Origin of the sequence: Chryseobacterium sp. CBTAP 102 (genome assembly GCF_003201365.1) — a bacterium.
Lineage (GTDB): Bacteria > Bacteroidota > Bacteroidia > Flavobacteriales > Weeksellaceae > Chryseobacterium > Chryseobacterium candidae.
The window spans coordinates 57,672-115,342 of record NZ_QICX01000016.1 but is presented as its reverse complement, the minus strand read 5'-3'; the positions used below and the strand labels follow the sequence as shown (position 1 = coordinate 115,342).

The following is a 57,671-nucleotide window of genomic DNA, read 5'->3' as shown; positions in this document are numbered from 1 at the left end:
GGCCTCCTGAAGGAAGCCTTTGAAACACCAAATCACAAAATATTAATATGAAAAAAATTTACTTTTCAGTAAACTTGTGACCCGGCTGGGATTCGAACCCAGGACCCATACATTAAAAGTGTATTGCTCTACCAGCTGAGCTACCGAGTCGGCCACAATTAAAATGAAATCAATTTCAATATTAATTATAAAATTTTCTTTGCAGTGCCTGCGACTGGACTCGAACCAGCACATCCTTAGGAAACCACCCCCTCAAGATGGCGTGTCTACCAATTTCACCACGCAGGCAATAAAATTACAAATCTAGTAATTATTATTGCTAGTGACCCGGCTGGGATTCGAACCCAGGACCCATACATTAAAAGTGTATTGCTCTACCAGCTGAGCTACCGAGTCGGCCACTTGTGTAACAAGTTTTCATTTAAGTAATGTCCCTTGTTTTAAGTGGTGCAAAGATATGACTTTTTTCTTTATCTCAAAACTTTTTCGCAAATTTGTTTAAAAAAAATTCATGGTAATTTCATTGATCGGATACATGGGAAGTGGCAAATCTCACATTTCCAAAATATTAAGCGAAAAAATAGATTTTAAATTAATCGATCTCGATAAAGAGATTTCCAGAAGAAATAAATTAACCATCCCGGAAATTTTTGAGAAAAAGGGAGAAATTTACTTTAGAAAGCTGGAAAGAGAGGCACTTGAAGAGATATTGGCCTCGGAAGAAAATGTAGTTTTAAGTCTGGGCGGAGGAACTCCGGTATATTATAATAATATGGAAATCATTAATCATAACTCCAAGAGTGTTTTTTTAAGAACCGGAGTAGGAACATTGGTTGAAAGACTTTCAAAACAGAAAGAAAAAAGGCCGCTGATTGCCAATATATCTGATGAAGACCTGCCGGAATTTATTGCCAAACATTTATTTGAAAGAAATCAATTTTACAGCAAGGCGCAATTCACTGTCGGGACAGATTCCAGAGAACCGGAAGACATCGTTAACGAAATAATAGAAAAGCTCTATCTCTAGAGCTTTTCTACTTTTTATATTAATCTTCATCCTCATCTTCACCGCCAGTCTCTCCAAAGAAATCATCCCAGTCTGTAAAATCGGAGTCGATATCATTTCCTACATAACCATCCATATCTCTTCTGTCTTTTTTGGTAGGCCTTCCCTCACCTTTGTTTCTGTAATAGTCCTGTGACATTTTACGGAGTTTCAACAGTTCGTATTGTTCTTTATCTGTTACGTCCTGAATATGAAGAGGCACCAGCTTGGCTCCAATTCTGCTTTTGGGAATCTGAATTACTTTTATTTTATAATCAATCTGATTCTTACGGATTTTAATAGTATCTCCTTCTTTTACCTCTTTAGATGACTTTACGGCAGATGTTCCTATAGAAACTCTGTTCTTTTTAATCTCCTCTGCTGCAATACTTCTCGTCTTATAAAAACGAATGCTCCATAAAAATTTATCTATTCTCATATTTTTTTATACTTTTGCCGTTATATTATTTGTAAAGTAATTAAAGTTTTTTGAAATGAAAAAAATATTTTTATATATCCTTGCAGGATCTTTGTGTTTTTCTGCCTGTAAAAAAGATGATACAATTGATACTTATGTAGAACCGGAAGACATTGCTACACAAAACACCTATGATGATCAGGCCATTAAAAAATTCATGGATGAGAATTATCTGGATGCACAGGGTAATATAAAAGCTTTCAGCTCTACGGACACAGCAGACGATACTGAAAAGAAATTATCTGAACTGTCGCCTGTAACGCTTCCTTCAGGAACAATCTATATTATGAGAAATGGTGCTCAGCCTGTAAATCCAGGTACGGATCAGATCATTAAAAATAATGACATCCTTACCTTAATGATGAAAGCTACGACTTATCTTGCGATTAATACAGACGGGCAGTCTTCATTTACTTCTTCAGCATCCTTTGTAAACACGATCAACGGCAGTGGTATTCCTATAATTGATCCAAAATTCTATTATATTTCTAATGTAGAGGGTAAGAAGGATCCATTAATAGCAAACGCAACAACCGATGCCGCCAAACAGCCAAGTTATTATACAATTGAAGGATTTAATGAAGCTATGCAGAAGTTTACTGCATTTAAAGACTATTCCAGTGGATCACCATATAACTTACAAGGAGTAATTATTGTTCCTTCGAGAGCTGCTTTTGCTAGAGATCCATATTATACCGGTTACAGTTCTGTTTCACTTAGAAATAAGACTTTTGTTTTCAACTTCCAGGTATACGGAAGAGCAGACAGACCATAACTAACATTCAATTTTACATAAAATAAGAACCCCGCAATGTCCATTGTGGGGTTTATTTATATCATTTCTGTATTAAGATTACGATCTTGCCTTCTGTTTTACATTTCCTAAAATATCCGGGAAGTAAAGATCTGCAAGGTGGTCAAATTCATCTCCTCTCATAAACATGGTAGCGTCTACTTCTTCATAAGAACTTCTTCCTGCAGCAGCAATCAGTTCGTTGCAGGTATGAAGTGTATTTTTGTGGAAATGATATACTCTTTCGGCCTTATCCGTCACATCAAGTCCTTTAATAAGCATTTTATCCTGGGTTGCTACTCCCGTAGGACAGTTATTTGAGTTACATCTCAATGCCTGGATACATCCTAAAGAGAACATAAATCCTCTGGCGTTATTACACATATCAGCTCCCATAGCAACGGCTCTCAGAATATCAAGACTGGTAAGAACTTTACCGCTGGCAATCACTCTTAATTTACTTCTCAGATTATAGTTATTAAGCGTTCTGTTTACAAAGATCAAAGCAGGCTCCAATGGCATCCCTACTCCATCAGAGAATTCTGGCGGTGCTGCCCCTGTTCCTCCTTCTGCTCCATCTATGGTAATGAAATCAGGATAAATTTTCAAAACATTCATCTGTACACAGATATCTTCAAATTCTTTGGTATCACCGATACAAAGTTTAAAACCAACCGGTTTTCCTCCTGAAAGGTCTCTTAACTGCTGTACAAACCCCAGCAATCCGGCAGCATCAGAAAAAGCGCTGTGTGATGGTGGTGAAATAACAGTCATTCCGGGTGTTACGTGGCGAATGGCTGCAATTTCCGGTGTATTCTTCACTCCCGGAAGCACTCCTCCATGTCCTGGTTTTGCACCCTGTGATAATTTGATCTCAACCATTTTCACATTTGGAAGGGTGGAATATTTTGTAAATAATTCAGGATTGAATTTTCCTTCAGCGTCACGGCATCCGAAATACCCTGTTCCGATCTGCCAGCAAAGGTCTCCTCCTTCCATATGATAAGGTGAAATCCCACCTTCTCCTGTATTATGATAGAAGTTTCCTTTTTTTGCGCCTCTGTTCAGTGAGATCTGTGCTCTGTCACTCAATGCTCCGAAACTCATTGCTGAGATATTCAATAAAGAAGCATGATAAGGCTGTGTACACTGTTCTCCTCCCACCCATACTCTCGGAAGTTCTTCTGATGGTGATTTTGCATAAATAGAATGCTTGATCCCTTCATATTTTCTGTGATTTACTTCCAGCTGCGTACCAAAAGCTACCGTATCACTTAAATTTTTTGCACGCCTGTATACTGCAGAACGCTGGTTTCTTGGAAATGGTTTCCCGTCTGTTTCCCTTTCAATAAAATATTGCTGCATTTCGGGTGAAATACTCTCGAAAAAATACCTGAAGTATCCCAATACAGGAAAGTTCCTCAAAATAGCATGTTTCGATTGGTAAGCATTGTAAACACCCAATGCATAGATTGCGGATAACAGCGTAGGTATCCAATAATGCGCTCTGATCAGTATTGCTATAATCCATGTAGCAACTACTAATACAATTCCCCAAGATAAAAACTTATCTCTCATGAATGTAGTATTTAAAAGTTTAAAAATAAATTTAGTGGAATTTTAGCAAAGAGCCTACGCTTTTGCTAAAAAATTTTGGTAAGAAGATTGCACAGAAACCGTGCCATCTGACAGGATTTTTTCTAAATTTAGAAATTCGATCTGGTTTACGGATGCAGGATCAAAGTCTTTCTGGACTCTCACATAGTTTTCTGTGAAACCAAACATTTTCCCGTCCTTATTTTCATGTTCCCAAAGAACAGGAAGCGTTTTTCCCAATTGCGTCTGATAAAATGCCATTTTCTTCTTTTCAGAAAGAATTCTCAGCATTTTGTTACGTTTTTTTCTTTCCGCTACAGGAACTACTCCGTCCATAGCGGCAGCTTCCGTATTTTCTCTTTCAGAATAGGTAAATACGTGAAGGTAGGTGATAGGAAGCTCATTAAGGAAATTATAGGTTTCCATAAATCTTTCTTCTGTTTCTCCCGGGAATCCTACAATAACATCTACACCAATAGCCGCATGAGGCATAACCTTGCGGATCTTGTTCACTCTGTCGTTATACAGTTTGGTCAGGTAACGACGTTTCATCTTTTTCAAAAGATCATCGCTCCCGGATTGTAACGGGATATGAAAATGCGGAACAAAGCTTTTACTTTTAGAAACCAGTTCAATACTTTCATCTTTCAAAAGATTGGGTTCAATAGAAGATATACGGATTCTTTCTATTCCTTCTACCTTATCCAGTTCTGAAATAAGATCAAGGAAAGTATGCTCGTGTTTTTTATTTCCAAATTCTCCTTTACCATAATCACCGATATTCACCCCTGTAAGAACAATTTCCTTGATGTCTTTTGCAGCGATTTCCGTTGCATTTCTGAGAACATTTTCGATGGTATCGGAACGTGAAATTCCTCTTGCTAAAGGAATGGTACAGTAGGTACATTTATAATCACAGCCATCCTGTACTTTCAGGAAAGCTCTGGTTCTGTCCCCAATAGAATAACTTCCGATAAAGAAATCGGTTTCTTCAATTTCACATGAATGCACTACGCCTTCACTCTCAGATTTCTCCAAATCGTCCAGGTAGCTCAGAATATTGAATTTTTCTTTTGCACCTAAAACCAGGTCCACTCCTTCAATTTGTGAAATTTCTTCAGGTTTCAGCTGTGCATAGCATCCAACAATTACCACCAGCCCTTCCGGATTGGCTTTCATTGCTCTTTTCACGTGAAGTTTACATTCACGGTCAGCATTTTCTGTCACAGAACATGTATTGATAACATACACATTCGCTTTTTCATCAAAGCTTACCTTATCATAACCTGCATCTGTTAATTGACGGGCAATAGTAGATGTTTCTGCAAAGTTTAATTTGCAGCCCAGTGTATGAAACGCGGCAGTTCTGTGAAAAGTAGACATTTGTTACTCCTGAATTTTATGGGTGCAAAGATAGTAATTTTAATAAGAATTCAAGATTGATTCAATCTATTGTTTATATTCATCTCTTACTTCGGGGCTGTTTTGAAAGCAGACGGATGATGAATTGGGAGCTGGATCCTGACCTGAAAATTTGGCTTTCATTTCTGTATTAAACTCCTGAGATCGGTTTCGGGCAATAGAAAGCGTGTTCCAATCTTCATTCTTTATCATTTTGGCAATATAAACGATCTGACCTATATGATAAGGATAATGTGCCAATTGACGAAGAACTGCATCAATCACAGGATGTGCTTCTCCTCTGATATAGGTTGATGCATAAAGATTATCCTCATTTATTTTCTCAAGAGCATCAAAAAAGCATTGCCAGCCTCGTTCCCAAAAATCCAGAACCTGTTCTTTAGTGGTAAAGGTATTGACAAATTCTCCGTCACGGTTACGCCAGGATTTCTCACCATCTTCGGTCAGGAAATTGGTCCATCTTGAAAGCATATTTCCTGCAAGATGTTTCACAATAATGGCAATAGAATTACTTTCTTCATTATACTGCCAGAACATCTGCTCATCTGTTAACTGTCCAAAGGTTTTATCACCAAGAGATTTATAGTATTCAAAACGTTTTACAAACAGGTCTTTCATTCTTTCTATTTTGATATCTAATTTAAAAACTTTTAAAAATAAAAACCACCTCAATTGAAGTGGTTTTTTCTATCTGTTTTATTGACTATTCTCTGTTTTTCACCAATACCCAACCTGTGAATTTGAGTGCAGTATTCTTTTTATCATTTTCATTCCATGTGATAGAATACCAGTATGTTCCTGTAGGTACTCTTCTTCCTCCCTGCGTACCATCCCATTTATAGCCATTGGATTTGTCTGCCTGGAAGATTTTGTTTCCATAACGGTCGAAGACATTCATGATCAGGTTTTGTTTGTTTGCCAGGGCTGAATAATCAATCACATCATTTATTCCATCTGCATTGGGTGTTATCACATTAATCAGATTAGGGACAACAATTCCTATTTCTATCGGATCACAGTCATAAGCATCTTTTACATAGACTTTATGATCTCCTCTTGAAAGATTACTGAATACATTGGAATCCTGCCAGATGATATTATCTATTGAATATTTATATGCCGGAGTTCCTCCTATTACAGATACTGTGATGGTATTGTTCGAGATATCGATACTGGAAACAACAGGCTGTTCGGAAGGAAGTACTTTTACCGTTTGTGTTGTAACACATTCTCCTGTTTTAAGTTTTACCCAGTATACTCCTATTCCGGCTTTGATCGTTTGTGTAGTTGCTCCTGTACTCCACTCGTAGCTTTTAAATCCGGGACCTGCGTCCAGAGTGGCCTGATCTTCTGCACAAATAGTCACATCTTTAAGTTTATCAGAATATACAGGTGGAATAACAATTAAAGTAACCTTAGCTACATTATAACATCCCTGAGCATTAGAAACTCTTATATACACAAATCCATTAGGTGCAATGTAATTATTGGGATTCAGGATTTCATTGGTCTGATTAACAGCATCTGTCAATGAAGGATAATATTTTTTTGCAGGATTAGTTTGGCCGGTTACCGAAGCATTAACAAGATTGAAAGAAGCTGTGGAGGGGCTGGCTTCGATGAAGCATGATCTCAAAGTTGTTTCATTCACTACCACAACCGGATAAAATTTCAGGGTAATCTCTGCTACAGCGGTACAACCGAATTCTGAGATCACCTTCACGTAGATAATACCTTCTGCAGAGACAAATGCCATTGGGGTGGTAATCTCATTGGTTCCGGCATTGAGATCCGCCATTGTAGGATAGTATTTCTTTGTAACGTTCGGGTTGGCGATAACATCCGCTGTGGTTAAGTCAAATAAAGCTGTGCCTGCATTATTATTGTTGCATTGGGTTAAAGATGCATTTTTCACTGTTATAGACCCATTTTTAAATTTAAATAATCCAACCTGTTTACATTTATTGAGCGGATTAGACGTATTGGTTGGATCGGTATAATTGATGCTGTAGTAATAGACAGTTGTCGTATTTACCGTGATAGGTGTTGTAATGGGATTATTCCCCGTTAAGGCATCATTCTGACTCAGATGATAACTTACCCCAAAGTTTTGATTTCCATTAAGAATTCCTGAGGATAATGTAGAAAAATCGAATAAAGCTGTAGCAGAACAAATGACCACTTCTCTTGGGTCAGCAGGATTTGCAGCCGGAATTCCGGGAGGATTAAATGGCTGTGTCTGAATAGCCGGATCTGTAAATGGTGAAGCCAGTGTTGCAGTTCCTCCCCACGTTAAAGAAAATGGAGCTGTAGTGGAACTGGTACTGCTCACCCAGTTGTCAATAAACAAGTAATACGTTTGCCCTGGCAAAACATCAAGATATCTACAATAAGGAGTCAGAGAACCTCCTGCAGCGCTTAAAATTGTGCTGGTCATATTCAATCCTGTAGCGGGTCCGGGTCCGATAACTGTTGCTGCATTACAACGTATCGGCGACCCTAAACTTCCACAGGTTACATTAGGGCCAAAAATCGCCCAGTCATAATCGGCATCCGGATTATTCGGAACAAGGTCGAAGGTAAGTGTACCTCCTGTAGCGATTGTAATTTTATACCAGATTGAGTTGTGTTCTCCCGTAAAATCTATACAACTTCCGGAGTTTACCAATTCTTTTATATTACCATATCCGGTAGGACTATACGTGATATTTGAATTTCCACAAACGGAGAGTGCAGTAGCACAGTCTGCCTGAGCATAGAAAGTATGAGAGAGACATAGAAGTATGAAAAGTAGAAGTTTCCTCATAGATTTAATGTTTTTATGGTTATATCAGTTACACATTGTATTGATAATCAATACCCATCAAATATAACCTTATTTTGATTAAAAACAATAAAATATAAATAATTTTAAACTATTATAAATTAAAACATCAAATAATTTAAAATAATCTATATTATATCAAATTACACAACAAATAATCAAATCTATAAAATATTCACTTTATTTTATACTTGTAATATTTCCACAGAGATTTTCCAGGTGAAATATTTTATGGAAAGGGCTTTTTACTTCTTTCAGATGTTCTTTATCCTGAATGAAAGTATATCTTGAGGCAATAGAATTCATATCGGAAACAATAACCAGCCAGCATTCATCCACAGAGGTGTCATAATATGGGAATTTTTCATTCTTTTTTTCAATAAGTTCAAGAATCTTTTCCGAGCAAAGCTCATCAAAAAGATTCATGCTGTATTCATGGGTAATAAAGACATTTCTGCGGTGAAAAGATTTTCTCAGACTTTTCACACAACCTGCTGGTTTATTTTTTTTGATGCTTTTATAGATACTGATGATGTTTTCCTGCTGTACTTCGAGATTGTCAAATTTCGTTTCCGGGTGGAATTCCAAAAAATAAACACCACGATATTTCGTAGTGTCTTCCTGTTCTAATAGTATTTCTGCCTGACGGAACATTTTATTCAAAGTACTTTCTACTTTTTTCATTTCCAGATGATTGATTACTTCGGTAAGTTCTATTCCGATTTTTTTGTCGTTGAACTTGGCGATAAAGTCTGGACTCTCGCAGGTAAGGTTTTCAAATTTCACTTCGGGAAAATGATGCATAAAAGAGTTGAGAAGAAGAATCTCGGATTTCTTTCTGTACTTTTCACGGTCATGCAGCGGAGATTCATCTATGGTACGGTGATACTTTTCCATTGGCTTTTTTTTCAAATGCCGATTAAGATAGTATAAACTAAGATTCTTTACCAGATCTTCTTCAGAAAAAGTCTTTTTCATGTGTGATTTTTTTATTTAATTAAAGAACACATGCAGCCAATGGCTTTCATCATTAAAAGTTTTTGATAATCAAAAAATTACACTCTTAAAGGTAAGTAAAAAAACAATTCAATACTTAGTTTTTAAATTAATTTATCGATTAATTAATGTAAAGTTTATTTTCATAATTAATACCTTTGTCTTTTTAAACACAAACCCAAACTTATGGATTTCAGGAATTTCAGAATACCCTACACTATCAATCCTCAATATTCAAAAAAGACCGTCTATTTCTCCATGGAATTTGCTCTTGAGCAGGTACTTAAAATATATTCCGGAGGGCTTGGCTTTCTGGCAGGATCTCACATGAGAAGTGCTTATAACCTTAAGCAGGATCTTATTGGAATCGGTATCCTGTGGAAATTTGGTTATTATGACCAGGCAAGAAACCACGACCAGTCTTTACAGCCTGTATGGACGAAAAAAATGTACAGTTTTCTTGAAGATACCGGAATAAAATTCCAAATCGAAATTCACAGTGCTCCGGTTTGGGTAAAAGTATGGTACCTTGATCCTGAAATCTTCAATACGGCCCCCATGTTTTTCCTTTCTACAGATGTTCCGGAAAACGATCACGTTTCGAAAACAATCTGTCACAGGTTGTATGATGCCAATGAATCTACAAAGCTTGCTCAATATATTTTACTGGGAAAAGGAGGAGCCAAGTTACTGGATGAAATGAATATTGAAAGAGAGGTGTATCATCTTAATGAAGCCCATGGACTTCCTGCAGCATTTTATCTTCTGAGAAAATATAACGGAGATCTTAATAAAGTTAAAGAAAAACTTGTTTTCACCACTCATACCCCTGAGGAAGCAGGGAATGAAAAACATAGCTTCAGATTATGCTATGATATGTCCTATTTTTCAGGATACAGTATGGAAGAAGTAAAAAATATTGAAGGATCTGATGACGACCGTTTTAATCACTCTCTCTGCGCATTAAGAATGGCCAGAATGGCCAATGGAGTTTCCCGGCTTCATGGTATGGTTTCCAGAGCCATGTGGAATAAATATCCGGGAATCTGTGAGATCACTTCTATTACCAATGCTCAGGAATTTAAATACTGGTCTGATAAACCTTTATACAATGCAAAGGATGAAAACGACAGTACAGTTTTCGATTTCCGCAAAAAATATCTGAAGAAAAAACTGTTCAGTATTGTTGCAGATCAGACAGGAAATTTATTTAATCCTAATGTCTTTACGATGGTATGGGCCAGAAGATTTGCAGGCTATAAGAGAGCAGAACTTCTTTTACATGATAAGGAAAGATTCTACAGACTTCTGAATAATCCAAAATATCCGGTACAGATCATCTGGGCAGGGAAACCTTACCCAATGGACTATTCTGCCATTTCTACTTTCAATACACTGGTTGAAGAAAGTAAAAACCATAAGAATATTGCTGTTCTTACAGGTTATGAGCTTTCTTTAAGCAAGTCTTTAAAACAGGGTTCTGATGTATGGCTCAATAATCCAAGAGTTCCTAGGGAAGCTTCCGGAACTTCCGGTATGACGGCTGCCATGAACGGATCTGTCAATTTATCCACAGATGACGGCTGGATCCCGGAATTTGCCAGACACGGAGAAAACTCTTTTGTAGTTCCCAAAGCAGATTATCTGAACATGAGTATTTACGAACAGGATAATTATGATTTAAATAAATTATATGAAATTCTTGAAAATGAAATTCTCCCAACCTATTACGACCGTCCTGACGAATGGAGAAAAATCCAGTACAATGCGATGAATGATGTGAAAGATCATTTCAACAGTGACAGAATGGCGGATGAATATTACAGAATCCTCTATAATCAGCAATAGAATTAATGAGCAATATCCTGAACACATCTGAATCCGGTGTGTTCAAGGCTTGTATCAGGGCTGCTTTTCATGCGGCGGGCTACTCTGTATCCGCTGCAATAGCTATCATTACATAAAAAGCTTCCTCCACGCAGGCTGCGTTTTACACTATACGGTTCCTGAGGGTCATAAGACCTGTCTGCACCCTGAGGATTCAGAACGAGGCTGCCTTCCAGTTTTTTATAGTAATCATAATTGTATAAATCGCTGCACCATTCCCAAACATTTCCAGCCATGTCATACAGGCCATATCCGTTGGCTTTAAATGATTGTACAGGAGCAAGGGTAATATAGCCGTCTTTCTTATCATTAAGGTAGGGAAATTTTCCTTCCCAGCTGTTCGCTTTAGGAATTCCTGCATTGATGGGTTCATTTCCCCATGGATAAATATTATTTTTTAATCCGCCCCGTGCTGCAAATTCCCATTCTGCTTCTGTGGGCAAGCGTTTACCTGACCATTTACAGTATGCCTGTACATCATCCCAGCTTACATGTACCACGGGATAATTGTCTTTTCCTTCAATATTGCTTGCCGGTCCCTGAGGATGCTTCCAGCTAGCACCTTTTACCCATTTCCACCATTGGCTGAAGTCATTCAGATTCACAGGTTTATTTGTGGGTTTAAATACTAATGAAGCAGCTACCAGCAAGCTATCCGGGGGTTTCGGAGTACCCTCAGGCAGGTTTTTTTTTAATTCATCCCAATCGGGTTTACGTTCTGCCGTTGTGATATATCCTGTAGCATTTACAAATTTGCGGAACTGTTCATTCGTTACTTCGGTTATATCCATATAGAACGGAGAAACTTTTACTCTGTGTTTGGGATATTCATCTGCATCAGCATAGCTGTTATCCCCTCCCATATCAAATTCACCCCCGGGAATGAATACCATTCCTTGCAAAGAAATTTTCCCGTTAAAACGGATATAGGAAGAATCTGCAGCTCCTAACCGCTTCGGAACATTCATACAGGTGTGTCCCGGTTTCTCTTCCTCCGGTTTTAAGATTTTATTCTTATTACAGGAAGATAAAAAACTTAATGCACCTATGCATATCATCATCTTTTTTATTATGGAAAACCTCATTTTAATCTGAACATTTACAGGTTTTTATGATTTCGGCTTGCTATACCTCCATCCCTTCTGCATCTGTAATGACAATTGACTAACCAGCTTCCTGGAAGAAACCTCTTCAGCAATATTCACATTTTCATCAGGGTCATTTTTATGATCATACAGTTCTCTGGCCAGATAAGCTCCCGGCTTGCCAGTCTCTTTATTCCATTCAAACCATTCTACATATCTGTAACGGTCTGTACGGATAGCATATCCCATTCTTTCCACATTTTGCACCCCTCTGGCTTTTACTCCAAACCTACCTAATAAAAACTGGCTGTAGGATGCTGTTTTCCATGTACGGGCAGGATCTGTAAGCAGAGGTTTCATACTGGTTCCCTGAAGATAATCAGGTATTTTTATTCCCGCCATATCGCATAAAGTGGGATAAATATCCACAAATTCTGTAAGAGCATCGCTTGTTTTTCCTTTTGCTTTTACTCCTGCCCCACTGATAATAAGCGGCACTCTGGTATCAATCTCATAGTTGCTCTGTTTACACCAGCTGTTATGCTCTCCCAGTTTCCAGCCATGATCTCCCCACAATACGATAATGGTATTTTCACTAAGCTCCAGTTCGTCAAGTGCTTTTAAGAGTCTTCCTATCTGAGCATCCGTATAAGAAACAGAAGCGTAATATCCATGGAGAAGTTCCCGCTGCTTTTCAATATCATAAGGTTTTTCTGAAGGCAAAGGCAGATCAGATCTATCAGTATACGCTCTCAGTTCAGTATCCCCATGTACGGCAAATTCCGGAGCATTTTCTGGCATGAATTGATTTTTCGCAAGCGGTATATCGTTTCTGTTATACAAATCCCAGTATTTTTTAGGAGCATTAAAAGGTAAATGCGGACGGTAATAGCCTACTGAAAAAAAGAAAGGCTTATCTTTTCCTTTTAATTCTTTCAGCTTTTGAATAGCCATGGTTGTCTGTGCTCCGTCATAATAGGCATCATCATCAACGTCTGCCATTTCAACGGAATTAGCCTTTGTATAGACAAATCCATAGGCATCAGGCCTGGCTTTTCCAATTTTTTGAAGACCAAGTTCTTTTTCCTTCTGAATCATCTTGTTTTTTTCCATCTGGTACACAGCGTCCGGATCAAAAGGATATCCGGCTACATGAAGTTCTTCATTCCAGGACTTATCATCAGGAAAATTATTATGAAAGGTTTTTCCTATCCCTACCGTATAATAACCGTTATTTTTGAATGCCTGAGGAAGAGTGATTGCATCCGGGAGGTTTTTCCTGAAATCTGTCTGAAGATCCCATACACGCACAGAATCTGGTCTCAAACCTGTAAGAAGGCTTGCTCTAGAAGGATTACATACCGCCTGCTGACAGTATGCTCTATTAAAAACGACTCCTTTTGCTGCAAGCTTATCCATATTAGGCGTTTTTATAACGGTGTTTCCATAGCAGCCCATTTCAGGTCTTAAATCATCAATAGGAATAAACAGGATATTGGGCCTTGTTTGCTTTGCATTGGATCTTATACTTTTTTTAGGTTTAGGATTGTCTTTATGGAAGCTTCCACCACTTATTGTTATATAATTACAAATCGATATAATGAATACTATTCTTAAAAAATTGAAATTCTTCATGAGGTCCAAATTTTCTTTTATTGATAAGATTTAGTTGTTATCAGCTTATCTTTCGCTTGTTTCCATCCTTTTTTACGTTGCTCAGAAAGCTTTTCCAGGATATCTTTGTTTTCCGGATAAACTGCAATATTGAAATTCTCTTTTGGATCTGAGCTAAGATTATAAAGTTCCTGAGCCACAAGTTCTCCAGGCTTTTGGGTTACTTTATCCCAATAATACCACTCTATCAGATGATAGCTTTTGGTCACCATTGAATATCCCATGTAATTTTTTTTGTTAAGATGTATTCCTTCGCCGGCCGGCCGCAAAAACTGACTGAATACAGCTCCTTTCCATTCCACACTATTTTCATTCAGAAGTTTTTTAAAGCTTACTCCTTGCAGATAAGAGGGAGTTTCTATTCCTGCGAGATCACAGAGGGTAGGATAAAGATCTACCATCTCTACCAGTTCATTGCTTTTGCTTCCTGGATTTTTCATTCCGGGCGCATAAACAATAAGCGGAACTCGGGTATCATTTAAATAATTAGTCTGTTTCCCCCATGCATTATGTTCTCCTAATTTCCAGCCATGGTCTCCCCATAATACAATAATGGTGTTATCTATCAATTTTTGTTTTTCAAGCTCATCTACAAGTCGTCCAATACAGGCATCAACATAACTTACAGAAGCATAATACCCATGTTTTAGCATTCTGGCTTCTTTTTCCGGCATTCTGAAGTAGGCAGGATGTCTTACATATTCAAGGTCATAACAAGCAGTCATCTCTCTTTGGTTATACATGGCCATGCTTGGTGCATTGAACGGAATAAAACTGTTATCTGCCATTGGTATTTCCATAGGATCATAAAGGTCCCAGTACTTTTTAGGAGCTACAAATGGTAAATGCGGTCTGAAATACCCCAATGCCAGGAAGAAAGGTTTCTTTTTATTTTTAATACGGTTGATCGTTTGAATGGCAAGTGATGTCTGAGCTCCGTCATACAATGAATCATCAGGACAGTCTGCCACTTCTACGGAACGTCCGTATGCCCAGCCGTTAGCATATCTTTTAGGATCTTTGGCTAATCTTTCCAGTCTTTTGGCTGCAAGCTCAGTTTTAAGTTCTCCGCTGAAATAAAAAGATTCGGGATCTCTGTCTATCATATTTTTAACGGCATATCCTTCAGGACGGAGATCAGGCTCCCGAAAAGAGATAGAATCAGGCATATGATTATGAAAAATCTTTCCGATGGATACTGTATGATAATTGAATTTTTCAAACTGTTGAGGAATCGTTACCACATCAGGATGTATTTTGCGAAATTCTTCTCCCAACACCCATACTTTGGTGGAATCCGGCCGTAAGCCTGTTAAAGCACTTGCTCTGGAAGGAGCGCAAACAGCCACCTGGCAATATGCATTTGTGAAAGTAGCACCTCTTCTTGCCAGCTTATCAATATTGGGTGTTTTAATAATTGTATTACCGTAAACTCCCAGTTCCGGTCTCAGGTCATCAACCACAATAAAGATTACATTGGGTTTAGATTTTTTTTGCGACTGTCCTGCAATGATGCTAAATGGTAAAATCAATAGAAATATATATATTGATTTTAAAGTTGAAAATCCAAACATATCAATTATTTTACGTAATCAGCCTTCTAAGAATGTGAGTTGCATTGTGGCAGCAAAGAAAAGCTTCCCAAGGTTGTTTATCGATTAAACACTGGATCAAGAAAAACTTTAAACATCCACAAAACATTAAGGAGTCTTTTTTCATCATTTGTGTTTTATTTTGAAATAAGATATAATGAGTTATGGATGTGATGCAAATTTGCAACAAAAAAGAATAAACTCTTGCAAAGTGAACTACATCATATATACATCAATAACATAAAATACACATTTACAGTAATTTACAAACCCCAACATTATCAAGACATAAAAAAATACAGTAAAAAAAACAGATCAGCTGATTTTCCATGTCCTGCTTTTATCTCACTTCTTCTCGATTATTCGAAATACATGAAATATAGAATACAAAAAAATCCAGAAAGTTTATCTTTCCGGATGATGAATTACTTATTTTTTTAGATGGTACTTTCATACCTTTTTCCTTCGCTTCAGAAATACCTATGGCTACGGCTTTTTTCTGCTTGTCACTTTTTTCCCGGAAGAAGACTTTAATTTTCCTTCCTTAAATTCGTGCATTACCTTTCCTATTTTGTCATGAGCTTTTTCTGAATATTTAATCTTGCCCATGATCAGATTTTTAGGATTTTGGCAGGGATACCCCTAATTCATAAACACAGGCATGTTTCAAATATTTTGAACGCTCTCTAGAAGTTACCGATTCAAAATGATCATTTTTGATTACAATAATCGGATCTTCTATATTTTCAATTTCAAAATTGGCAAAGTATCGCTCATCAGGGCTGGTTTTATCATTACTTGCTTTTATTTTCTGCAGTTCGTCCGCATATTTTCTGAATCCCGGATCTGATGAATGAATAAATTTATACTCATCGCCTGCATACACATAGTAATGAATTTTTTTCTCTATCAACCCCGCTTCATCAGTAATTTCAGGATTATCATTTCCGTCTCTGAATACTACTTCTGCCAATGTTCCTCCTTTTTTTTGAGCACATTCTTCCGCGTCCTTAAAACTGGAAAAACCTGTATAAACAATCTGATCGCTTAATACATAACGGTTCAGCTTCTGGTTGTATGCATTCGTTTCCATAATTATTATTTGATTTGATTATATAAAATGATATTCAATTTTTTTGCCAAAAAGCTCATTTGAAAAGCTTTTTTATACATTTTAATAAAATTATTATCTTTGAAATCGATTACTATTAGAAATGAAAAAATTATTCTTAACTCTTACTGTTGCGGCGGTATTTCAAAATGTGTCTGCACAGGAAATCACTTTAGATAAAATATATTCAGGATATTACCGTGGAAAAGGGATTGCAGGAATCACTTCCATGAAAAACGGAGAAAATTATCTCGTGATTGAATCTTCAGGTATTGCAAAATATTCTTATAAAACTTCACAGAAGGAAGGAAATCTTGTGGACGGAAAGTTTGAAAGCTATATTTTTTCTGATGATGAATCTAAGATTCTTTTACAGACCGGAAGCCAGCCTATTTACAGACATTCTTTCCTGGGAAAATTTGATGTAAAAGATTTAAAATCCGGAAAAGTAATCAGCCTGAATGAAGGGAAACCGGTTCAGGAGCCTACATTTTCGCCGGATGCTACAAAAGTGGCCTTTATTTCTGATAATAATCTTTTCTATCAGGATCTTAGCTCCGGAAAAATCACACAGATTACTACGGATGGTAAAAAGAACTCTATCCTGAATGGTTTGGCAGACTGGGTATATGAAGAAGAATTCGGGCATGCAAGACAATATGAGTGGACAAAAAATTCTGATGCTATCGTATTTGTGAAGTCTGATGAAAGCCAGGTTCCGGAAATCTATATTCCCATTTATGGAAAAAACCTTTATCCGGCTGAAATGCGTTATAAATATCCAAAAGCAGGTGAGAAAAACTCTGTAGTTTCAGCACAGCTATACCGTCTTGATAACGGAAAAACAATGCAGCTGAACTTAGGTTCTTTCAAAAACTATTATATTCCGAATGTATTCCAGACTGCAAAACCGGACGAAATTGTTTTAATTACGTCTGAAAGGATACAAAACGCTTCGGATATCTTAAAGGTAAATACCAAAACAGGAGCAGTTCAGAAGTTATTTACTGAAACGGATGATAAATGGATTGATACAGACAGTCCTACTCTTGAATTCCTTGAAGATGATTCCTTCCTTTGGGCTTCTGAGAGAGACGGAAACCGTCACCTGTACTGGTATGACAAAGATGGTAAGTTGAAAAAACAGATCACAAAAGGAAACTGGGAGGTAACGGATTATTATGGTTTTAATCCAAAATCTAAAGAAATTTACGTTCAGACAACTGAAAAAGGAAGCATTAATAAGGTGATTTCCAAAGTAAATATTGACAACGGAAAAACTCAGCTGATCTCTAATGCAGAAGGAAACAACGCTGCGAACTTCAGCAAAAACTATAATTATTTCATTGAAACCTCTTCCACTGCTTCAAGACCATATACCTATGTTTTGAAAGATGGTAACGGAAAAGCAGTGAAAGAACTTCAGAACAACAATGACCAGTTACAGAAATTAAAGAATGATAATTTTGTTGAAAAAGAATTCATTACGATTCCTAATGCAACAGGTGACCAGATGAACGCATGGGTAATGAAACCTAAAAACTTTGATCCGAATAAAAAATATCCTCTATTTATGTTTCAGTATTCAGGGCCGGGATCTCAGCAGGTTGCCAATTCATGGGACAACGGAAACGCCATGTGGTTCAATCATCTTGTTCAAAAAGGATATATCGTAGCTTGTGTAGACGGGCGTGGAACAGGTTATAAAGGTGCAAAATACAAGAAGGTAACGTATATGAATTTAGGAAAATATGAGATTGAAGATCAGATCACCGCAGCCAAGTGGTTCGGAAACCAATCTTATATTGACAAAAGCAGAATCGGAATGTTCGGATGGAGCTTTGGTGGTTATATGACGAGTTTAGCAATGACGAAAGGAGCTGATGTCTTCAAAGTGGGAATTGCTGTAGCACCGGTAACCAACTGGAGATATTATGACTCTGTATATACCGAAAGATTTATGAGAACACCTCAGGAAAACCCTGATGGATATGATAAAAACTCTCCTACGGAATATGCTAATCTGTTGAAAGGAAAATTCTTATTAATTCACGGAACGGCTGATGACAATGTTCACTTCCAGAACTCTATGGAATTCTCCGAAGCTTTGATTCAAAATAAAAAACAGTTTGACTTCATGGCTTATCCTGATAAAAACCACGGAATTTACGGTGGGCAGACAAGACCTCAGCTGTATCAGAAAATGACGGATTTCATCCTGAATAATCTGTAAATATCAAATTTAAATCTCACAAAAAATTCCTTTCAGAAAGTCTGAAAGGAATTTTTATTTACATACCTGTTAAGGATATTTGACAGCTTTATCCAGTTCTATAGGGTTGTTAAATGCTTTTAATTTTTTTCTTTCGTTGGCTTCTGCGGGTTTCAGCTGTTCTTTAGACAAGACTGTTCCGTCCTCCAAAAGCAGCTTTTTTCCTTCAGGAATGGTAAGATTTCCATTCAAAACATATTTAAAAGGGTTGGAATAGAGGTCCAGCCTTAGTTTATTTAAATCTTTTTGAGTAACGGGAATTGCTCTGGGGATATAATTATTTAATGAATTACGTTGATAATCATCCGGAATCTTTTCACTCTTAATCACATTAAAATAATAATTCTTTTTTGTATCATACAATTCCATAATCAATCCCGGTAATCCGCTAAACTTATAAGGTCCGTAAGGCATTGGGATATCTTTAGTAAACCATGCGATCCAGTTTCTTCCTCCAAATTCAGTGGTCGCCTTTTGAAGCGAAAGATTATCAGCTATTTTTATACTGTCTGTAATAGTCCACTGTTGCCTGGCCTCCTCAGATATTTTATAAAAATTTACATCTCCGATATATTCATAGTTTTGGTATATATTATCATCCTTCTTTTTTAATAAAAAAGAAGTCAGTCTATTAATTGGAGTTCTCCCGGTAGCAGTAAATACTGAATCACTAATATAATTCAGTCTGTTATAATAAGCAATATCCTCTTTTGTGATATCCAGATAATAATTTTCCCGGGTGATATCTTTTGAGGTTGAATCTTTCTTGTATTTCACCTCATAGATGAACCGGTTGTTCTGGGAAAAAAACATTACAGTTCCCAGCAATATAAATAATAAGCTTTTCATAATAATTTAATTTTCAGATAATAATTCCGGGATAAAGAACTCCAGATCTGCTCTTTCATACTGAACCGGGTATTCCGTGTCATTGATAAAGATATTGGGTGTAAAATGTATCCCATTGCTGCTTACCCACTCTTCATGTCCTTTTAATAAGGCAAGTGCATTCTCTGAGTTTCCAAAATATTTAGAATATTTTTGATACCAGCCACTTTTGTTTTCACTATATCCCTGAACGTCATACCAGCCGCTTAACGCTTCCAGAAATGCTATTTTATTTTCGCTATTGATGTAAATATTGGTAAGATTTACATGAACCGTTCTATTATCCGGATCATCCCTGCTAAGGTCTATATCAAAGAAAATGTTGATTCTCAACTCATCAGAATACTTTTTTACCAGCTTTAGAAAAACAGGGTAAAATTCTTTACAATGCTTACAAAAAGGATTGGTGACAAAGGTTAAAGTTCCACCTGCTTTTTCATTTCCAAACACAAAAGCGCTTGAAAAATCTTCATTGGTCAACCTTTTCTGCAAAGACAAATTATTTTTGAAAAACTGGTAGTTTCTTCTGAATTTCAGATTTCTTTTTAGGGTATTTTCGTCTTTCTGTTCCTTCTTATTTTTTATTCTAAAATTAATCAAGACAATGAGTGAACCCAAGCTCCCGATTAAAAACAGAACAGCACTGATGTCCGGTTTTTTACTTGTAAAGGAGATAAGATTGGCTGCTATCAACTGAATACATACTGAGGCTATGATTACCATGCAGACAGGACAGTATTTTTTAACAACAAATACCTGATAGAATAAGGATAAGAAAGCAACGGGTATGAATGCAAATAACCCATATTGATAGATCTCAAAAAAGAATTCAATATTTTTTATCAGACCAAATAAAATAAAACAGACTATCTGACTGGTAAAAAACAGCAGTGAAATCTCAGATAAATCTATTTTGTTAAAAATCTTCCATTTTTTCGAATTAAAAACCAGGTCGCAGTCCGTATTCAGATAATTGCTTTTACATACTCCAACCGGAATGAATGTTCCTTTACCATGTGTCTTTTTATAAGCTTCATGGGCAAAGATGAATCCGATAAGTCCGGTAGCCGCAAAGATCAGTTTCAAAACCAGATTAGAATCATCATATACGAAAAGGAACAGAAACAGCAGCGTTACAATTCCCCAATTGATGTATGTATAATCAAGTTTTGATTTTGTATAAGATTGCTCTTCAGACTTTTCTACAATAAGTATTATATTTTCCCATTCCGAAAAAAAATCTTCCGTTTGAGAACCATTTACTGTTATTTTATTATCTTTATTACTCACCACTGCCAACTCTCCTTCTACTAAAGCCAGAAAATCCTCAGGCAAAATATCTTTTTCGTCATTATTAATTCTGTAACTGTAATTTTCAATATTGAAAAAGCTTAAAGCATCAGAAAATGCAAGAAGGCTTGGAAAATCGGGATGTCCTTCCAATTGAAGTTCAAACTCATCCCTATCAATATGTATTTCATTATAATCCAGATAATTGATAACAGCAATATAACTTTGGCGTGTCATTTTTAAAGCATCTTTTTATATTAAAAAAAAGCAACAGTTTCCTGTTGCCATTTTAAAAGATTTACATTGATTACCCACAACAAAAAGTACCATTGCAATAAGAATCACCATTCCCATTATGGGTATTGGCACAAGCTGCATTCGTACATCCACATCCTCCATATGCATCAGGTGCCATCTTCCCTCCTTTAATTGTTCTCTGCTCTTCTCTTGATAAAATTCCTTTCATCTTTTTTAAATTGATCTTTTTCATAATAAATGTTTTTTAATTACATGTCATTATTGACACTTCGAAACTAGAAAACAAATATCACTTAACAGAGAAATTAATTTGTATATTCTGTGTACAAGCCGTTATTTACACTATTTACATTCTGTGTACAAGTTAAATTCAGCAATATAAATCACTCTTTATACTTAAAATTTTATATTTATTTCATTAATCATTTATACGCGTATTATTTATTTTATCAATTAAAATTAAAAAGCTATTTTTGGGAAATTTGAAAATTGATTATATGAAGACTAAACATCCTAAAGGGCTGCCCTATCTCTTTTTCACAGAAATGTGGGAGCGTTTCGGGTATTACCTGATTCTTGGAATCTTTGTTCTCTATGTTATTGAGCCTACAGGCATGAAAGGCGGACTTGGACTTCCGGATAAAACTGCTGATGACATTTTCGGAACTTATATTGCCTTAACTTATCTGACTCCATTTATTGGAGGGTTCCTGGCAGACAGGGTTTTAGGATATATTAAATCTATTTATCTTGGAGGTTTTTTAATGGCTGCAGGATATATAGGAATGGGTGTTTTTAAAGATTTGCCTTTGTTTTATGCTTCTCTGGCATTAATTATCATCGGAAATGGTTTCTTTAAACCTACTATTTCAACATTACTAGGAAATCTCTATTCTGAAGAACCTTACAAAGCGAATAAAGACTCCGGATATAATATCTTCTATATGGGGATCAATATCGGGGCATTTATCTGTAATATTATTGCGGCTTTTATGCGTAATAAATTCGGTTGGGGTGAAGCTTTCATCACTGCGGGTGTAGGAATGCTTATCGGAATGGTTATTTTTACAATAGGAAGAAAGCATTATATCCATGCTGCACAGATGAAACCTGTACAGGAAGGCGATACCAAGCTTTCAGAAATTCTGATCAAAGTATTTGTTCCTGCTATCGTTGCCGGAGCAATAGGTTGGTTTATTCCTGGGAATATTTTCGGAAGTGACAGTACAGATGCCTTTATTTTCGCATGTATACCCGTGATTTATTTTTATGCATCTCTTTACTTTAAAGCTAAGCCGGATGAAAAAGCATCTATCGGAGCATTACTTTCTGTATTCCTGATCAGCATGTTCTTCTGGGCTGTTTTCAAACAAAACGGTACAGCTTTAACAAGATGGGCGAATTATTATACCGACAGAAGTGTTCCTGCTTCTCTTGAAAAGCCACTGGAAGGAATTTATATGGTGGAAGGGAAAAGTTATGAAGATAAAGAAACCCCTGTTTATGACAATCAGTTCCGTTCTCAAAAAGATGATAATGGAGAAACTAAAAAGGAAATGGGGAAAGATGTTTACTTTAAAAACATATCCCCTGAACAGCGTGCGGTTCTTGAGAAAAATCCGGAAAACAAAGTATATCTTTACAATACAGAATTATTCCAATCTATCAATCCATTCTGGGTTATTGCTTTGACTCCAGTTATCGTAGGATTCTGGGCATTATTGAGAAGAAAAGGCAAAGAGCCTTTAACACCAACTAAGATTGTTTTAGGATTATTTATTTCCGGACTTTCTTGTCTGGTGATGGTTTTAGCAGTGATAGCCGGAGATAATGGATCTGTAAAAGTCTCTCCTCTATGGCTGGTGGCCAGCTACGGAGTGATTACCATCGGTGAATTATGTTTATCTCCAATGGGACTTTCTTTTGTATCTAAACTTTCTCCTGCAAGAATTACAGCATTGATGATGGGAGGATTCTTCCTGGCTAACTCTGTTGGAAATAAGCTTTCAGGAATCCTGGCCAGTACATGGTACAGCTACGAAAACAAAACGAATTATTTCCTTGTTAACTTCGCTTTGTTAATATTCGCTACACTTTTGGGCCTTTCTATGTTAAAGAGACTGAATAAAATCATGACAGAAAAAGGGCATTAAAATGCTCAATATTATAACGATAACCAAGCTGCGGACTAGTCCCGCAGCTTTTTTATTTAAAAATAAAATTAAAACCTTGCCAAAAACCCAAAATAAACTATATTTGTCAGTCTTAACAAAAATTAACAATAGAAATGGATAATATTGAAGCATTGAGTCCGAAACCGGATGAATTTGTAGAGAATAAGAATTCCAGGCATCCTAAAGGATTATGGGTTCTTTTCGGAACAGAAATGTGGGAGCGTTTCAACTTTTATGGAATGAGAGCTCTTTTGACGCTCTTCATGGTAAATTCCTTATTAATAAAAGAAGCTGATGCAGCGATCATCTATGGTGGATTTCTGGCTTTATGTTATTTAACCCCTCTTTTGGGAGGATTTATTGCTGACAAATATATAGGAAACAGATACGCTATCATCATTGGTGGATCTTTAATGGCTATCGGCCAGTTCTTATTATTCATCAGTGCCTCTACTTTCTCAGCAGATATTGGAAGTGCTAAACTTATCATGTGGCTGGCATTATTCGTTATCATTTTCGGTAACGGATTCTTCAAACCGAATATTTCCTCAATGGTAGGAAGTCTTTATCCAAAGCAGGAAAAATCTAAACTGGACTCTGCTTTTACCATTTTCTATATGGGGATCAACATTGGAGCATTCTTAGGTCAGTTTATCTGTCCATACTTAGGAGACGTAAAAGATGCTGCAACTGGGGTAAGAGATATCTTTGCTTTCAAATGGGGATTCTTGGCAGCTTCTATTGCAATGGTAATTGGGACTGTAACTTTCTTTATCCTTAAAAACAAATATGTAGTAACTCCGGAGGGAAGACCAATCGGGGGATTACCAAAAAACAATACAAGCGCTGACTTCGAAGAAGGAGAAACTCAAACTGCCAAATTCTCAGGTCAGGCTTTAGGAATCACCGGAGGAATATTTGTTGTTTTATTCTTCATTTTCAGATACCTTCTTGTAGGTGAGTTTGGATTCAACTCCGTAGAAATGGGACAGTTGATTAAAGGGATCATTTATCCATTCATCTATTCAGCTGGTATTGCTCTTGCCTTCTTAATTATGTCTTCTGCTGAAAATAAGGTAGAAAGACAAAGAATCTGGGTAATCTATATTGTATCATTCTTTATTATTTTCTTCTGGGCTGCGTTTGAGCAGGCAGGATCTTCATTAACGTTTATTGCAGACAATCAGACTGACAGAAACATTTTCGGATGGAATATGCCGCCTTCAATGGTTCAGATCTTCAACGGTATTTTCGTAGTTCTTTTAGCGGTTCCTTTCAGTTTATGCTGGGACAAGTTAAGAGCTAAAGGAAAAGAGCCGGTATCTCCGTTCAAACAAGCGATGGGATTAGCACTGATCGCTCTTTCTTATTTTATTATTGCACACAATGTAAAAGATCTTGGAAACTCAGGATTATTAGCCATCAAATGGTTAATGTTATTATATTTCATTCAAACATGTGGTGAGCTTTGCCTTTCTCCAATTGGTCTATCATTGGTTGGTAAGCTTGCTCCAAAAAGATTTGCTTCATTACTATACGGTGTTTTCTTTATTTCTAATGCTGCTGGTTATGCATTGGCAGGTTCATTAGGAGCGCTTATCCCTGCTACAGGTGATAAGTTCAAAAAGGCTGAAGAAATGGGTATTAATCTACAGGATGTTTTAGATAAAAAAGTAACCCTGACAGCTGATCAGGTTGCAGCTTTTGATAAAGCTCAGCTTCCATTACACAACCCTACTTTTGTAGGATTTGAAATTCACAATTTATTTGAATTCTTCATGGTATTCGTAGTACTTTGTGGGATTGCTTCTGTGATTTTAGGCTTAATTTCACCTATCTTAAAGAAAATGATGCACGGTGTAAACTAATTGTATCAACAAAATATCATAAAACCTCTGCTAAGTCAGAGGTTTTTTTTATTTTCGTATGATGGAAATTTCCGAAGATTCTTTATTCCAATCCGTAAAGGAAATCATTAGGCAGTCGCGCGAAAAAGTGTTTCGTATAGCGAATTCTACGCTGCTGCTCACTTACTGGCAGATTGGAAAATTGATTGTTGAAGATGAACAACAAGGAAAAGAACGGGCAGAATACGGAAAATATACGCTGAAAAAACTTTCTCAGAAGCTTACCTTAGAATTTGGAAAAGGGTTTGATGAAAGTAACTTAAGAAACATGCGCTCTTTTTATCATGCATTTCCAATATGTGACGCATTGCGTCACGAATTGAGCTGGACCCATTACAGATTACTGATAAGGCTTGACAATGCTGATAAAATGAATTACTATATCAATGAATCCGTTCAAAATAACTGGAATTACAGGGATCTTAAAAGACAAATCAATTCGCTTGCTTATGAAAGGGTTTTAGAACATAAAAAATCTTCTCCGGAAACTATTCACAGTGTTTTAAAAGATCCTTATATTTTTGAGTTTCTTGGATTAAAAGCTGATGAACAATTTTCTGAAAAAGAAATTGAAACAGCCATTATTGATCATATTCAAAAGTTTTTACTGGAGTTTGGAAAAGGGTTTGCTTTCGTAGCGAGACAACAACATATTTCTACGGATACATCAGACTTCTACATCGATCTTGTATTCTATAATTACATCTTAAAATGCTTTGTCATTATTGATTTAAAAACAGGAGAACTTTCTCATCAGGATATAGGACAGATTGATATGTATGTAAGAATGTATGATGATCTGAAACGCGGTGAAGGAGATAACCCAACCATTGGAATTTTATTATGTTCAGAAAAAGATGAGACCATTGTAAAATACTCCGTTTTGAATGATAAAAACAATTTATTTGCCAGCAAATACCTGCTGTACCTCCCAAAAGAAGAAGAATTAAAACAAATTATTGACCAGGACAGAATCCGCTTTGAACTGGATCAGAAAGATAAAAACCCTTAATTAGAATTTAATCATATATCATTATGAGCTTAACTTTAGATGAAATACAAAATTTCAAAGGAAAATATCCCAGACAAATCTGGAGTCTTTTTTTCTCTGAAATGTGGGAACGTTTCTGTTTCTACGGAATGCGTGGAATGCTGGTTTTCTTTATGATTTCTCAGCTTAATTTCCATGAAAAAGAAGCCAATCTTCAATATGGCGCTACTCAGGCATTCGTATATGCCTTTACTTTTGTAGGAGGTCTTTTTGCCGATAAAATTTTAGGATTCCGAAAATCCCTTTTCTGGGGCGGACTTCTGATGATCGTAGGAAGTTTAATTCTTGCTACCGATCCGCACAAATTCTTTTTCTTAGGAATAGCATTCACTGTAGTAGGAACAGGTTTCTTTAAACCTAATATTTCTTCTATGGTAGGACAGCTTTATAAACCTAATGACTCAAGAGCGGATGCAGGCTTTTCACTTTTTTATGCGGGAATTAATCTTGGGGCATTATTAGGAGGTTATTTATGTATTGCTATTGGTAAAGGAGAATTTTTAAGCAACATTATTGCAGAAGAAATGAGATGGCATATTGCTTTCGGATTGGCTTCAATAGTAATGGTGATAAGCTTAATTAACTTTGTATTTACGCAAAGAACATTAGGAACTATCGGTTTACAGCCTGGACATCCTTTAGCAGAAGAAAAAACAGCTCCAATACCAAAATGGAAAGAATATGGAGTCTATGCCTTGTCACTGGTTTTTGTACCTATCATTATGACTATGGTTGCTAAAACTGAATATACAGATTATTTTATGTGGACCATCGGGCCATTAACCTTAATCTATTTATTCTATGAAATGTCTAAAGTAACCGCTTCTGAGCGCAAAAAACTTTGGGCTGCTTTAGTATTCATTATATTTTCAATCATATTCTGGGGAATTTATGAGCAAAGTGGGGGTTCTTTAAGTATTTTCGCAGCTAAGAACCTGAATAAGGATCTTTTAGGACTAGATCCAAATGGTGTAAATAATTCAGGAGGAGCTTTCTTTATTATCTTCCTTGCTCCACTGATCGGGCTTCTTTGGATCTGGCTGAACAAAAGAAAAATTGAACCCAACACAATCATCAAATTCGGATTAGGATTTATTTTCTTAGGATTAGGATATTATGTTTTGTTTGCAACACGTCTGTTTGCAGACCTTCAGGGAATCACTTCACTGAACTTCTTCACACTGGCACTGCTAATCATTACACTTGGAGAATTATGCCTCTCTCCTATCGGATTATCTATCATGACAAAACTTTCTACCAAGAACCTTCAGGGAATGATGATGGGAATGTGGTTCCTTGCTTCGGCTTACGGACAGTATGTTGCCGGGATTATCGGAGCCAGTCTTGCTACGGCAAAAAAAGGATCTACCAACTATGATGAATTAATCACTTATACTGATGGATATAAACAATTGGGATTGTATGCGGTAATTGCCGGAGTGGTATTAATTTTGATATCTCCGTACGTGAAAAAATTAATGCAGGATGTAAAATAGAAAATAAGTAATTATGCTTATTTTTACCTAAATATCACAATATGAAGAAAATTTTAAGCATAGTTCTCTTACTTTTATTAAATATCAGTTTTGCACAGGTAAAGTGGATGACCATTGAGGAGGCTTTAAAAGCTCAAAAAGAAAATCAAAAAAAAATATTGATTGATTTCTATGCAGACTGGTGTGGTCCATGCAAAATCATGGATAAAAAAACGTACGGCCACCCTGTACTGGCTCAGATTTTAAATGAGAATTATTATCCAGTAAAATTTAATGCGGAAGAAAAAAAGAGTATTGAAATTTTCGGAAGAACATTTTCAAATCCCAATACTGAACATAAAAAAGGAAAAAATTCTCTACATGAGTTTACCCAATATATGAATGTAGGAGCTGTCCCAAGCACAGTATTTCTGGATGAGCATGGCGATCCCATCACCATTCTGCAGGGAGAATTATCTGCCAAAGAACTGGAACCCTATCTGGAACTGATCTCCAAAGAACTGTTTAAAAAGATCAAGACCAGAGAACAATGGGAGGATTACCAGAAAAAATTCAGATCTAAGATCAAAGATTAATTCAGAACTTTGAAACATAGATTTTCAGTTTCAATGCTAAAAAATCACTATAGAGGCTTCCAATTTTTTGGAAGTCTTTCTTATTTTGCCGAAATTCGAACCTTTATTTTTATGATCCGAAATAAGAATCTTAAAATTCGAAAAACAGCATCCTGAAATCAGACAATGAATCTCGAAACCTCCATAGAATATGTAAAAGGAATAGGTCCGGAAAGAGCCAAACTCATTAAAAGTGTGTTGGGCTTATCTACTGTAGAAGACATGTTGAATTTCTACCCTATCCGTTATCTGGACAAAAGTAAGATCTATACCGTTTCTCAGCTCGGAGAAGAAACCAGCCAGGAAATTCAGCTAAAGGGAAGAATTACTCAGGTACAGGAAATTCAGACGGGTAAAACCAAAAGATTATCTGCAAAATTCAATGATGAAACCGGGAGTATGGATCTGGTTTGGTTTCAATATTCCAAGTGGTTAAAAGAACAGCTTCCAATCAACAGGGAAGTTTATATTTTCGGAAAGATCAATGTTTTCAACCGTCAGTTTTCTATGCCGCATCCGGAAATTGAAGCGGAAGAAAAAAAAGAAGGAGACACTCGTCTTAAACCTATTTATCCGGGTTCTGAAAAACTGACCAAAAGAGGATTAAATCAAAGGTTTTTCCAGAATGCTTTAAGAAATATCTGCAGGGAGATTCCCAATCTTATTGAAGAAAATTTTCCGGAATATCTGATGAAAACATTCAAGTTCATGTCAAGACAGCACGCTTTTCTGAATGTTCACTTTCCAAAAGACCAGGAACATTTTGATAAAGCGGACTACAGATTGAAGTTTGAAGAATCATTCTTCTTTCAGTTAGGATATGGCTTTAAAAAGCTTCATCATAAAACACAGTCTCATGGTAATCCTTTCCCGATAATCGGAGATCATTTTAATGATTTTTATGAAAACCATCTTCCTTTTGAGCTTACCAATGCACAGAAAAGGGTTTTGAAGGAAATAAGAATGGATATGAAAAGGCCTATTCAGATGAACAGGCTTTTGCAGGGAGATGTAGGATCAGGAAAAACGATGGTTGCCCTTCTTACCATGCTTATTGCGATGGACAACGGATTTCAGAGCTGTCTGATGGCTCCTACGGAGATTCTTGCCCAGCAGCATTACCACGGTATCAAAGAGCTGTTGGAAAAAACAGGAATTAATATCCGTCTTCTTACAGGTTCTGCCAAAGCAGCTGAAAGAAGAATTATCCATGAAGAACTGGAAAATGGGACACTTTCTATTTTGGTAGGAACTCATGCTGTTCTTGAAGACAAGGTTAAATTTAAAAATCTGGGATTAGCCATTATTGATGAGCAGCATAGATTCGGAGTTGCCCAAAGGGCCAAACTTTGGGCTAAAAATAAGATTCCGCCTCATATTCTGGTGATGACCGCCACTCCTATTCCAAGAACTCTGGCTATGAGTTTTTATTCTGATCTGGATGTTTCCGTGATTGATGAGATGCCCGTGGGAAGAAAGCCTATTATTACAGCTCACCGCAGGGAAAAAGACAGATTGTATGTATATAATTTCTGTAAAGATGAAATTAGAAAGGGCAGACAGGTTTATTTCGTATATCCTCTTATTGAGGAATCTGAAACGTTGGATTATAAAAATCTGATGGAAGGCCTGGAGCATGTTATGGAGTTTTTCTCAGAATATAACGTCACCATGCTTCACGGAAAAATGAAACCGGACGAAAAAGATGCTGCTATGGCTTATTTTGCTTCCGGAAAAGCTGAAATAATGGTTGCAACAACGGTAATTGAAGTAGGAGTAAATGTTCCGAATGCTTCAGTAATGGTAATTGAAAGCTCGGAAAGGTTCGGACTATCACAGCTTCACCAGCTCAGAGGACGTGTGGGAAGAGGTGCTGAACAGAGTTACTGTATTCTGATGACTTCCGATAAATTATCAAAAGAAAGCAGAACGCGTATTAAAACCATGACTGAGACCAACGACGGTTTTAAAATTTCTGAGGTGGATATGCAGCTTCGCGGTCCCGGAGACATACTGGGTACTCAGCAAAGTGGTGTAGTAGATTTTAAAAGGCTGGATCTTATTAATGACTCGGCGATCATCAAAACAACAAAAAATACGGTAGAGAAAATCCTTGAAGCAGATCCTATGCTTTCAAGACCTGACAATATGATCATCAAAAACTATTATATCAGATACTACAGAGGAAAAAATAAGTGGAGTAAAATATCATAAAAAAACCGCAGAAAAAACTTCCTGCGGCCCCCTTATAAAACTGTTCTTTAGAAGAAATTACTTTTGGTGTGTCCAAAAAAAATTTATTTTAATAGCTCAGGCTTAATATTTTGTGATGTGGTGTGAAAATATTTATATAACAATATAATAATGAGCTAAAACCATAACTATTAAAATAAATTATAAAAAAAACAAAATGAATTATTTTTTCCAACTTGCTTATTATAAAAACTAACTGTGTTTCGGTGGAGATGAGGGAATGAAACGAATAAAAATACCTCCAGCTACTTATTGAGTTTTCATGATTGTACCGTTTTGTTTAAAGATCTTCTGTGCTTTAAAATTGGAAAATTAGTATAATCCATTTTGTTTAACTAACATCGTGATTTATAAAATTTTGTTCTTAAGAAACAATTACTTCCCATTCATCTGTATCTTCTACTATATAATGAAATTTGTGTCTGAGTTTACTTTTACAAATGTCAGAATATTAATTCAGATGCCTTTTATATTATTTTAATTATTAGTTATAAAATTTTCACTTATTCGTGAATAGTATGCTGTAAATACGATTAAAAAATCATTAACATTTAATTAATAAATCCTTTACTCATCACACTTTCAAGATGAGATTATCTTTATTCAATCCTGAAGTATGATACTGCCAGTTGATAGTAATCACTTCCGAAAGCACCTTTTTAAGCTTCTCAAAACACTCCGGTTTTTTCATAAAAATATGAGCTCCTTTTACAAAAATATCTTCTATTTCACTTTCCGGAATCGGCTCAGAAAAAATAGCCGTCACCATATTATTGAATTTTGAGTTTGAACTGATATCTTCCAGACATTCCATACTTTCTTTTCCAGGAATCATATAATTGATAAAAACAAGTTCCGGCACTACCGCATCGTCATTATTCAGATATTCCATAAGATTGTTCCCATTACTAAAACATTGAACTTTTATAGAGATTTTTAACTCTTTCAAAATATTTTTAAAAAAAATCAAAGTATTTTGATCGTTATCTGCTACAATTACGTTCAGAAATTCTTTATTCATATTGCATTTTAGGATTTATTACCTTGCTTTGTGCTCTTCTTCGCCTGCCTATAATTTTTTGAAACTGGGATGGTGTAATTCCTGTTGTATTTTTGAACTGGGTACTCAAATGGGCTACACTGGAGTAGTTCAGCTTATGGGCAATTTCTGTAAGACTTTGTTTATTTCTTATGATCAAAGCCTTTGCATGCTCAATCTTTTGCAGAATAATAAAATTCTCAATAGAGGTATAAGCAACTTCCGAAAAAAGATTGGAAAGATATCCATAGCTGTGATTCAGCTTTTCAGAAATATAGATGGAGGCTTTTACCGGTACAATTTCATCAGAAAAAACGAGCTCCACAATAGCATCTTTTATTTTCTGTACCAGCGCGCTTTTTTGGCTTTCTATGATCTCAATACCATACTCTTCAAGATTTTTCTTAAAAAGATTGTGCTGTTCCTGTGTAAGGGGCTCATAGAATTCCACCTCACCGAAGTTCAGTAACCTGTACTTCAGCCCGTGTTCTTTAAGTTTTTCGTCCAATACCTTTTTACAAAGGGCATTGAAATCAAATTTAACATACATTTTCATCCTAGTATATATAAGCCAATATTATTGAGTAAATATAACAATTTATTTCAATTAAACGTGAAATAGATGCATGTTTTTAATATTTCACTTTATACACGAAAAAACTCCTGTATTTTAGAATACAGGAATTTAAACACTAAGGATGAAAAAAATATACTGATAAAAAGCTTTTTCAGCTCAAAACCAAGCATATGAATGTATTGTATAAGTGATTTGGTTCTGAAGCAAAGATGAATCAAAAAAAGAAATCACTTGTTATAGAATTACAGGATAAAGTTACAAAATTTTAAGTCAATTACTTGTGAATTAGATATTCCATTTGATAATCATCCATTACAAAGCCATTTCCAATATCCAAAACCATCTCATTATAAACTTTAAATTCCTGGGATTCGTAAAATTTTCTTGCGCTATTTTCCTTGTTTACATTGAGAATGATTCTTATGTCATTGCTTTCAGAAAGTTTTCTCTTCAGGAAATCAATAGCTCTTTTTCCGAATCCTTTACCTTTACTTTCCGGAACCAGATAAATGCGGTGCAGTTTTGTAGTATCCGGTTCGTAGCCATGCTCATAACCAATAAAGCCTTCGAAAGAAGCATTATTTTCGTTAAAGATTAAATAATAATGATAATTTGGATTATCGAGGTGTTTTGAAATTTCTTCTTTAGAATACATCTCTCCCAGCATATAATTGATCTGTTCATCTGAAATAATTCCTGCATAAGCATTCTCCCACGATCTTCTTGCCAATTCCTGGATTAAAGGAATATCCTTTTCTTTCGCTTCTATTAATTTCATATTCTAAATTTGTTTTTTATTCTAATTTTCAAATGCAAAGTTGATGAAAATTTTCACCGAATAATCTTTAATCCCATCAGATGTGGAAATAAAAAGGTGAAAGTATATCACCTTTCACCTTAATATGCTTACTATAATGTTAAAATGTACCGGAAAAGCATTATTCATTTCCAATAACCATTCATAATCATTAGTTAAATTTTAGCCATTTCAGCCTTAATTTTTGCATGAAGACCTTCCGAAGCTTTTACCAAAGGAAGTCTAAGATAATTTTTGATGATTCCTTTTTCTGTAAGTATTACTTTAATACCACAAGGATTACCTTCAGCAAAAATCAAACGGGTAATATCTACAAGTTTGTTGTGGATTTCATAAGCTTCTTTTACCTTACCTTCGAAAGCCAGCTGTACCATCGTAGAGAATTCTTTAGGATAGGCCTGCCCGATTACGGAAATTACACCATCTCCACCGGCTAATGTTACCGGCAATGTATATTCATCATCTCCGGAAACTAAAGAAAAGCCTTCAGGCTTCTTTCTGAGGATATCAAAATACTGCAGAATATTCGGTGCCGCCTCTTTAATTAAAAACAAATTCGGGAATTCATTTGCAAGACGAAGCGTAGTATCAGCTTCTACATTTTGCCCTGTTCTTGATGGAACATTATAAATGATAATATTTTTACCTGTGGAAGCTAATGCCTTATAATGCTGATAAAGACCTTCCTGGTTGGGTTTATTATAATAGGGAGATACTGAAAGTACGGCTTCAAATGCAGAAAGATCTGCTTCTTCAATCTGTTTCTTGACATCAAGAGTATCGTTACCGCCAATTCCCAAAACTAAAGGAAGACGTTTATTATTCACCTTAATGATATGCTCAATTACCTGTTTCTTCTCCTCTGCAGAAAGCGTTGCGGCTTCTGCCGTTGTTCCCAATACAACTAAATAATTGGTTCCGTTTTCAATATTGTACTCCACCAGTTTTGTCAAACTGTCGAAGTCAACGGATAAATCTTCATTAAAGGGCGTTACCAATGCAACACCTACTCCTTTTAAAATGCTCATCTGTTAGAATTATTTTTGCCAAATTTAATAATTTACAGTAAGAATTTGTAATAAATAATAATGTTTTATTATACATATAGTTATATTTGCATATACTAAAAGAGATTATGAAAAATAAATTCTTGTTACTGGGAATTGCTCTGGTGTCGCTTACTGCATGCAAAACGGCTTCTGCGCCGCAGCTTGTGAATGTAAAGACGCAGAAAAATATTTCTATTAATAATGAGCTAAAAAATGATGAGGAGTTTGTAAAATTTATCGAACCTTATAAGCAGAAACTGGATAAAGAAATGAACCAGAAGATCTCGCATACCAATGTGGATCTTACCAAACAGGGCGATAACAGCAATCTGGGCAATCTTTTAGCTGACTATACGTTTGAAGGAGGTAATGAATGGATCAAAACTCATCTTAAGCAAAACGTAGACGCTGCATTGATCAATATCGGAGGAATCCGAACCACTATCGGAAAAGGAGATATCTTACTTAAAAATGTATTTGAAGTAATGCCTTTCGAAAATGAAGTGGTCATTGTAAAAATGAAAGGAGCAGATTTACAGGGGCTTTTTGAGTATTATGCAAAAACGCAGGTCAACAATCCTGTTTCTCATTTATATATTGAAACAAAAAACGGACAGGTAATTAAATCCTTAATTAACGGCTACACAGTAGATCCGGAGAAAGATTATTATATTGCCACATCAGACTATCTTGCGCTGGGTGGAGACAATATGAAATTCTTTGCTAAAGGAGAATCTATTGCAACAGGTATTAAAATGAGAGATTTATTTATCGATTATTTTAAAAAATCACCTGAAGTGGTGGTCAATTCGGATGTTCGTTTACATTTTATAGGGAAGTAATAATGGATAGAAAAAGTTTTTTAAAAGCAATAGGAAGCGGATCTTTAGCAATGGCTTTAGCTCCTAATATGATGATGGCGGAGGAATTAAAAATTCTTAATTTAAAATCTGCAAATAAACTGACTATTCTACATACTAATGACCAACATAGCAGAATAGAGCCTTTTGATGCAAGCTATACAAAAAATCCCAATCAGGGAGGTTTTGCAAGAAGGGCAAGCTTAATCCAACAGATCAGGAGTCAGGAAAGCAATGTTCTTCTTCTTGATTCCGGAGATATTTTCCAGGGAACTCCTTATTTTAATTTCTTCGGAGGTGAACTGGAATTCAAATTAATGTCTATGATGAAATATGATGCTTCTACTATGGGAAATCATGATTTCGATAATGGACTTGATGGATTTTTAAAAGTTCTTCCCAATGCGAAGTTTCCTTTTATCTGTTCCAATTATGACTTTAAAAACACCATTCTCGACGGAAAAACATCTCCTTATCAGATCTTCAGCAAGAATGGAATAAAAGTGGGAATTTTCGGGGTGGGAATCCAGCTGGATGGCCTTGTAGGCAAAAAACAATATGGAGAAACCGTTTATACCAACCCGATTGATGTAGCGCAGCATTATTCAAATTTCCTGAAGAAAGATCAGAAATGTGATCTTGTGATTTGTCTTTCACACATCGGCTACGACTACAAAGACGAACCTGATAAAATAAGTGATAAAATTTTAGCCGCCAATACGGAAAATATTGATATTATCTTAGGAGGCCATACTCATACATTCTTACCGGAACCTCAGAACTTTACCAACAGACAGGGCAAAAATGTTCTTGTCAACCAGGTAGGATGGGCAGGCCTTCTTTTAGGCAGGATAGATTTTTATTTTGATACAAACAAAAACGTACAGCATATTTCCTGGAACAATCAGGTAATAGATAGCAGCATAACCGCATAATATGAAAAAACTCTTTATAATTTCTCTTGGTATTTTAGCATCCCTGCAGCTGACAAAAGCTCAGGTTATTTCATCCAAAAAATGGGCAGATCTGTTTTCCTATAATAATGTCTTAGCCATGAAAGAAGACAACGGAAAAATCATTGCAGCCACTCAAAACGGAATATTCTATTATACAATATCAACAGGAGAAATTACGAAGTTATCCAAAGCCAATGGGCTGCATAATATCGGAATTACTGCTTTCGATTATAATCCGCAGACTAAAACAGGACTTATCGGTTATGAAAACGGGTCTATGGACGTCATTACGCCACAGGAAATCAAATATATTGTTGATATTCCTATTGCTACAGGATATAACGGGAACAAAAAGATCAACCATATTTCCATAACAGGAGATCAGGCTGTCATTTCAGTTGGATATGGAGTTTCCATATTTAACCTTCAGAATAAAGAGTTTGGTGATTCTGCATTTTTCCTTTCCGGTGGTGTTTATCAGGCAAGTAATGAAGCCACGATATTCGGAAATAAAGTATATTCTGTAACGGATACTGGATTGAAAAGCCATCAAATGAATACTACGTTTCCGGTATTTTCTACCTGGACAACGGAAGCTCCGGGAGCTTTCAAACATATAGATTCAGAATCAGAACTGGTGTATTCAACGGCTACAGCAGCTTATATTTATAACAACGGTACACCAACACAACTTCCTACTACTTTTGAAAAAATCAGGGATCTGGTGATTACTTCTAATAGTATTGTGGTGACAGATAACCGGGTATATACTTATGGAATCAATGGAGTATCGCAAAATGCAGTAAGCCTTGGTGAAGAATGTAATACTGCATTAACAGCCGGTGGAAAGATTTTAGGCGGAACGGTATTATCGGGGATTAAGGATGAAGGGAACAATACTTTTAAACCTTCCGGCCCTTACTTCAATTTTGCGTATAATATCAATCTTTTTGATAATAACCAACTTTTAGTTTCCTCTGGCGCCAGAGCCAATAACTACAACCATCCGTTTATTCAGCCACAAGAACCGGGATTTTATTATTTCAATGGTACAGAGTGGATTTACCCTTCATTTTTCAATAAAAGTAATCCCAATCGTCCCATTTTCATCAATGTACTGGATGCTATTATAAGTCCTTATAACAGTAATGAAGTGCTCTTTACCAATTATACAATGTTGGATAACGGAGTGTACAAAATGAAATATAATGCGACAAGTAAAGATTTTGAACTGGTAAAATATTATAATCTGGGGGCACAGCCTTACCTCAGACGTCCTGTAGGTTTTGCTGTAGACCCACAAAATAATCTCTTTGTTTCTTTTGGATTCAACGATGGAAACCCTTCTATAGGAATTTACGATAAAGCATCTGATGATTTTCTCATCAAGAAAATAGTTCTTGCCAGTGATGGTATACAAAAGACTTTTTACCATGAAAACATGCTTTGGACACCTCTGCCAAGATCTAATAATTTCTGGGTATATGATTATAAAAATGCTCTTAACCTTTCCGATGATTCAGATTATATCCTGGGAACGGCTAATGGATTTAACAGTTCAGGAGGAATCTTATCTGTAGCATTTGATAAGGCTGGTGATGCATGGATCGGTACAGACGGTGGTCTGAGGATCATGTCCAACGCAGCATCAGAAATAAAAAGCGCTCAGCCTAAAGTGGAGCCTATAGTTATAGAGCAGAATGGTTTGGGGGAAGAGCTTTTCAGAGAGTCAGCAATTCTTCAGGTTGCGGTAGATGCAGGTGATTACAAGTGGGTATCTGTTGATGGTGGTGGTGTTTATTATCTGTCTGCCGACGGTCAGAGAACCATAAAACATTTTACAAAAGAAAATTCACCTCTTCCTACGAATAGTGTTACCGATATAAAGATTGATAAGAAAACGGGTAAAGTATATTTTGTAACGTATAATGGTATTGTAACGTATCAGGGCGATGTTGCAGATGTAACGTCTAATTTCGGGGATGTTGTAGTGTATCCTAATCCTGTTGTTTATTCTAACTTCAAAGGAAAAGTAACCATTAAGGGTCTTGCAGAAAAAACCAATATAAGAATTGTAGATGCTGCAGGAAATGTAGTGCACTCAGCCGTAGCACGCGGAGGATATTATGAATGGGATATGAATAATCAGAAAGGAACAAGAGTAGCCTCAGGGATTTATTTTGTCCTGATGACGAATGAAGACGGATCTGATAAAGCTACCGCCAAAATAGGAGTGGTTAATTAATGAATTCTCAAAACGGTTTTTTACTTTCATTTATAAAATATGGAGAAAATGATGCTGTATTGCATTGTTTTACAGAAGAAGAGGGTTTTCAAAGCTATTTTCTGAAGGGAATTTATTCCAAAAAGAATAAAAAGAAAGCCTTGCTTCAACCGCTGAGCCAGCTCAATTTTTCTGTAAATCCATCGCGGGGCAACGGAATCCCGTCTGTTTCAAAGTTTGAACTGGTAAAAAACAATGATATTTATACAGACATCAAGGTCAATACCGTCATTTTCTTCATCTCAGATTTTCTGAGCCATATTCTTAAGCATGAGAATAAAAATATTCCGATCTATTCCGGAATTGATCATCTTATCAGTGAGCTGACGAATAAAAATTATCAGGCACATCTTCTGTTTTTGCTTTCTTTTTTAAAAATTCAGGGTGTAGCTCCATTATTGAGTGAAGGCAGATTTTTAGATCCGGAGACCGGAACTTTTTCTCCGGGAATAAGTCATCAGCTTTTCAATGAAGAAATTTCCTTGTTGTGGAAAGAAGCGCTTTGTGCAGAAGATTTTTATGCCACAAAAATCCATCCTTCTTTAAGAAAAGATTTCCTGGACAGTCTTTTGGTCTATTATCATTACCATATCACGGATTTCAAAACTCCGGCCTCACTGGAAATTATTCAGCAGATATTTGAGTAAACCAGATCATCTTTTTACTTTCCTGTTGTTTTTCCAATATCCTCCGGTATTTCTGTTTCAGATGCTGCCATTTCTTTTTTGGAAAATCTGGGCTGAAGAATCTTAGCAATAAGTCCCGTCCAGCCGGTCTGATGGGAAGCTCCTACTCCACGGCCGTTGTCTCCGTGAAAATATTCATAGAACAGGATATAATCTTTAAAATCCGGATCGTTCTGAAATCTTTTATACTGCCCATGAACCGGGCGTTTCCCATTTTCATCCTTTAAAAATATCTTGGCGAGTCTCTTGTTTAAGGCATCTGCAATCTGATCGAGGTTTGAATAATTACCGCTTCCCGTAGGATATTCCACTAAAAAATCCGGACTGTAATAGAAAAAAAAGCGCTGAAGACTGTCAATAATAAGGAAATTGATAGGGAACCACACGGGACCGCGCCAGTTGCTGTTACCTCCAAAAAGACCGCTATCACTTTCTGCAGGGGTATATTTTACACTGTAATCCGTATCATTTAATGTTAATGTGTAGGGATTGTTTTCATATTCTTTGGATAAAGCTCTTACTCCGTAATCACTGAGAAATTCATCCGGATTCAACATTCGGTTTAACAGTCTTTTCAAGCGATGTCCCCGAAGCAGAGACAAAAGGTGTTTGGAATCCTGTCCTTTCACTTCCCATCTTGAAACCAGAGAAGCCAATTCAGGCTTGTTATCCAGTACCCATTTCATTCTTTTCTTGAAATTGGGAAGGTTTTCAATCATTTCATCATCGATGACCTCAACGGCAAACATCGGGATCAATCCTACAATTGTTCTTAATTTCAGGTACATATGAGTTCCGTCACTGGAAGCTATTGCATCATAGAAAAATTCATCCTGCTCATCCCAAAGACTGAAATTCTCATCACCCATATTATCCAGTGAATGGGCAATCGACAGGAAATGTTCAAAGAATTTCATCGCCATTTCTTCATACACTTTATTGTAAAGAGCCAGTTCCAGGGCAATTCTCATCATATTCAGAGCAAACATGGCCATCCAGCTTGTTCCATCCGATTGTTCCAGCTGTTCTCCGTTGGGCAAAACAGAATTCCTGTCAAAAACACCGATATTATCAAGTCCCAGGAATCCTCCTTCAAAGATATTATTACCGTTAAGGTCTTTCTTATTCACCCACCAGGTAAAATTCATCAATAGCTTCTGGAAAGCACTTTCCAGAAATTCCAGGTCGGGTTTATCTTTTAAATATTCATCAATTTTAAATACTCTGAAAACCGCCCAGGCATGTACAGGAGGATTCACATCACTTAAGTTCCATTCGTAAGCGGGAAGCTGTCCGTTGGGATGCATATACCATTCAAACAGAAAGAGTTTTAACTGATGTTTTGCAAAATCGGGATCTATCAGTGAAAAGCTGATGGTATGAAATGCCAGATCCCATATTGCATACCATGGATATTCCCATTTGTCCGGCATGGAAACAATGTGTTCATTGTTAAGATGCTTCCAGTCGAAGTTTCTTATTGACTCCCGGGATTTTGGCGGAGGTATTTCTGCAGGATCACCTTTCAGCCATTTTTCTACATTGTAATGATAAAACATTTTATTCCAAAGCATTCCGGCAAAAGCCTGTCTCTGAACCAGTTTTTCATCGTCCGAAGCAATTCCTTTCTGAATTTCTGCATAAAACTCGTCTGCCTCTTTTTGTCTTTGTTCAAAAAGAGCATCAAAATCTTTAAAAGGTTCCCTTACCTCTTTATCTGAAAGTCTGAATTCAAATATTTTCGATTCTCCTGCTTTAAAATCTTCATCCATAAAGAAAGAAGCTTTAGTTCCTGTATTTTGAGGATTCACAGTCTGAGAATTTCCCGTCATTACAAAATTATTGATCCCGTCTTTACAGTATTTCGACTCATTGGAAGACTGGTAAAGCCTTTCATTATTGGTCTCGTTATTACAGAATAATGTTTTTAAAGATTGTTTTGCATATACGTTTTTAACCTCGATATCCTGATGATTGATTTTAATATGATCTGCATCTTCTGCAGACAATTGTGGTCTATAATCATCATATCCCCAGTTCCAGGTATTCCTGAACCAGACAGTCGGAAGAACTATCAGAGGCGCTTCCTTTTCAGATTTATTGACTATTGTTAATCTTACAAGAATATCGTTCTGACTTTCTTTTGCGTATTCGATAAAGATGTCAAAGTATTCATTGTAATCAAAAATTCCGGTATCAATCAACTCATATTCAGCATCCTCTTTTCCTCTCTGCGCATTGGTTTTTACCAGGTCTTCATAAGGGAAGGCATTTTGAGGATATTTATACAGCATTTTCATATAGGAATGGGTAGGGGTAGAATCCAGATAGTAAAAATATTCTTTCACATCTTCACCATGATTTCCCTGTCCATTGGTGAGTCCAAAAAACCGCTCTTTGACCATTTTATCTTTTTTATTCCAGAATCCTACAGAAAATACAAGCTTCTGGAGATCGTCGCAGATTCCGCATATTCCTTCTTCGCCCCAACGGTATGTTTTGGCTTCTGCGGTGTCATGATTGGTATAATTCCACGCATCTCCGTTTTCACTGTAATCTTCACGAACAAGTCCCCATTCACGGTTACTGACATAGGGACCCCATTTTTTCCATGAAACATCTGAAATTCTCTGTTTTTCCGACATAAGCGATAATTATGAGTAATGAGTAATATTTAATTCCGTTTCAAACTCTAGGAACAACCTGAAAACTTTAAACCTTGAACTCTCCTACCCTCCCGTAGAAAAACTTTCAAATGTAGTCATTCCACCATCCACGAAAATGCTGGTTCCGGTGATATAATCCGCAAGGTCACTGGCAAGGAATGCAGCTAAGTTTCCGATATCCTGTGGCTGACCGATTCGGTTATAAGGAATAAGAGTAAGGAGAGAATTGAGAGCTTCCGGAGTATCCCAGGCATTCTTATTAATGGGAGTTTGAATAGCTCCCGGGCAAATGGAATTGACACGTATTTTGTCTGCACCATATTCCTGAGCCAATGTCTGCATCAGCATTCTGACTGCACCTTTACTGGAAGCATAATTAGCATGTCCCGCCCACGGAATAATTTCGTGCACTGAACTGATATGAATAATTTTTCCACAGGCAACAGACCGAGAAGGATCTATTCCCCGTCGCAGAAATTCTTTAATGGCTTCTCTGGCGCATAGAAATTGCCCCGTCAGATTGACTCCAATGACAGCATTCCATTGATCCAAAGTCATTTCAGTGAATTTCGCATCCTTTTGAATGCCTGCATTATTAACCAGAATATCTACAGTCTGGTATTCAGCAATGACATCCTGAAACATTCTGACTACCTGGTCTTCCCTGGAAACATCGCATTGGTAGGTCATTCCCTTTCCTCCGGCGTCCGTTATTTCTTTTAAGACAGCTTTGGCTTCATCCGTAGATCTTTCTGAAGAATGATTAACAATGACTGTTGCTCCTGCTGCAGCCAATGATTTTGCAATTCCTGAACCGATTCCACTGGAAGCTCCTGTGACTACAGCCACCTGATTTTGAAGTGATATTTCCATGTTTTGTAATTTGATGTTACTCAAAGTTATGGAAAGATATCAGCAGATAAAAAATTATGATTTTAAAATTTTATTAAAGTTTTTTATACATCAGGTATTGAGGCCCGCTTCTTCCGATCCTCGTTTTACCGTCATAAATATATCCTGCCTGAAGATAAATATGGTAAGCAGATTCATTTTTCTGGTTGACAGCCAGCACAATTTCATCGCAGGTCTTGAAATGATTTTGGACAAAAGTACCTACTTCCAGCATCGCAGCTTTTCCAATTCCCATTCCCTGCATCTGAGGATTCACAGAAAGGGAACGCAGTAAAACTGAATTCTCATTATCTGTAAGATCAAGTTTATCTTTTCCAAAATCAAGAACAAAAAAACCTACAGGCAGATCATTTTGAAATATCGTCACTGGAAATGCGTCATCATCATCCCGCTCACTTATGCTTTTTAAAGCCTGCTGAGCAGTCGCTGTAAACCTCATCTGATTGTCATCCAAAACATAACTGACTCCGGAAAGATCTTCTGGTCTAAAGAATTCTAAATGTATCATAGTATTAGTGATGGTAGATATCTTCATACATTACCCCTGCACGGATTTCTACAGGAAGTTTATTTTCCTCAGGAACAATGGGGCAATTGTAATCATAAGCGTTATAAGCACAGAAGGGATGATAGGACTGGTTGAAATCAAGCACGATAGTATTTCCTTTCGGGATTTTAAGATCCATATATTTCCCTCCTCCATAGGTCTCTTTTTCATTGGTAGCATCACGGAACGGAAGGAAGAGGTAGTCTTTATATTTTTCCTGTTTGATCAAATCCAGACTTTGGTAAAGCGTTACAGTATAGGGCTTACCATCCAACGTAAAGGTTGCTTTTCCATATTCCTGATACGACTTTGTTTTTCCTGAAGACGTAGGAAGATCGAAGGGTTTTGTATCTTCTGATTTGACAAATTGTGCTGTCACTCTGTATTTATTATCAAAAGGAAAGAAGGGATGCCCTTTAAATTTTTTAAAATTATTACCTCTTAACGGAGTCTCTTTTGGGTTAAGATATTCTGCATTGAGCTCTTTCTGAAATTTCTGGACCTCTTTCTCTTCCTTTGACAACTTTTTTTGAGAAAAAACCCATAGTGGAAGCAGTAAAAAGAGTATGATATATTTTTTCATGAATTTAAAATTATAAGTAAAACTACCGTTTATTAAAATTATTCAGCAACAATTCGTCCGTATCTAATAAAGAAAAATAATAAAGTTTATCTTCATTACAAATTAATAAAACCATTGGTAGTTTCAAAATGGCGATACCATTCCGCGGAAGTTTTTATTTATAATTGATTTTGTGATTCAACTCTAAAGGATTATTTTCTTCAAGAATAGATTTTTGCGCTTCTCTGATCATTTCATTCATATCTTTTTCATTTCCCTGAGGATCTGTAAATATAACTTTTTTGGCGGTTTTGGTATTCCAGGGGTCATTATAATATGATTTTCCTAGCTGCTCATATTGTGTCCAGTCGATTTTAATTGTTTTTGTCCTTACATCAAACCAATTGCTGCCTTTTTTTACCTGTATTAAATTGAATGAGTAATCATGTTCTGTATCTTCAATGGAAATGATTAAACCAGGTAATCCATTGAAAATATAGGGGCCATCATTAAAAGGCAATTCCGTCGTAAACCAAGCAATCCAGTTTCTACCGCCATAACTAACTTCTGCTTTTTGCGATTTATATTTTCCAATAGTTTTTTGTTCAGGTATGATTTTCCAATTTAGCTGTTCATCAATCGGTAGAACATAATTTGCCTTTAAGTAAGTAATAATTTTCTCTATTTTTTTATTAATGATATCTTTTTTAATATAAAATTGATTTTCAACCCCCATAATATAGCCTCCACTTTTATTAATGAGCTTCAGGGAATCAGCATTTCTGGACATGGAATCTCTAAAAATAGAAGTATTATTCTCCAAATCCAAAATCATATTTTCAGTATTAATATTTTCAGGTTTTTCTTTACTTGTTCTATATTTAGCTTCATAAATAAAGCTAAACTTTTGTGAAAAAAAAGATGTTGATAGTAGTAAAAAAAATAAAATAAATTTCAATTTGTGTGCTATTTTCATAGAATCTATCGTTTTTTGAGACTTTAATCGGGTATTTATATTGGGTATTTTTATTCTTTTTGATTGTCCAGCTCAAATTTCACTCTGTCTGCCTCTATCAAATTTTTCAGTTCTTTTTCGTCAGGAAGATATGTTCTGTATTTACTTGCGAATAGCTTCTCATTTTCTGACATTACGGAGTATTTCACGACCGTTTCATCTTTTTCGGTACATAAAATAATTCCTATTGTGGGATTGTCATCAACTCCTTTCTTCAGATCATTATACATTCTTACATACATATCCATTTGCCCAATGGCTTCGTGAGTCAGCTTATGAGTTTTAAGATCTACAAGCACAAAGCATTTAAGGTAATAGTTGTAAAATACCAGATCTATATAGAAATCTGAAGTATCAGTAACGATATGCTGCTGTCTGGCAACAAACGCAAACCCTTTCCCTAACTCCATTAAAAATTGCTGAAGGTGCGTAATTAAAGCTGATTCTATTTGAGTTTCAGTTTGTGATATGTCTGAAGGAAGTCCTAAGAATTCAAATATGTAGGGGTCTTTAATATAATTGGATATTTCTTTGTTTTCTGCTTCCGGAAATTTTAATAATCTACCTAAATACTGGCTGTCAATGTTTCTTTGAAGTGTCCTGGTATTCCAGTTTCCTTCAATAGAATGTTCTATATACTGTATTCGGTGTTCAGTATTTTCAATTCTACTAATAATTCGGTAGTGAGTCCAGCTCAATTCGGTACGCACTGCGTTCCAAATTGGAAATGCGATGAAAAAAGCTCGCATATTATTAAGATTTCTTTCATTAAATCCCTTTCCAAACTCCAATGATAGATGATTAGCAAGATTCTTTAAGACTGATTTTCCATACTTCGCACGAAGTTCACCATTTTGTTCATCCTCAATAATAAGCTGCCCAATTTCCCAATACATTTTCAGCAATATAGTATTACTGTTTCTATAAACCTGGTCTTTGGCATCAACAATAATTTTTGCAATGGAACTGTAAAGGTCTTGATTAAATTCTGGTGTCTTTTCTATCATTTACCAAAATTACAAAATTTACTGTGTGTAATTTAGTTAACCTCAAGATCGTTTTTCAGGTTTTATTAATTTATAGAACACACCAAACATTCAGCAATTTAATAAATTATCCCCGGGGCAGATCCCCGAGGTATTCAATGGAAGAAACTCTATTTTTAGTTTTATGAAAAATCATCAGTTTTTCAAACTTTTCCTCTTTTGACCCCGAGGCAAGCCTCGAGGTATTTTCTTCGAATAAATCTAGAATAGCTATATAATCATTTTTTGAGACTTAGTTCATCGTATTACCTGCCGTTTTTGTTTTGTCATTGTATTCTTATATACCAATGAGCCTGCATTAGGTTTGCAATATTCTGTCCTGGATACTCTGCTCTACCATTATTGTTAATATTCTCTTGACTTGGCCAGGGGTCTCTAACTACAATTGATTGGATGATAGGTCCATAGACAGATGGAATATAACTACATGCTGTTACAACAACTGCATGACCAGAATTTGAACCAGATCTATAACCAATTAACACTGGTCTTTGTGCTGTTAATTCTTGTACTAAATATGATGGCGTTGGTGCTCCCCAATTTAATGTTGCACCTACTGCATAACTTCTCCCTGAATTATCAACACTCCAATTATTCAAATTTGCTGTTATCACTTGAAAGCTGCCTGTCCAATTTGGCAATTGTCCATATGGGTCAACCCCATAACTTCTTGCTACTATTTGCTCTTGGGTTATATTAACTCCATAGTAATTGAAAATCATTTGTAAGGAAGCTGCCCAACACCAATTTGAATTTCGTTGGCTTGATGCAAAATAGTTAAAGTTGCTACTCGGTATTCCAACATAAGCTGGTTGTTGTCCGAATACATTTTGTCCAATGCTTAAACTTAGCATTAGAGTTAAAATTAGATTTACTAGTTTTTTCATGTCAATTTCAATTTAATGTTTGATATTACTTGTTTGGGTCTTACCTTAAAATGGCAGGTAACATCTAAATTTACGCATTGCGTAAATACTAATCATATAAATGTTCGCTAATATATTATCAGAGAAACTCAATTGCCTGAAATTATAAAACTTACTAATTTAAGCAGCTGGATAAACGCATAGTTTATAGATTGCTGAGCAGACTTCTCAAATTTTTCTCTCTGGTATCTTCTATTGCTAATTAAACCCTATCATAGTTTGTAGCGAATCTATTGTTTGTTATAGCACACATAAAAATAGTTTTGATGTTAATGTAGTTTAATATAATCTCTTAGCCAAACATTTAGATTTTCGTCAGAAGAAATACCTAATTTTTTTCTTAAAGAATATCTAATGTTCTCAATTGTTTTTAAACTTCTGAATGTATATGAAGCAATATCTTTACTTGAAATTCCAATATAGATGTAGGCACTAAGAATTAATTCAGCATTCGTAAACTTAGGATTCACTGTAAGCATCTTACTAAGATATTCGGGATATACTTCCTGAAATCTAATCCAAAATTGAGGACTATTTTTTTCAGCTAATTGTACTAATTCGGAGAAAGACTCATTTATTTTTTGCTTCAATTCCTGCGCTTCGTCTTGCTTTTTTAAAATAATCTCTTCTTTTTCTAAAATAATCTTTTTTTTACGATTCTCACTCCTTTTAAATAAACTGTAAGTCACTAAAGAAACTACAGAAAGTATAACAATCCCTATGTATAAAAGCCACTTATAATTTTGTCTGTATTCTTTTTGTTTTTCATTAACTATTGTGTGTATTGGTTCTTCTATAAGTCTACTGTTTTCATTTTCCATGCTATCATTGATAACCGTATACTTTTCTAAAATATCTAAGAGAGATTTTTCATCTTTATTACCTTCTTTGTAAGTTTGATATAATAGTTTATAAAGTTCTTTTTCCTCATTTGGACGATTTAACTTTTTAGCTATACTAATTGCTTCCAGATAAGATTCTTCAGATTTTTGATATTCTTTATTTTTATTATAATATAGCCCCTCTGCATATAGAAATGCTATTCTATCATATGGAGTTACGCTAGAATCTGATTGAATAAAACTATCTGCTATATCCAAAAATTTTTTGGCTTTAGCTAAGTCGTTATTAAAACGAATATAGTTTTTTGCTAATCTCGTTGCGGAAATGACATTTTGTTTTATTTTGAAAGCATTTTCTGCAGCCAAAATTGAAGCCTTTAAATCGCCCAATGCCTCATAACTAACTGCTTTACAACTATATATATAAAAAAGTGTTTTTTCTTTTTTATCCTTATCTGATACTTTTAATGACCATTGCTCTGCTATATTATAATTGTTTATAGCATTTTGTAATAAAGAGAGCATGCTATAATTTTTGCCTATTTCAGCGTAGATTTTAGAATAAAGCTCTGGGCTCTTAACTTCTTTGTTATAAGACAAAGACTGATCTAAATAAACTAGACTTTGTTTATAGTTTCCCAAATTATAATAGAGATTTCCAACCTCGTAACTTGAATAAGCAGCTCCTTTTGCATACTTCTGAGATTTTGAATATTCTATCAGTTTCAGATTTAAATTTATTGCCTCATTATATTTTCCTTGTTTTCTATACTCATATGTAGTATTATATAAAGAATCAATTTGAGCGGGAGAATTTTGGCAAAAAAAAATTTTTGATAAAAATAAAATAAATACGGATAATAAACGATGTATTAATGGGCGGCTTTTATTTATAATTACTATGATTTTTTTTAACTTAATGCACATTATAGGTTATTTTTGTTTTTAGTTATAAATTTACGACATTTCATAACAAAATAATAATTTAGATTGAAAAAACTGGTTTATCAGATCTCTTCATTTTTAACATTATTTATACTATCTCAATAAACTTTTAAATTTTATTATCATAATAATTAAATAAATACAAGTAAAAAGATTGTGATTATAGTCACAATCTTAATAAAAAACATGTAAAAAAAAATTAATATAAAATTGAAAAATATAATTTATTTTTTAAATAAAAAAGAGTTACAAAAGTGGAATTTTTAATCCCACTTTGTACTCAGTCCATCATCATTTGTAAATTTAGAATCCACAGAACCTTTATGTAATAATCAATTGTAACCATTTGAAAGGAATTCATAGCGTAATTGTTAATAATACATTCTTTACTTAGTTTCAACTAAATGGGGTTATAAAAATTCATATCATGCTTAAAAAGCAATCTATCCCTAAATTTTCTTAAAAATTCTTTTCATATCGAATGAAATAATTTTTTTAAGAAAATAAATAATCACTTTATGAATTTACTTTATAGAGTACTTCTTTTTCCAACTAGTTAAAGTATTTCTACTCATCTTAAATTCAATTGCCGTTTGACTGTTAGTAAACTTATTTTCCTTCTGATATGTTAATATTCTACTAATAGTATTTTGATCATAACTTTTAAATTTTTGATTTTCTTTAGCATTAACTTCTGTAGATCCAAATATTATTCTATTGATATTAATAACGTCCAAAACCGTAAGTTCATCTTTATTAAGAAAATTTGAACATTGTTTCTTTTTTGAAGGATATTTTTCGTTTATTATATCTGAATAAATTAACTTATAATTAGGCTTATTCATTTTCATTATTGTATTTACTTAACCACTTATACAGAGTGGTCTTAGGAATTTTATATTGAGTTATGATTTGATTTTTGGTTTTTTTGCCATTATTTAATGATTCAATAATAAAATCTATTAACTCTTTTGTATAAATGTTTTTCCTAAAGCATGGAAGTTTTGTTTTTGATAATTTACTTGAAAGTTCAGAGTGGGCTGTAGCAGGTGAATACAATATGAGATGTTGAGAGTACAATCTAAAGAAATCATACTCTAACAATTTTGACCATTTTAATAGATCTATTACATCAATACTTTCTGAATTATAAATATGATTAAAATTCATCGAGTCACATTTAAAGAAATTGCAAATTCTCTGATTACTTATTTCACATTCATCAACTCTTTGCTTTAAAAGCCTACCCAAATGTATATTTTTAAAATTTTCAATTTCCATGTTTGTTATTTAGCTTTAGGGGTTAAAAGGAAATTTAAAGATCATAATTGGAGTATTATCATTGTATTTTCTTACACAGCTTTTAGGTTATATTTAATTTCTTTTTTTACCTTCAGACAAAATAAAAAAGATAACTCTTTCTCAAAAATTATATATATATATGTGCATTGAGAAAACATCTTAGTTTATCTGAAGTCTAAATCATCTATATTTAAATCATTTTAAAAATTTAAAACTATAAAAATCAATTATTAGAAGGAAGTGCATAAAGAGTATTTTCACTCCAGGCAAAAAATAAGCCATTAAATGTAATCGGATTAGTAGTATCCAAAGAAGCTGTATCAATGGTAGCTGTTGTTAGATAATAGCTTTTAGACACTGCAGAATTATTTTTAATAATTGTCTCACCATTAAGCATATGATAATTAGGTCCAGGATAACAGGCTGCGGAAATTAACCTTCCCGCAAGAATATCAGAAGACGCATTTCCATTAGTACTGTCAGACCAATGGAATCTCACCCAAACTCCTTCACTCAGTATATTAGTACCTGATTGATATACTTTTAAAGCTCTGTTAAATCGTATTAATTGTTGTATATGTATAATCCATGTGGAATTGGGAGGCAGTGTAATAGAAATCCCACTATTAATACCAGACACTAAAGGTCCGTTGTAGCTGAATCCGCTAGAATTTGGGAATAATGGGGTTCGAAATACATTTGGCTGCTCCCAAGAAGCATTTCCGCTGGCATCCGATGTTAGTATCTTACCTGCACCAGGTGTCCCGCTACTTATTTGTAAGGCTCCGGATACGGTAGTAGGAGTTGCTAATGTTAGTCTGCTTGCTCCTGTAATATTGGTAGCCTGAGTTAAAGTTCCACCCAATTGTGTAGTTGTACCGTTCATTGTTAATCCGTTGTTGGCTGTGGTAACTGTAGCAGCAGGCAATGTACCCCAAGTAGCATTACCTGTAGCATCGGATGTTAGTATCTTGCCTGCACCAGGTGTCCCGCTACTTATTTGTAAGGCTCCGGATACGGTAGTAGGAGTTGCTAATGTTAGTCTGCTTGCTCCTGTAATATTGGTAGCCTGAGTTAAAGCTCCACCCAATTGTGTAGTTGTACCGTTCATTGTTAATCCGTTGTTGGCTGTGGTAACTGTAGCAGCAGGCAATGTACCCCAAGTAGCATTACCCGTAGCATCGGATGTTAGTACCTTTCCAGCTCCAGGAGTACCACTTGTTACTTGTAATGGAGCAGAGAATGTTAATTTATTACTGCCTGCAATATTTGTATCTTTATTCAGTGTTCCTCCCAATTGAACATCAGTACCTACCATTGATAGTCCATTACTCGCAGTTGTACTTGATGGTGGTACAGCAAAAGATTTTAAAGGAGTCCAACGGCTAGTAGTTGCATCATAATAATAAAAACCAGACTGTGTTATTAGTTCCGTTTTCGTGGAGGGAGTACCCGTGCCACTTGTAACAAATACTAAAGTTCCATTTTGCGCGATATCATAAGCTGTATTTTTACTTTCAAGCTGAGCGGTTGTCATACGTGGAACTAATACTCCGTCTGATTTTGTCGGGTCATTAGATGCCGTAACATCAAGTGTAGTTCTAGGTGTAGTTGTATTAATTCCTACAAAACCTGTACTTTGTGCATGATAGATAGCAGTAATACTTAAAAAAAGTACTGCTGAAAAAATTGTCTTTTTCATAAAATGTATATTTTTTTTATATATAGTGTTTTCTAAGGTGCTTTAAAAAATTTAAACAAAGTGTTAAATCAAAATTTTATGCACCTTTAGAATATGAAGGAGTTTTTTAACTGTGATGATTTTTTATATAATTTTTATAAAAATTTATTTGGAAATTTTAGTACTAATTCCTACTTGAAATATTCAATTTAAAATTTAATTTCAATCATCTTATTACATATTATTTTACAAATCCTGATATTCTGTGTTTCTGATGCAAAGTAACACATAACAAAAGCTTTTTTTGGCTTTTCTATACCCTCAAAAATTACTCAAATATATTATTGATTTATTTATAGTATTGATTTTTAATGATTTATAAATATTGGTTTCATTGAGATATTTTCGTACTGTAGCTATAAAATGATTAAGCTCAAAAAATTAAATGAAAAGCGAAAGTGGGAATAATTTTCATAAATATTTTGCTTTAAGAATATTTTTTATAGTCATATGCACTTAAAAGTTTTCTGAAATCTGGCTTAGTTGAATCATTTATATTCTTCTCTAAGAAATTCTTCCACATCACGAATATTAACATTATCATTTAATAAATTCCAAACTATATAATTTATTTTAACATGAGTTCGATATAATTAATGAAATAAATACAGTTGTTTAGTATCTACAAAATTGTTTTTAAGCTGATCAAAGATGGTTTCCACAATAGCTCTTTTGCGTATCATATAGGCATCAAACATTGGGGTTAGAGATTTTGTTTTCATATTCTTTTTAAGCTTTGTTACCAGATGAATACCCTGAGAAAAAAGATTTTGAAAAAGCTCTTTTGAGATATATCCTTTATCCCCAAAAACTTTCCCATAAAGCTTTTTAATGAAGCGTTTATATTGAAGTGGATTTCTGTCATCTGCATTTCCGGCAGTGATCATAGAATCCTCCTGTTGTGGCACACCCTCAAAGGTGTACTATCTACAAAACTGATCCCGGTACAATCGGATAGATTCTCACTTTTCAGGAAAATACTCATGGGCATAAAGCTTTGTTTTTTCAGCTCTACCATTCTGTTGTAGCTTATTGTTTTGGGGAAATACTCTTTCATGAATTTTTACACATACCCCAAATAAAAGGACTTGAACTCTCTATATCCGGAAAGATGGAAAAGGATCTGGATGGTCATCACTTCCGAAACAGACATCGTAAATTTCCTGTTCCTTTTTTTCGTAGAAATCATGGCTTTTTCCCAAACTGGAATAAATTCTTTGCAAAAATCATCAACTTTGCAGAAAATTTCAGTAATTTTATTAGAACAAAATACAGGCAAAGATTTAGTTTAATTATTTGTAATCCATAACTTTAACTTACTAAATCTTTCGCTTTTTTGCAAATCTTCATACTACTTTCATTACATCGAACTCACGTTATTTAATAAATCAATTCTGCCATTATTATGATAAAAGTTCTATTTCATTATTTTTGAATCTGCAGTTTTTTCTCGCTATAAAATTGGATAGCCCTGAAATCAGGGCCATCCAAGAATCACTAAAAATAATATAGGTGTACTTCTATTTGATAATGATCTTTTTCGCAAGCTTTTTAGTTCCGGCTTCAATCACTATCATATAATTTCCTTTGGCAAAACCTGTAAGATCTATTTTACTTTCATTGCCTACTTTTTCCTGTGTGTGGAGCAATCTTCCGGACATATCAAAAATATGTGCCGTTCCGGTAGTTTTGTCTTTCATGAGAATATTAAACCTTCCGTTGGATGGGTTCGGATAGATCTGGAAATCATCTTTTTCAAGTCCAATGTCTTTTACGGCTAAACTCGTAGACGTAGCTAATCTTGTACAAAGTTCTATAGCCGCTGCATTCACATTTCCAGAAGCCGTGGAATTATTCACCAAATCTAAAGCTCTGATTGTCCAGTTTCCGTTAGGATTTTGTCCATAATACCTGGTAAGATCAAGCCTGATAGGTTCTATTCTTGTATTCGGGCTAGCATTCAGGTTATTACAGTTCATTGGTAAAGACTGACCTTCCTGATCAAAGGTAGCCTTCAGAATGCTGACTCCCGGACAATTGCTGTACCAGAATATCTGATTCTGTTGATCATTAGGTCCTCTAAGCGTTAATACCAGATTTTCTAAATTGGTATATGATAAGTCCATTACCACATTAATATCTTCAATAGTATTGGTTACAGGAATATTGATTGGAATATTGGCAGGTGCATTGGGAGCTATCGCAAATGTCCCATTCGCAGGATACTGATTACATGTCAAGGTGACGTTGTGATTTATTGCAAAAGCAGGACTTGCAGCATAGAATATATTTCCTACAGATTCTACGATAATATACGCTTTCTGGGAAGGAATGGAAGGAATGGTAATGGTTTCCTGCCCATCATTTGCGGTATTGGCAACCAATGTTGTGAATGTGCTTCCTCCATCTGTTGAAATCAGGATATTAACCATCTGCGTGTTGATAGGGGCAGCATTTGTTCCGTTAACATTCCACTGGAGCTGATGGCTACTTCCTGAAGGATAGTTCTGATTCAGAGAAATGGAAGTTACTTTAAACGGCCCTGTACTGGTATCAACACTTACAATTGCTTCATCTGTAGCGGTCTGGCCACCTTCTGTAGAGTTGTCCCTTACCAGACTTATGAACTTCATATTCCTTGCTACATCGGAGACCATATTCCAGGTACTGTAAAGACTTCCGTCCAACACTTCATTCAGAGGTGGAAAATACCTTACCGGGCTTGAAACCGGAGAGTAAACTCTGAAATTGGGAGTTGTTGTAGAGTTACGATCTGGAAAAGTATAGTCTCCGAATGTAAAAGGCGGATTAGGGGGCGAAATATCGGCTTCCTCCCATGAATATGTAATGCTGTTGTTATCCGGATCGCTTGCTGCAGCCGTAAGTTTGAATGCCGTTCCTTTTGGAATGGTATAATCTGACCCGGCATTAACCGTTGGTGGATTGTTCGTTAAACCAACACTTGTTGCGCAGGTTGTTGTTTTTATATAATTATTGATCTGGCTGATGCTGTAATGTAAAAACTGATCACTGTGTTTATCCATTACGTCATGGGTTGCGGTTACTCCCGCATATGCCATAATAGTGGTTCCGCTTCCCGGCTCTCTGTTAGCTCCGGTTTCAGGCGATGACCCAAAAATACCCAAGTCTAAATTCTCCGGTCTGGAAAAGGTATGGTTGGCTCCATACTGATGCCCCATTTCGTGAGCAATGACCATCGCATAAATATATCCCTGGGGTCCGGTTCCGTTCACGGGCCCTGCATAGGCGCTTCCTTTTTTCTTATCAACCTGTCCGTTTACCAATCCCTGACTGTTCCGGCATACTGAAGCAATCATTCCTGCATTTCCTCCTTCCGCCTGGTTGGTAAAAATAATTCCTATATCATAATTTGTTTCTCCTATGGTGTTGGTAAGTGTAGTCTGAACGTCATTGCTAAGATTGTAGGCACTGTTATACGGATCTGAAGCTGCATCCAGAAAAATCACAGCATCATTGTTATCAATCAGGTTCATGTGAATTGACAGATCTCTTTCATAAACCGGATTGATGTAACTCATCAGATCGTTTACTGCAGCGAGAGAATTGGCAATAGTTCCTCCGTGATAAGCACTAAATTCTCCATCTACGGAAACCGCCAGCCTATAGGTTCTGAATTTTCTGTCATCTGTGTTATCCGTAACGAAGTTTACGTTTTTATTCACCGAAGCATCGTTAACTTTGCAGGTCCATCCTTTTTCCAACGGAAGCTGCTCCGCAACAGCAGGACTTACAAGATACACTGATCCGTCTGATACTACAGGTTCTATAACTACCGGTTTTTGATCTCTTGAAAATAAGATCATTTTGATACCTTTGTGTGAAATTCCAAAACTGATTGTATTCCCTTTGTCTCTTGTTGATACTCCTCTGTAGGACCTAATATCCGGGAACTTTTCCGCAAGTTTGGGAGACATATTGGATGCCTCATATACTGTATATTTTTCAAAACCTCCTTCCACTGTTGGAATTTCAATGGTTACATGGGAAGAAACTGCCATTCCTGTTTTTGATTGAGGCGCAGATTTCAAAACAGACCGTAACTGATCAATATCTAAAGTATACGCTTTAGAATAATCGAGTCCGATGTTTTTTTTGGACTCAATAACTTCCCTCTCGTTGATTTTTGTTTTTTCCCAGAAATTCTGGCCAAACAGGGATTGCACCCCTAAGCCTACTAAGGCCATGCATAAGTAAGTCTTTTTTTTCATATTTTTTTTTGGATTTTATTAATGAAAGTACGTCGGAATACCATAATATAAAATAACAGATATATGTCATTTTATTCTATCCCTTGCTGTTCAAAAAATCTCAATAAAAACAACATTAAAAAGTTTAATCTTACACTGGTCTAGATGCTGTGGCAGTTTTTCGAAATACATATAATAAATAGTTACTAAACAAGCAAACTATATCTTGTAACCTATGCAAGGTCATATCACTCTAAAAACTTCACAAAACCACCTCTATAATCATCTTCTTCAATCATGGAAATGGGTTCACCAAAGAGTCTGATCCATTCATTTCCGGATTCATAAGATGTTCTGTTTTCAAAAACAAGTTCTATATCAAGATCACTAAAATCATCTACGGGAGCGTAAGGGTTTACCAATGAACTGGTAAGAACAAGAGCACGAATATCAGGATTGTTATCAGCCCATTGAATAATCTGTTTTCAGCTTTTATTCCCTCACTTTCATATTAATAAGACTCTGATATTTTCACACGATACACGTCAGAAGAGTTTCTCTTGATTGATTCCACAAAAAAACCGCCTTCTTCAGGAATGACTTCTTTCAGATCAAAACTTTTACAGTCTTTCGGAAGCCCGGAAAATATCAGGGTAAACCAAAAGTCTTTCATAAAAGGAACCGGCGTCCAATACGGGGAAATTGAAATGTTTTCCGCATGAATCATTTTGCTTCTATGCTCAGACTGGTTGTCAAAAAGATAGGTCGAATGCCAGATCCTGATCAGGTTTCCCAGAAACGGTGATGCCGGAAAACAGCAGTGTACAATAACCTGCCTCTCCTCTTCTGTTTTCGCCTGAAGAGATTCCAGGATTTCTTTTGCAATAACTGGTTTTACAATTACTTCTTCCACCTTTTTTATGTGTAATAAATAATGAGCAATGAGTAATAAAGACTATTACTCATTGCTCATTATGGATGTTAATATTCTAATTCTAATTTTTCTTTGGTGTAATTTCTTACTTCATGGGTCAGCTCAGGGTTTTCTGCCAGTTTTTGTCCATAAGAAGGAACCATTTCCAGCAGTTTTCCTTTCCATTCTCCGTGTAACTTTTCAGGGAAACATTTTTCCAGTACATTCAACATGGCATAAACTGCTGTGGATGCGCCTGGGGAAGCTCCCAGCAGGGAAGCGATTGTTCCGCTCTTGTTCACTACTACTTCAGTTCCGAATTCCAGCTTACCGCCTTCTTTTTCATCTTTTTTGATGATCTGAACTCTTTGTCCTGCTACTTTCAGTTCCCAGTCTTCTTCTTTGGCATCTTTGATAAATTCCCTCAAATGCTGCATTCTCTGAGACTTCGTCATGGCAACCTGCTGGATCAGATATTTCGTTAATGGAATATTGTGCCACCATGCGCCGAAAAGGGATTTCAGGTTTTTGGTATTTACACTTTCAGGAAGATCAAGGTAACTTCCTTCTCTTAAAAATTTGGTTGAAAATCCTGCAAAAGGTCCGAAAAGAAGTGCTTTTTTCCCATCAATGATTCTAAGATCCAGGTGTGGAACAGACATTGGCGGAGCATCTACCGTAGCCTGAGTATATACTTTAGCATGGTGTTTTTCTACCAATTCCTGATTATGGCTTACCAGCCACTGGCCGGAAACCGGGAAGCCTCCGTAGCCTTCACTTTCTTTAATATCTGAGCTGTCCAGTAGCGGAAGCGCATAGCCTCCTGCCCCGATGAATACAAAATCTGCTACCACTTCCTGTTTGTGGCTATGGATTCTGTCTTTCACTTTCATTTCCCATTTACCGCTTTCTCTCGGGCTGATATCTTTCACTTCATGGTATAAGAAAACCTCAACATTGGAATCTTCCAGAAGGTGTCTTCCCATCTTTCTCGTCAGGGTTCCGAAGTTTACATCGGTTCCCATATCCATCTTTGTTGCAGCCATTACTT

General features: G+C 35.7%; 47 protein-coding genes, 3 tRNA genes and 2 pseudogenes (1 of these 52 only partly in view). 14 read left to right on the top strand and 38 right to left on the bottom strand.

Annotated features, from left to right (window positions below):
* Positions 1–77 precede the first annotated feature (77 nt).
* The 3 genes from C8D70_RS18630 to C8D70_RS18620 form a co-directional block, all read right to left on the bottom strand.
* Positions 78–150: transfer RNA gene (locus C8D70_RS18630), tRNA-Lys, on the bottom strand.
* A gap of 55 nt (positions 151–205) precedes the next feature.
* A tRNA-Leu gene (locus C8D70_RS18625) sits at positions 206–288 on the bottom strand.
* A 35-nt stretch (positions 289–323) separates the two neighbouring features.
* Positions 324–396: transfer RNA gene (locus C8D70_RS18620), tRNA-Lys, on the bottom strand.
* Between the two features lie 115 nt (positions 397–511).
* Here C8D70_RS18620 and C8D70_RS18615 point away from each other — a divergent pair.
* On the top strand, positions 512–1,027 hold the full coding sequence (locus tag C8D70_RS18615) for a shikimate kinase (protein WP_047428102.1): 516 nt from the start codon (positions 512–514) through the stop codon (positions 1,025–1,027).
* A gap of 19 nt (positions 1,028–1,046) precedes the next feature.
* Here the strand turns inward: C8D70_RS18615 and C8D70_RS18610 are convergent, their stop codons facing one another.
* A complete protein-coding gene (locus C8D70_RS18610) occupies positions 1,047–1,484 on the bottom strand; it encodes an RNA-binding S4 domain-containing protein (RefSeq protein ID WP_110368306.1) in 438 nt (145 codons plus the stop codon).
* Positions 1,485–1,539: 55 nt separating this feature from the next.
* On the opposite strand from C8D70_RS18610, the gene C8D70_RS18605 reads away from it, so the two are divergent.
* A complete protein-coding gene (locus C8D70_RS18605) occupies positions 1,540–2,298 on the top strand; it encodes a hypothetical protein (protein ID WP_110368305.1) in 759 nt (252 codons plus the stop codon).
* 78 nt (positions 2,299–2,376) lie between these two features.
* Here the strand turns inward: C8D70_RS18605 and C8D70_RS18600 are convergent, their stop codons facing one another.
* From C8D70_RS18600 to C8D70_RS18580, 5 genes are all read right to left on the bottom strand, one after another.
* Positions 2,377–3,894: an FMN-binding glutamate synthase family protein gene (locus C8D70_RS18600; protein WP_110368304.1), complete on the bottom strand. Its 1,518-nt coding sequence runs from the start codon at positions 3,892–3,894 to the stop codon at positions 2,377–2,379.
* A 54-nt stretch (positions 3,895–3,948) separates the two neighbouring features.
* Positions 3,949–5,295 (bottom strand): tRNA (N(6)-L-threonylcarbamoyladenosine(37)-C(2))-methylthiotransferase MtaB, encoded by a 1,347-nt coding sequence (gene mtaB, locus C8D70_RS18595; RefSeq protein ID WP_110368303.1) that lies wholly within the window; start codon positions 5,293–5,295, stop codon positions 3,949–3,951.
* A gap of 66 nt (positions 5,296–5,361) precedes the next feature.
* Positions 5,362–5,952 carry a DUF1572 family protein gene (locus C8D70_RS18590; protein WP_110368302.1) on the bottom strand — a complete coding sequence of 197 codons (591 nt, stop codon included), beginning with the start codon at positions 5,950–5,952 and terminating at the stop codon, positions 5,362–5,364.
* 85 nt (positions 5,953–6,037) lie between these two features.
* Positions 6,038–8,140, bottom strand: coding sequence for a T9SS type B sorting domain-containing protein (locus C8D70_RS18585; protein ID WP_110368301.1), 2,103 nt, complete (start codon positions 8,138–8,140; stop codon positions 6,038–6,040).
* 198 nt (positions 8,141–8,338) lie between these two features.
* Positions 8,339–9,136: a hypothetical protein gene (locus tag C8D70_RS18580; RefSeq protein WP_076596705.1), complete on the bottom strand. Its 798-nt coding sequence runs from the start codon at positions 9,134–9,136 to the stop codon at positions 8,339–8,341.
* Between the two features lie 204 nt (positions 9,137–9,340).
* Here C8D70_RS18580 and glgP point away from each other — a divergent pair, with 204 nt between their 5' ends.
* Positions 9,341–11,002 (top strand): alpha-glucan family phosphorylase, encoded by a 1,662-nt coding sequence (glgP, locus tag C8D70_RS18575; RefSeq protein WP_110368300.1) that lies wholly within the window; start codon positions 9,341–9,343, stop codon positions 11,000–11,002.
* Between the two features lie 2 nt (positions 11,003–11,004).
* On the opposite strand, the gene C8D70_RS18570 is transcribed toward glgP, so the two are convergent.
* The 5 genes and pseudogenes from C8D70_RS18570 to C8D70_RS18555 all read right to left on the bottom strand — a co-directional run bounded on the left by C8D70_RS18570 (position 11,005) and on the right by C8D70_RS18555 (position 16,485).
* Positions 11,005–12,102, bottom strand: a complete 1,098-nt coding sequence (locus C8D70_RS18570; RefSeq protein ID WP_110368299.1) for a formylglycine-generating enzyme family protein — start codon at positions 12,100–12,102, stop codon at positions 11,005–11,007.
* A 48-nt stretch (positions 12,103–12,150) separates the two neighbouring features.
* Positions 12,151–13,761, bottom strand: coding sequence for a sulfatase (locus C8D70_RS18565; RefSeq protein WP_110368298.1), 1,611 nt, complete (start codon positions 13,759–13,761; stop codon positions 12,151–12,153).
* A 17-nt stretch (positions 13,762–13,778) separates the two neighbouring features.
* On the bottom strand, positions 13,779–15,332 hold the full coding sequence (locus C8D70_RS18560) for a sulfatase (RefSeq protein ID WP_181416166.1): 1,554 nt from the start codon (positions 15,330–15,332) through the stop codon (positions 13,779–13,781).
* 400 nt (positions 15,333–15,732) lie between these two features.
* Positions 15,733–15,950, bottom strand: a pseudogene (locus C8D70_RS21135) (DUF6496 domain-containing protein).
* A gap of 61 nt (positions 15,951–16,011) precedes the next feature.
* Positions 16,012–16,485 (bottom strand): hypothetical protein, encoded by a 474-nt coding sequence (locus C8D70_RS18555; protein ID WP_076596701.1) that lies wholly within the window; start codon positions 16,483–16,485, stop codon positions 16,012–16,014.
* A gap of 121 nt (positions 16,486–16,606) precedes the next feature.
* Here C8D70_RS18555 and C8D70_RS18550 point away from each other — a divergent pair, with 121 nt between their 5' ends.
* The gene (locus tag C8D70_RS18550; RefSeq protein ID WP_110368296.1) at positions 16,607–18,736 is read left to right on the top strand and encodes a S9 family peptidase; all 2,130 of its coding nucleotides are present in this window, start codon (positions 16,607–16,609) and stop codon (positions 18,734–18,736) included.
* Between the two features lie 69 nt (positions 18,737–18,805).
* On the opposite strand, the gene C8D70_RS18545 is transcribed toward C8D70_RS18550, so the two are convergent.
* From C8D70_RS18545 to C8D70_RS18535, 3 genes are all read right to left on the bottom strand, one after another.
* Positions 18,806–19,624 (bottom strand): GLPGLI family protein, encoded by an 819-nt coding sequence (locus C8D70_RS18545; RefSeq protein WP_110368295.1) that lies wholly within the window; start codon positions 19,622–19,624, stop codon positions 18,806–18,808.
* Positions 19,625–19,630: 6 nt separating this feature from the next.
* The gene (locus tag C8D70_RS18540; protein WP_110368294.1) at positions 19,631–21,190 is read right to left on the bottom strand and encodes a vitamin K epoxide reductase family protein; all 1,560 of its coding nucleotides are present in this window, start codon (positions 21,188–21,190) and stop codon (positions 19,631–19,633) included.
* Positions 21,191–21,260: 70 nt separating this feature from the next.
* On the bottom strand, positions 21,261–21,443 hold the full coding sequence (locus C8D70_RS18535) for a hypothetical protein (RefSeq protein WP_110368293.1): 183 nt from the start codon (positions 21,441–21,443) through the stop codon (positions 21,261–21,263).
* 265 nt (positions 21,444–21,708) lie between these two features.
* On the opposite strand from C8D70_RS18535, the gene C8D70_RS18530 reads away from it, so the two are divergent.
* The 6 genes from C8D70_RS18530 (at position 21,709) to recG (ending at position 30,667) form a co-directional block, all read left to right on the top strand.
* Positions 21,709–23,364, top strand: coding sequence for a peptide MFS transporter (locus C8D70_RS18530; RefSeq protein WP_076596727.1), 1,656 nt, complete (start codon positions 21,709–21,711; stop codon positions 23,362–23,364).
* A gap of 134 nt (positions 23,365–23,498) precedes the next feature.
* Entirely contained in the window at positions 23,499–25,253 is a 1,755-nt protein-coding gene (locus C8D70_RS18525; RefSeq protein ID WP_076596697.1) for a peptide MFS transporter, read from the top strand.
* Positions 25,254–25,314: 61 nt separating this feature from the next.
* Entirely contained in the window at positions 25,315–26,304 is a 990-nt protein-coding gene (locus tag C8D70_RS18520; protein ID WP_317047801.1) for a YhcG family protein, read from the top strand.
* Between the two features lie 23 nt (positions 26,305–26,327).
* Entirely contained in the window at positions 26,328–27,839 is a 1,512-nt protein-coding gene (locus C8D70_RS18515; RefSeq protein ID WP_076596695.1) for a peptide MFS transporter, read from the top strand.
* Between the two features lie 41 nt (positions 27,840–27,880).
* Positions 27,881–28,414 (top strand): thioredoxin family protein, encoded by a 534-nt coding sequence (locus tag C8D70_RS18510; RefSeq protein ID WP_110368292.1) that lies wholly within the window; start codon positions 27,881–27,883, stop codon positions 28,412–28,414.
* A 165-nt stretch (positions 28,415–28,579) separates the two neighbouring features.
* Positions 28,580–30,667: an ATP-dependent DNA helicase RecG gene (recG, locus tag C8D70_RS18505; RefSeq protein WP_110368291.1), complete on the top strand. Its 2,088-nt coding sequence runs from the start codon at positions 28,580–28,582 to the stop codon at positions 30,665–30,667.
* Between the two features lie 613 nt (positions 30,668–31,280).
* Here recG and C8D70_RS18500 read toward each other — a convergent pair.
* The 4 genes from C8D70_RS18500 to dapA all read right to left on the bottom strand — a co-directional run bounded on the left by C8D70_RS18500 (position 31,281) and on the right by dapA (position 34,167).
* Positions 31,281–31,727, bottom strand: a complete 447-nt coding sequence (locus tag C8D70_RS18500; RefSeq protein WP_076596692.1) for a response regulator — start codon at positions 31,725–31,727, stop codon at positions 31,281–31,283.
* The gene (locus tag C8D70_RS18495; protein WP_110368290.1) at positions 31,720–32,301 is read right to left on the bottom strand and encodes a helix-turn-helix domain-containing protein; all 582 of its coding nucleotides are present in this window, start codon (positions 32,299–32,301) and stop codon (positions 31,720–31,722) included. The genes C8D70_RS18500 and C8D70_RS18495 overlap by 8 nt, the downstream gene beginning before the upstream one ends.
* 295 nt (positions 32,302–32,596) lie before the next feature.
* Complete coding sequence (locus C8D70_RS18490) at positions 32,597–33,100, bottom strand: GNAT family N-acetyltransferase (protein ID WP_110368289.1); 504 nt, start codon at positions 33,098–33,100, stop codon at positions 32,597–32,599.
* Positions 33,101–33,294: 194 nt separating this feature from the next.
* The gene (dapA, locus tag C8D70_RS18485; RefSeq protein ID WP_110368288.1) at positions 33,295–34,167 is read right to left on the bottom strand and encodes a 4-hydroxy-tetrahydrodipicolinate synthase; all 873 of its coding nucleotides are present in this window, start codon (positions 34,165–34,167) and stop codon (positions 33,295–33,297) included.
* 107 nt (positions 34,168–34,274) lie between these two features.
* Between dapA and C8D70_RS18480 the strand changes: the two genes are divergently transcribed.
* From C8D70_RS18480 to recO, 4 genes are read left to right on the top strand one after another with little or no spacing between them, the layout of a single operon-like run.
* Positions 34,275–35,030 (top strand): 5'-nucleotidase C-terminal domain-containing protein, encoded by a 756-nt coding sequence (locus C8D70_RS18480; RefSeq protein ID WP_076596688.1) that lies wholly within the window; start codon positions 34,275–34,277, stop codon positions 35,028–35,030.
* A 2-nt stretch (positions 35,031–35,032) separates the two neighbouring features.
* Entirely contained in the window at positions 35,033–35,983 is a 951-nt protein-coding gene (locus C8D70_RS18475; RefSeq protein WP_110368287.1) for a bifunctional metallophosphatase/5'-nucleotidase, read from the top strand.
* A gap of 1 nt (position 35,984) precedes the next feature.
* Positions 35,985–38,249, top strand: a complete 2,265-nt coding sequence (locus C8D70_RS18470; RefSeq protein WP_076596686.1) for a hypothetical protein — start codon at positions 35,985–35,987, stop codon at positions 38,247–38,249.
* Positions 38,249–38,935, top strand: a complete 687-nt coding sequence (gene recO, locus C8D70_RS18465) for a DNA repair protein RecO (protein WP_076596685.1) — start codon at positions 38,249–38,251, stop codon at positions 38,933–38,935. Before C8D70_RS18470 ends, recO begins: the two co-directional genes overlap by 1 nt.
* 14 nt (positions 38,936–38,949) lie before the next feature.
* Here recO and C8D70_RS18460 read toward each other — a convergent pair whose 3' ends face one another.
* The 17 genes and pseudogenes from C8D70_RS18460 to mqo form a co-directional block, all read right to left on the bottom strand.
* Positions 38,950–41,619 carry an MGH1-like glycoside hydrolase domain-containing protein gene (locus tag C8D70_RS18460; RefSeq protein ID WP_110368286.1) on the bottom strand — a complete coding sequence of 890 codons (2,670 nt, stop codon included), beginning with the start codon at positions 41,617–41,619 and terminating at the stop codon, positions 38,950–38,952.
* 84 nt (positions 41,620–41,703) lie between these two features.
* A complete protein-coding gene (locus C8D70_RS18455; RefSeq protein WP_110368285.1) occupies positions 41,704–42,513 on the bottom strand; it encodes a glucose 1-dehydrogenase in 810 nt (269 codons plus the stop codon).
* Between the two features lie 73 nt (positions 42,514–42,586).
* Positions 42,587–43,060, bottom strand: coding sequence for a GNAT family N-acetyltransferase (locus C8D70_RS18450; protein ID WP_228408065.1), 474 nt, complete (start codon positions 43,058–43,060; stop codon positions 42,587–42,589).
* A 4-nt stretch (positions 43,061–43,064) separates the two neighbouring features.
* Positions 43,065–43,682 (bottom strand): DUF1684 domain-containing protein, encoded by a 618-nt coding sequence (locus tag C8D70_RS18445; RefSeq protein WP_110368283.1) that lies wholly within the window; start codon positions 43,680–43,682, stop codon positions 43,065–43,067.
* 154 nt (positions 43,683–43,836) lie between these two features.
* Entirely contained in the window at positions 43,837–44,637 is an 801-nt protein-coding gene (locus tag C8D70_RS18440; RefSeq protein ID WP_110368282.1) for a GLPGLI family protein, read from the bottom strand.
* A 50-nt stretch (positions 44,638–44,687) separates the two neighbouring features.
* Positions 44,688–45,683, bottom strand: a complete 996-nt coding sequence (locus tag C8D70_RS18435) for a YhcG family protein (RefSeq protein ID WP_110368281.1) — start codon at positions 45,681–45,683, stop codon at positions 44,688–44,690.
* A 305-nt stretch (positions 45,684–45,988) separates the two neighbouring features.
* Positions 45,989–46,609 carry a C39 family peptidase gene (locus C8D70_RS18430; RefSeq protein WP_110368280.1) on the bottom strand — a complete coding sequence of 207 codons (621 nt, stop codon included), beginning with the start codon at positions 46,607–46,609 and terminating at the stop codon, positions 45,989–45,991.
* Between the two features lie 308 nt (positions 46,610–46,917).
* On the bottom strand, positions 46,918–48,417 hold the full coding sequence (locus tag C8D70_RS18425; RefSeq protein WP_110368279.1) for a tetratricopeptide repeat protein: 1,500 nt from the start codon (positions 48,415–48,417) through the stop codon (positions 46,918–46,920).
* Between the two features lie 542 nt (positions 48,418–48,959).
* Positions 48,960–49,280 (bottom strand): helix-turn-helix domain-containing protein, encoded by a 321-nt coding sequence (locus tag C8D70_RS18420; RefSeq protein ID WP_228408064.1) that lies wholly within the window; start codon positions 49,278–49,280, stop codon positions 48,960–48,962.
* A complete protein-coding gene (locus C8D70_RS18415; protein ID WP_110368277.1) occupies positions 49,273–49,716 on the bottom strand; it encodes a transposase in 444 nt (147 codons plus the stop codon). The genes C8D70_RS18420 and C8D70_RS18415 overlap by 8 nt, the downstream gene beginning before the upstream one ends.
* Before the next feature lie 244 nt (positions 49,717–49,960).
* Complete coding sequence (locus C8D70_RS18405; RefSeq protein WP_110368275.1) at positions 49,961–51,439, bottom strand: hypothetical protein; 1,479 nt, start codon at positions 51,437–51,439, stop codon at positions 49,961–49,963.
* 632 nt (positions 51,440–52,071) lie between these two features.
* The gene (locus C8D70_RS18400; protein ID WP_110368274.1) at positions 52,072–52,365 is read right to left on the bottom strand and encodes a transposase; all 294 of its coding nucleotides are present in this window, start codon (positions 52,363–52,365) and stop codon (positions 52,072–52,074) included.
* The gene (locus C8D70_RS21225; protein WP_110368273.1) at positions 52,362–52,535 is read right to left on the bottom strand and encodes a transposase; all 174 of its coding nucleotides are present in this window, start codon (positions 52,533–52,535) and stop codon (positions 52,362–52,364) included. The genes C8D70_RS18400 and C8D70_RS21225 overlap by 4 nt, the downstream gene beginning before the upstream one ends.
* Before the next feature lie 463 nt (positions 52,536–52,998).
* Positions 52,999–55,728, bottom strand: a complete 2,730-nt coding sequence (locus tag C8D70_RS18385) for a reprolysin-like metallopeptidase (protein ID WP_110368271.1) — start codon at positions 55,726–55,728, stop codon at positions 52,999–53,001.
* 260 nt (positions 55,729–55,988) lie between these two features.
* Positions 55,989–56,186 (bottom strand): annotated as a pseudogene (locus tag C8D70_RS18380) (aminoglycoside 6-adenylyltransferase); the annotation flags it as partial.
* A 32-nt stretch (positions 56,187–56,218) separates the two neighbouring features.
* Positions 56,219–56,620 carry a hypothetical protein gene (locus C8D70_RS18375; protein ID WP_034693615.1) on the bottom strand — a complete coding sequence of 134 codons (402 nt, stop codon included), beginning with the start codon at positions 56,618–56,620 and terminating at the stop codon, positions 56,219–56,221.
* Between the two features lie 68 nt (positions 56,621–56,688).
* Positions 56,689–57,671 carry the 3' portion of a malate dehydrogenase (quinone) gene (gene mqo / locus C8D70_RS18370; RefSeq protein ID WP_110368270.1) on the bottom strand. The gene runs 523 nt beyond the window's last position, so the window shows 983 of its 1,506 coding nt (coding positions 524–1,506); its start codon lies beyond the right edge, outside the window — the gene reads right to left on this strand; the stop codon is at positions 56,689–56,691.

What these genes read in the sequence shown, in the direction of transcription:
- C8D70_RS18615 (WP_047428102.1), top strand. Translation starts at nt 512, where the DNA reads ATGGTAATTTCATTGATCGGATACATGGGAAGTGGCAAATCTCACATT.
- C8D70_RS18610 (WP_110368306.1), bottom strand. Translation starts at nt 1,484, where the DNA reads ATGAGAATAGATAAATTTTTATGGAGCATTCGTTTTTATAAGACGAGA.
- C8D70_RS18605 (WP_110368305.1), top strand. Translation starts at nt 1,540, where the DNA reads ATGAAAAAAATATTTTTATATATCCTTGCAGGATCTTTGTGTTTTTCT.
- C8D70_RS18600 (WP_110368304.1), bottom strand. Translation starts at nt 3,894, where the DNA reads ATGAGAGATAAGTTTTTATCTTGGGGAATTGTATTAGTAGTTGCTACA.
- mtaB (WP_110368303.1), bottom strand. Translation starts at nt 5,295, where the DNA reads ATGTCTACTTTTCACAGAACTGCCGCGTTTCATACACTGGGCTGCAAA.
- C8D70_RS18590 (WP_110368302.1), bottom strand. Translation starts at nt 5,952, where the DNA reads ATGAAAGACCTGTTTGTAAAACGTTTTGAATACTATAAATCTCTTGGT.
- C8D70_RS18585 (WP_110368301.1), bottom strand. Translation starts at nt 8,140, where the DNA reads ATGAGGAAACTTCTACTTTTCATACTTCTATGTCTCTCTCATACTTTC.
- C8D70_RS18580 (WP_076596705.1), bottom strand. Translation starts at nt 9,136, where the DNA reads ATGAAAAAGACTTTTTCTGAAGAAGATCTGGTAAAGAATCTTAGTTTA.
- glgP (WP_110368300.1), top strand. Translation starts at nt 9,341, where the DNA reads ATGGATTTCAGGAATTTCAGAATACCCTACACTATCAATCCTCAATAT.
- C8D70_RS18570 (WP_110368299.1), bottom strand. Translation starts at nt 12,102, where the DNA reads ATGATGATATGCATAGGTGCATTAAGTTTTTTATCTTCCTGTAATAAG.
- C8D70_RS18565 (WP_110368298.1), bottom strand. Translation starts at nt 13,761, where the DNA reads ATGAAGAATTTCAATTTTTTAAGAATAGTATTCATTATATCGATTTGT.
- C8D70_RS18555 (WP_076596701.1), bottom strand. Translation starts at nt 16,485, where the DNA reads ATGGAAACGAATGCATACAACCAGAAGCTGAACCGTTATGTATTAAGC.
- C8D70_RS18550 (WP_110368296.1), top strand. Translation starts at nt 16,607, where the DNA reads ATGAAAAAATTATTCTTAACTCTTACTGTTGCGGCGGTATTTCAAAAT.
- C8D70_RS18545 (WP_110368295.1), bottom strand. Translation starts at nt 19,624, where the DNA reads ATGAAAAGCTTATTATTTATATTGCTGGGAACTGTAATGTTTTTTTCC.
- C8D70_RS18540 (WP_110368294.1), bottom strand. Translation starts at nt 21,190, where the DNA reads ATGACACGCCAAAGTTATATTGCTGTTATCAATTATCTGGATTATAAT.
- C8D70_RS18535 (WP_110368293.1), bottom strand. Translation starts at nt 21,443, where the DNA reads ATGAAAAAGATCAATTTAAAAAAGATGAAAGGAATTTTATCAAGAGAA.
- C8D70_RS18530 (WP_076596727.1), top strand. Translation starts at nt 21,709, where the DNA reads ATGAAGACTAAACATCCTAAAGGGCTGCCCTATCTCTTTTTCACAGAA.
- C8D70_RS18525 (WP_076596697.1), top strand. Translation starts at nt 23,499, where the DNA reads ATGGATAATATTGAAGCATTGAGTCCGAAACCGGATGAATTTGTAGAG.
- C8D70_RS18520 (WP_317047801.1), top strand. Translation starts at nt 25,315, where the DNA reads ATGGAAATTTCCGAAGATTCTTTATTCCAATCCGTAAAGGAAATCATT.
- C8D70_RS18515 (WP_076596695.1), top strand. Translation starts at nt 26,328, where the DNA reads ATGAGCTTAACTTTAGATGAAATACAAAATTTCAAAGGAAAATATCCC.
- C8D70_RS18510 (WP_110368292.1), top strand. Translation starts at nt 27,881, where the DNA reads ATGAAGAAAATTTTAAGCATAGTTCTCTTACTTTTATTAAATATCAGT.
- recG (WP_110368291.1), top strand. Translation starts at nt 28,580, where the DNA reads ATGAATCTCGAAACCTCCATAGAATATGTAAAAGGAATAGGTCCGGAA.
- C8D70_RS18500 (WP_076596692.1), bottom strand. Translation starts at nt 31,727, where the DNA reads ATGAATAAAGAATTTCTGAACGTAATTGTAGCAGATAACGATCAAAAT.
- C8D70_RS18495 (WP_110368290.1), bottom strand. Translation starts at nt 32,301, where the DNA reads ATGAAAATGTATGTTAAATTTGATTTCAATGCCCTTTGTAAAAAGGTA.
- C8D70_RS18490 (WP_110368289.1), bottom strand. Translation starts at nt 33,100, where the DNA reads ATGAAATTAATAGAAGCGAAAGAAAAGGATATTCCTTTAATCCAGGAA.
- dapA (WP_110368288.1), bottom strand. Translation starts at nt 34,167, where the DNA reads ATGAGCATTTTAAAAGGAGTAGGTGTTGCATTGGTAACGCCCTTTAAT.
- C8D70_RS18480 (WP_076596688.1), top strand. Translation starts at nt 34,275, where the DNA reads ATGAAAAATAAATTCTTGTTACTGGGAATTGCTCTGGTGTCGCTTACT.
- C8D70_RS18475 (WP_110368287.1), top strand. Translation starts at nt 35,033, where the DNA reads ATGGATAGAAAAAGTTTTTTAAAAGCAATAGGAAGCGGATCTTTAGCA.
- C8D70_RS18470 (WP_076596686.1), top strand. Translation starts at nt 35,985, where the DNA reads ATGAAAAAACTCTTTATAATTTCTCTTGGTATTTTAGCATCCCTGCAG.
- recO (WP_076596685.1), top strand. Translation starts at nt 38,249, where the DNA reads ATGAATTCTCAAAACGGTTTTTTACTTTCATTTATAAAATATGGAGAA.
- C8D70_RS18460 (WP_110368286.1), bottom strand. Translation starts at nt 41,619, where the DNA reads ATGTCGGAAAAACAGAGAATTTCAGATGTTTCATGGAAAAAATGGGGT.
- C8D70_RS18455 (WP_110368285.1), bottom strand. Translation starts at nt 42,513, where the DNA reads ATGGAAATATCACTTCAAAATCAGGTGGCTGTAGTCACAGGAGCTTCC.
- C8D70_RS18450 (WP_228408065.1), bottom strand. Translation starts at nt 43,060, where the DNA reads ATGATACATTTAGAATTCTTTAGACCAGAAGATCTTTCCGGAGTCAGT.
- C8D70_RS18445 (WP_110368283.1), bottom strand. Translation starts at nt 43,682, where the DNA reads ATGAAAAAATATATCATACTCTTTTTACTGCTTCCACTATGGGTTTTT.
- C8D70_RS18440 (WP_110368282.1), bottom strand. Translation starts at nt 44,637, where the DNA reads ATGAAAATAGCACACAAATTGAAATTTATTTTATTTTTTTTACTACTA.
- C8D70_RS18435 (WP_110368281.1), bottom strand. Translation starts at nt 45,683, where the DNA reads ATGATAGAAAAGACACCAGAATTTAATCAAGACCTTTACAGTTCCATT.
- C8D70_RS18430 (WP_110368280.1), bottom strand. Translation starts at nt 46,609, where the DNA reads ATGAAAAAACTAGTAAATCTAATTTTAACTCTAATGCTAAGTTTAAGC.
- C8D70_RS18425 (WP_110368279.1), bottom strand. Translation starts at nt 48,417, where the DNA reads ATGTGCATTAAGTTAAAAAAAATCATAGTAATTATAAATAAAAGCCGC.
- C8D70_RS18420 (WP_228408064.1), bottom strand. Translation starts at nt 49,280, where the DNA reads ATGAATAAGCCTAATTATAAGTTAATTTATTCAGATATAATAAACGAA.
- C8D70_RS18415 (WP_110368277.1), bottom strand. Translation starts at nt 49,716, where the DNA reads ATGGAAATTGAAAATTTTAAAAATATACATTTGGGTAGGCTTTTAAAG.
- C8D70_RS18405 (WP_110368275.1), bottom strand. Translation starts at nt 51,439, where the DNA reads ATGAAAAAGACAATTTTTTCAGCAGTACTTTTTTTAAGTATTACTGCT.
- C8D70_RS18400 (WP_110368274.1), bottom strand. Translation starts at nt 52,365, where the DNA reads ATGATCACTGCCGGAAATGCAGATGACAGAAATCCACTTCAATATAAA.
- C8D70_RS21225 (WP_110368273.1), bottom strand. Translation starts at nt 52,535, where the DNA reads ATGAAAGAGTATTTCCCCAAAACAATAAGCTACAACAGAATGGTAGAG.
- C8D70_RS18385 (WP_110368271.1), bottom strand. Translation starts at nt 55,728, where the DNA reads ATGAAAAAAAAGACTTACTTATGCATGGCCTTAGTAGGCTTAGGGGTG.